This window comes from Vreelandella maris (assembly GCF_013371085.1).
In the GTDB taxonomy this organism is placed as follows: domain Bacteria; phylum Pseudomonadota; class Gammaproteobacteria; order Pseudomonadales; family Halomonadaceae; genus Vreelandella; species Vreelandella maris.
Window position 1 is genome coordinate 1 of the sequence record NZ_JABWCV010000015.1, and the last position, 57671, is coordinate 57671.

Sequence of the window (57671 nt, forward strand, 5' to 3'; positions counted from 1 at the left end):
GCAGGTGTTTGCCCACCGGGGTGGAGCCAGTGAACGAGACTTTGCGCACTCGGGGGTCGGTGGTGAGCACTTCACCCACGGCCGCGGGTTTGGAAGCGGTGACCACGTTGATGGTGCCCGCAGGCAGGCCCGCTTCCAGCGCTAAATAGGCGGCTGCCAGCGCGGTAAGCGGCGTCGCTTCCGCAGGTTTGATCACCACGGTGCAACCCGCAGCCAGGGCCGGGGCGCACTTGCGGGTGATCATCGCCAGCGGGAAGTTCCAGGGAGTGATTGCCGCCACCACGCCGACCGGCTCGCGCAGTACCAGCAGGCGCTTGTCGGCGCCGTGGCTGGGCAGCGTTTCCCCCGCCATGCGCTTGGCTTCTTCGGCGAAGAACTCGATAAACGAGGCGCCGTAGGTGACTTCGCCTTTGGCTTCCGCCAGCGGCTTGCCCTGCTCTAGGGTCATCAGGCGGGCCAGGTCGTCGGCGTGCTCATTGATCAGCTCAAACCAGCGGCGCAGCAGCGCCGAGCGCTGTTTGACGGGCGTGGCGCGCCACGCGGCACCGGCTTGGTAAGCGGCGGCCACGGCGTCACGGGCATCGTCGGCGCCCATCTCGGCCACGCGGGCAATGGTTTCGCCGGTGGCGGGGTTATCGACGGCAAAGCTCTGCTGACCTTTGCGCCACTCGCTGCCCACCAGGGCAGGCACTGCATCATGTAACCACTGTTCGATAAAGCTCATGGTCTTCTCCTGATTAATAACACTACGTGCACGCTAGCAGTAATGTGATTGCAGGCGAATGCACCACTTTTGCGTTCAACTAGACCACTTTTCTGTTTTACTGAAACATTGTTGAGCACTGTGATGTTGAGGATAAGAATGGATGGCCAGTCAGCTTTACAACAACTCGTAGAACACTATGCGCAGCAACCTGAACGCTTAAGTAAGCAAGTGCGAATAGAGCAAGCTTTGAGACAAGCGGTTACCCAGGAGTGGCCTAACCAGACTCGCCTACCTTCTCACCGGCAACTAGCGTCAGCGTTAGGCGTTGCTCGGTATACACTGTCACTAGCCGTTGCGACGCTGCTTAAAGAGGGTCTGCTTAAGACTTCTCATGGCAGTGGCACTTGGAGCTGTAAAGTGTCGGCCCCTGCTGTCTCAAAACCCACAAGTGTGCAGCTATCAAAACGTGCACAACGAGTGTTGCGTTGGCCGGGGGCGAGTACTGTTCAAAGCGGCGCCTTCGTGCCCGGGATTCCTGATATCGCCCAGTTCCCGATGCGTAAGTGGCGTCAGCTCTATGCGAGCGTAACGGTGCCGCAAAACGCCCTACTGCTCTCTTACTCCACGGGCGGCTATGGCCCGCTAAAGCGCGCCATTCGCGATTTTCTAGCCCGCTGGCGTAACCTTGATTGCGATATCGAGCAGATCATCATTACCGACGGCACCCATAACGGCATTGAGCTGTGTGCCATGGCGCTGGCAGATGTGGGCGACACCGTTGCCATGGAGTCGCCCTGCTACTGGGGAGCGCGCAACGTCTTTACCGCGGCTGGTTTAAACATTGAAGCGGTGCCGTGGCTGCCAGAGCAGGGGCATATACTCCCGCCTGCTGCTGCCCCGGTGAAGCTGGCTTATCTAACCGGCTCGCATCACTACCCACTTAGCGTGCCCACCAGCGCCACCGATAAGCAGCGCTTATGCGATGCCTTGTCACCCGCTTACATTGTCGAGGATGATTATGAGTTCAATCGCGACGACCACCCTAACCTGCTCTTTTCGCCCCAATCAGAGCGCCACTTGCTGGTAGGATCGTTTTCCAAGATGATGTTTCCGGGGCTGCGGCTGGGTTATTTAGTAGTTCCACGCCACTTGGCGGCGCCGATGAATCGTCTGCGCAGCGAATTGTTCCGCGAAGGGCGCATGCTGGATCAAGCCGTGCTGGCCCAGTTCATTTTTGATGGCGACCTGGATGCCTGGTGCCGACGCATTCAGCGCGACTATTTAGGGCGTCAGCAGGTGCTGCATGACCAACTGCGTTCGCTACCACAAGTACGCAGCGTTTCACCGCCCAGCAGCGCGATTAGCCTTTGCGTTGAGTTTACGCCGGGCGTCAATGATGTGGGAATCGCTCAATCACTGCTGAAAGAGCATTTAATCGTGCGGCCTTTAAGCCCGGTGTGTGCGCCCACCGACCCAAGGGTTGGCTTGGTGATGGGCGTCGGCATGCTGTCTGGGGAAACGCTGGTGCGTGAAGCACAGCGGCTACGTCGCAGTCTGGAAGCGCTGCTGCGTTAGGCGTTACTGATAACGCATGGGTGAAGAAGGAAGCACTTCTCAACACCTTAGCCACAAGCTTTCAACGACTTATCCACAAGGATTTACTCACAAGAGCTTATTCACAAGGACATTTATGCGCTGCCCTGTTGATCGTTTTACCGTTGCCTCTTCAAATGCGTTCGCTCGCCTACGCCTTTGGGCATCACTGGCTTTTGTGCTGCTGCTCTCTGGCTGCGCCACCTTTGCCCCCAACCCGCCTCAAGATCAAACCAATCTCTGCGAGATATTCCGCGAGCAGCCCACTTGGTACGACTACGCCCAGGAGTCCGAGGAGAAATGGGGCACGCCGATTGCGACTCAGATGTCGTTTATTCAGCAAGAGTCCTCGTTTCGCAGCCATGTCCGCCCGGATCGCAAATATTACCTGGGCTTTATTCCCGGCCCACGTCCCTCATCAGCCAAGGGTTATGCCCAGGCACAGGACCCGGTATGGGGCGAATACGAAGACCAAGCGGGCAGCCTATTTGCGCGCCGAACGCATATGAAGCACGCCACCGATTTTATCGGCTGGTACAACCGCCGTTCCCAACAGCAGGCGGGAATATCGCTGAGTAATCCTGAGCACCTTTATTACGCCTATCATGAAGGGGCCGGTGGCTATCAACGCGGCACGTACCGCGGCAAACCGCAGGTATTGAGGGCAGGTCGAGAAGTAGCAGCGCGCGCTAATCGTTACCAAGCCCAACTCAACAGCTGTGAAGCGGAGTTTCAGTGCCGGAAGTTTTACCAAGTCTGGCCATTTTGCCGTAGTTAAGGAATAAACGATGTCACTATGGATTGGTGTGGCGCTGGTCAGCGTGGTGTTTTTCACCTCGATGCTTTCCGGCGTATTTGGGATGGCGGGCGGCTTGGTGCTGCTGTGGTTTCTGCTGTTGGTATTCCCCGCCGGTACGGCAATGGCCGTGCATGGCGTGATACAGCTCACGGCGAATGGGTCGCGCGCTTGGCTCTCGCGACACTATATCGTCTGGCGCATCGTCGCGTTTATGGCGCTGGGCGTGTTGAGCGCCGCTGGCCTACTGCTGCTATTCAACTACAGTCCTAATGCCGCCAGCGTCTCGATTTTGATTGGTTTGATGCCCATATTGGTGTGGATGCCTAAGCGCTGGTTTCATCTGGATGCCAACCGCGCCAGCCATGCGTTTTGCTGCGGCATTGCATCAGGCGGGTTAACCATTGCAGCCGGGGTTTCCGGGCCACTGATCGATATTTTCTTTGTGCGCTCACGCATGGACCGCCGCCAAGTGGTGGCCACCAAGGCGATGATTCAAGTAGTGGCCCACAGCATTAAAATCATCTTCTACCTAGGCGCCGCCATGGCGCTTAGCGCGGGCGAATGGGGCATCGTATTGCTAGCCGCACCGTTTGCCATGCTCGGTACGCAAGCGGGGAACCGCATTTTGCACCGCCTCACCGATGCCAACTTTCGCACCTGGACCCGCTGGATCGTGACCGGCATCGGTATTTTCTACTTTGCGCAGGGGATATTCTTGCTCACCCGCTAGCGTTGAGGGCGATAAAAGCGGGCTTGCCGTTGATGCCTATACTGACCATAGCCATCAACGGAGGTCGCTATGGATTATCATCACTACCGCAAAGCCCTGACTGAAACACTTGCCCAGAGTGAAGTGCCCTTTCCCGCTGCCGAATACCAAGCGCGCCTGGACAAGGTGCGTCAGGCGATGACCGAGCAAGGGTTAGATGCGCTGCTGCTCACCGACCCCGCCGATATTAACTACCTCACGGGCTACCACACCTTTGAAGTCTCGGTTCATGCCTGTTTGGTCTGCACGCAAGAACGGTTAGTGCTGCAAGTTGCCTCCATTGAAACCGGTGCGGCGGTGGTCACCGCTCGGGTCGATGAGATTATCGGCTACCGCTGGGAAAACCTGGATGAGATCATCACCCCGCTGGCGGATCTGCTTACCCCCTGCCAGCACATCGGTATTGATGGCTGGAGCAGCGGGCTGCGTTTTGGGGTGATTGATGCATTGATGCAGACCATTGGCCGCGAACGATTCAGCGAAGCAGGCGCGCTAGTCGACGCCATTCGAATTGTGAAAAGCCCTGCTGAACTCGAGATGCTGCAAGAGAGTGCCCGTATCACGGCACTCGGTTTAGAGACGGCGATTCAGAGCATTCGCCCAGGCATGACCGATAACGATATTGCCGCGGTGGGTGCCAAAGCGCTGCTGGAAAATGGCAGCGAGTTTATGAGCCTGCAGCCGATCGTGACCAGCGGGCACCGCATTGGTGTGATACACGTCAATCATAAGCGGCGCGTGATTCAGCCTAATGAGCCAGTGTTCTTGGAGTTCGGCGCCGCGTATCAGCGCTACACGGCCCCCATGATGCGCACCGCGGTGACCGGCACTCCCAACGCGGCTCTCTCCGCCACTCGCGACCTTTGCCGTTCTATATTCGAGGCGCTTTGCGACGCTATGCGGCCCGGCAATAGTTTCGACGCCGCCGCCCAAGCGGTTGATGCTTTACTCGCCCCGCAGCGCGACCAGTATTTTTTCTCCGGCGTGTTTGGCTACGCCGTGGGCGCGCAGTTCCCGCCTAGCTGGGTAGAGGGCACGGGCTTTATCGCCAAAGGCCAGTCGCGCACCTTTGAAGCAAATATGGTGTTTCATTTACCGCTCTGCCTACGCGTGCCCGGCCAATGGGGCGTCGGCATCAGCGATACCGTGGTGGTGACCGAGCAGGGAGCCAAGCCGCTAACCAATAACGACTGGCAGCTGTTTGAGGCGCCCTCATAGCGATTGCATTGACACTTCTATTGAGTAGCGCTATCGTCACCACAGATGCAAATGAGAAACACTCTCTTTATTTTTCGAGTAGATGATGGGATCTGTACCCATCGATAGCCACAGTAGTGAGGGATCAGTGGGATGACTAGCGAGCAGCGGCAACTTCGCCAAACAGTCACGTTTTTACGCACCTCGTTTGAAGCGGTTCAGCATTCCATTGCTGGCCGTTTGGAAGACCCGCTGCCCTGCTGGATGGATACCGCCATGATGTCGATGCTTTCCCGCGAGCTGACCCGCTGCTGCCAGCAGTCGAAGCCACTGTTTGCACCTCCCGTTACGGAGCAACTTTACATCGCCTCGCAACAGTGTGACCTGCTGCTGAAGCAGTGCCCCGGGGTGCTCAGTAGTGCCGTTTGCCACCGCCAGTTGAGCGCCATCATGCTGCCGCTAGCCAGCGCCCTTCAGCAAATTGATAGCCCTGCCAAGCGGCGCTGGCCTTGGACGAAGTGGCACTAACCAACCTTTAGCATTTCTTCGCTACCAGTGGGTATGCGCTCATGATGATTACTAGCAGAAGCTCCAGACCTTGGAAATGATAGGGTCGGTGTTCATTAATGCGTATTTTTAGTGGCAAGCACTTGCTTACCTAGATCGGTTAATCGATATTTTTGGGTGGGGCTACGCGGCGAGTCAGGTTGCGTCATTTCAATCAATGACAGTGCCAAAGCTGGTTGCAAATAATTTTGTAAAAACGTGGGACGATGCGTAAGTGATAACGCCTTGAGAAGAGCTTTAGTGCTCCTTGGCTCTTCAAGCAAAGCTTGCAACAACCGCATTACTTGTTCGGTTACTTGTTCGGTTACTTGTTCGGCTACTTGCTTGGGTACTGCAGATGCTGTGTCCTCAGCGACCGTAAATCCCTCGTGAACGGGTAAACGAATTAAAAAGTAACTACGTTCATCGTCGGTTTCGAACACCGGTTCTGGCGAACCGTTCGTCTTCATCACCCGAAGAATTTTCGGCACGCCCGTTGAACGGCCTTCGGTTAAATCCAATTCTTTTAAAAACTCGCCAATACGCCGGTTGCGGTAGCGGCGGCTGACTGCTTTACCTGCCTGCAGGTCTTGCATACGAATAGAGTGGTCGGGTCCTGGAAAGCTGAGCACCACAAGCTCCCGACCATCAATACGGATTTCAATGGGCTCACGAATTTCATAAGAGCGGTGATACACCGCATTCACCACTGCTTCTTCAATGGCGCCCAGTGGAAAATTCCAGAAACGCTCAGCTTCTGGGCGATCAGCGTGTTTTGTTACGCCCTCTTTTAAATAGTTGCGATTAATGTAGTCCAATGCCGTGCGGGTTATGCGCCCCAGCGGGCCCTTGAATATTTTCTCTTCAAAATGGTCGCCACCGGCACCGTCTGGAAAATACACCACATCTATCTGAGTCGCGGGGAAAAGCTGCTCAGGTTGCTCGTTAAAGAACAAAAGCCCTACATTTTTAGGAAAAGCCATTTCGCTTGGCCCACCAACCACATTCATTCGGCGGCCCAGGGTTTCAATATCCAGCTCGCGGGCTTCAGGTGCCAATTCGCTATTAATATCGTGGAGAAAGTCGCGCATCAAATAGGAGGAAAGGTCATTTAATGTCGCGGTTTGTCGATAGCGATCATCAAACGGTACCGTAGCCGCCAAACTTAACAGCTCACGCTCATCCCGCCCCGATGCTTTCACCGTGCTGGTATGTTTACGCAGGTAATAGGCCCAATCACTCTTCTTGCTCAAGCTGGTTTTAGCTTTATAGGGCCGTGTTTCACCGCCCGGCGCCCATAGCACCAGAATGGTTTTGCCCTGAATCTCATAGGTCGCGGTTAATGGGTGGTAGTGCGGCGCAAGCGCTGAGTGCCCTAGATTTAATAACTCTTTTTGAACGGCATCGATTTGCTCCGGCAATAAACCGGCAGGCGGCAATTGCGGTTGACCATTCTCTTCAGCAATACCAACCAGGACATACCCGCCACCCAAATTGTGGAAGTCATTAGCGAACGCACACAAAGTATGCAGGATGGATTCAGGGTTCCAGCCTTCTTTATATTCAATGCGTTCACTTTCCACCGTGCGGTGATGAAGCAAGTCATCGATGTTGATGGGGAGTTTAGGTGTCATGCCGTTTTTTCAGCCGTTTGGTTGACGTCATATCGCACTAGTCAGGCCTTATAACGTTTAAGTTAACCTAATAATGTAGAACGATGCCTGCAAATGCAATTCTCGGAAAGCAGGCTGTGGCTAAAGCGCTAGCGGCTCATTTCTTTTTCATACCCATCCCGCCTGATTTTCCTGTCGGGGTTTTGTTTTGAGCGTAACGGCCCCATCAATAAGGGAATGACATAGTCGTTGGCGTTAACTAGTAAACTGGTCTATTCTGGAGCGTACTATTTATTGAAGCATTCAAAAGGAGCTTACTTGATGGCTTTCGAAACACTATTTACCCCTACATCGCTTGGTAGCCTGACGATTCCTAACCGCGTCATCATGGCGCCGCTGACTCGTGCGCGTACGCCTGATAGCGTGCCGGGCAAGATGCAGGAAGCCTACTATGGGCAACGTGCTGGATCTGGGTTGATTATTAGTGAAGCCACCAACATCTCCGCGACCGCCCGCGGTTATGTGTATACGCCAGGCATCTGGACCGATGAACAGGAAGCCAGCTGGAAAGACGTTGTGGATGCTGTACATGCCAAAGGCGGTCGTATGGCGCTGCAGCTTTGGCACGTTGGGCGCGTTTCACACGAAATGGTTCAACCCGATGGGCAGCAGCCAGTAGCGCCAAGCGCGCTGAAAGGCGAAGGCGCCCAGTGTTTTGTCGAGTTTGAAGACGGCACTGCGGGTCAGCACCCCACCAGCACACCGCGTGCGCTGGAAACCGATGAAATTCCAGGCATTGTCGATGACTATCGCCAAGCGGCCGAGCGCGCTAAACGTGCTGGTTTCGATATGGTCGAAGTGCACGCGGCAAACGCCTACCTGCTCAACCAGTTTCTGGCGACTGGCACCAACAAGCGTACCGACCAGTACGGCGGTTCGTTGGAAAATCGCGCCCGCTTCCCGCTGGAAGTGATTGATGCGGTGATTGAGGTTTATGGTGCAGACCGGGTCGGCATCCGCATGACGCCGTTTATCGAGCTCTTTGGGTTGACCGACGATGAGCCGGAAGCAATGGCATTTTACATGGCCGAGCAGCTTTCCAAGCGTGGCCTCGCCTATCTGCACCTGAACGAGCCTAACTGGGCGGGCGGCGATATTACCTTCCCTAACGGTTTCCGTGAGCAGATGCGCGAACGCTTTAGCGGCAGCCTGATCTACTGCGGCAACTACGATGCCGAAAGCGCCGAGACACGCATCAGTGAAAACTCCACTGATGCCGTCGCCTTTGGCCGCCCTTACATCGCTAACCCGGATCTACCGGAGCGCTTTCGTGTTAATGCGCCGCTCACCGAGCCGAACCACGAAACGTTCTACGGTGGCGATGAGAAGGGCTACACCGATTATCCGTTTATGGATAATGGCTACGACCGCAAAGGGTAAGCTAATCTAACTTTAGCCCATGGCTGAGCCCTTTCCCCAGAAAAGCATCACTTAGGTGATGCTTTTTTATGTCTGATTATTATCAAACGCTGCTAGGCTATTGATTCTTTCGTTTTAACGAAAAGGTGATACATGGTTGGTTCCTTGTTTTCTCTACTGGGGTTGGTTCCTTGTTTTCTCTACTGGTGTCGCTCTTGCTGGTTGGCCTAACCGCCAGTACCGGTGTGCGTTTTCGCCCTGATAGCTGGTACCGAGAGTTACGCAAGCCGACCTGGACACCACCGGATATCGCCTTTCCTATTGCGTGGGGCATACTGTATTTATTGATGGCTATTGCTGCGTGGCGGCTTTACATGGCCGATGACTCGGCGTGGCGCACCGCCAGCTTAGCGGTTTACGTGCTACAACTTTTCGCCAATGCGGCGTGGTCCTGGCTGTTCTTCGGACGCAAACAGATTGCCATCGCACTGATCGATATTGTGGTATTACTAGGGTTAATTATTATCGCCATTGCGTTGTTTTCCCAAGTAAGCACGCTAGCCGCGTGGTTAATGGTGCCTTATGGGTTATGGGTAGCGTTGGCGCTAACCCTCAATGCCACTATTTTTCGGCTAAATAAAGCCTGAGCGTGGATTAAAAAAACAAAGGGTTCTGAGAGTATGGATCGCACCACTACTATAATAGTACTCGCCTTCGCATCGCTGGTATTAGGCGCAATGGCAACAGCGATATTTATATATGTCGTTGTACCCTGGCGCCGCCGACGGCGCGCAGCGAAAGCGAAAGCCGCTGCCCCTCGTCCGGTACAAGTAGACAGCTCTGACGAAGTTCAAGAACCTGACGCATATGCACCTTCAAAGCAAACTAAAAAAGTTAAGCAGCATTCGCTTTTTATAATCTTTGATCAGCCTAGTGCAGATTCAGACGAGCGCCTTATCCAGTGGCTAAGGGAGAAAAATGCCCACTACGACGCGCTCAAGAAAATATTTCTAATCGACGGCCAACAGCCGTCTAACCCAGTCACTATCGCCAACGCATTTCCACCGGGGGAAATGCCTGACCTGCTGCGTGGGGAAACCCATGAGCCCATCAGGGGTATTAGCTTATTAGTGAAACCACCGTTACGTAAGCGACGTAATCAACAAATGCATGTCTACGTAGAACTCGCCAAAGAGATGCAGACGGTGTTTAGCAGCAAAATGCTCAATGACGAGCGCGAACTCGCCACTGACAGCACCTTTGAGCAAATTATCGGCGAATAGACTTACAGCGCTATGCTGACAAAAACAGCGTCACACTACTCCCTGGCTGCGCAGGTAGTCGTCATAACTGCCGCTGAAATCGACAATACCTTCCGGCTGCATATCAATAATGCGCGTCGCCAGTGAAGAGACAAACTCGCGGTCGTGGCTGACAAACAGCAGCGTACCGGGGTAGTTCTCCAAAGCCAGGTTCAACGCTTCGATAGACTCCATATCCAGGTGGTTGGTCGGCTCATCCATCAGCATCACGTTGGGCTGAGTAAGGATTAACTTACCGAACAGCATGCGCCCCTGTTCGCCACCGGAAATCACCTTTACCGATTTGCCGATATCATCGCTGGAAAACAGCATCCGTCCTAACGCGCCCCGAACCACCTGCTCGCCGCCGGTGGTCCAGCTCGACATCCACTCAAACAGCGTGGCATCGACGGCAAAGTCATCGCTGTGATCTTGGGCAAAAACACCTATATCCGCGGCTTCTGTCCACTTCACTTCACCCGCATCCGGGTGCAGCTCGCCTGCCAGCGTTTTGAGCAGCGTGGTTTTACCAATGCCATTGGGGCCGATGATAGCAATACGCTCGCCGGCTTCCACGGTCATGGAGAGGCGCTCAAACAGCGGCTTCTCGCCGTTATAGCTTTTAGTAATGCCATCCACGTTGACAGCGTTACGGTGAATTTTCTTGGCCTGGTCAAAACGAATAAACGGACTAACACGACTGGAAGGTTTGATATCTTCCAGCTTGATTTTGTCGATCTGACGCGCTCGCGAGGTAGCCTGTTTGGCCTTCGAGGCGTTGGCAGAGAAGCGGCTAACGAACTGCTGCAGCTCGGCAATCTGGGCCTTTTTCTTGGCGTTATCCGAGTGCTGACGCTCGCGAACCGCGGTAGCGGCGGTCATGTAGTCATCATAGTTACCCGGGAACAGGGTAATTTCGCCGTAATCCAGATCCGCCATGTGGGTGCAGACGCTATTCAGGAAATGGCGGTCGTGAGAGATGATGATCATGGTGCTGCTGCGCGCTTTAAGAATATCTTCCAGCCAGCGGATGGTGTTGATATCCAGGTGGTTGGTCGGCTCATCCAGCAACAGTACATCCGGGTCAGCGAATAGCGCCTGGGCGAGCAGCACACGCAGCTTCCAGCCGGGAGAGACTTCGCTCATCGGGCCCGTGTGTTGCTCAATGGGGATGCCCAAGCCCAGTAGCAATTCGCCGGCGCGGGGCTCGGCGGTGTAGCCATCCAGCTCGGCGAAGCGCACTTCTAGATCAGCGACGGCCATGCCGTCCTCTTCGCTCATCTCTGCCAGCGAGTAAATACGCTCGCGCTCGGCAGCCACCGACCAGAGTTCGACATTGCCCATGATCACGGTGTCGATGACGCGCTCGTTTTCAAACGCAAATTGATCCTGACGCAACTTACCCAGCCGTGTACTGCTATCCAGCATCACCTGGCCAGAAGTGGGCTCCAAATCGCCACCGAGAATTTTCATAAAGGTGGATTTGCCGCAGCCGTTCGCGCCAATCAGGCCGTAGCGATTGCCGTTATTGAATTTAACGGAGACATTTTCAAACAGGGGCTTGGCCCCAAACTGCATGGTGATATTGGCGGTTGCGATCACAAAAGGAGCCCGGTTAGCGTGTTATTTACAATACGAAAGGCTCGCGATTCTACGCGCTATTGGGCAGGCATTCATCCATCATCCGCCAGGGCATTCAGTTGATTGCCGGGATATCGAGCAGAAAGCGTTCATCATCAAGCGCTTGGCGCAATCGAGTAGCAAGAATATCGACAATATCTGGATGTTCGCCCACCAGCTTGGTCGTAGTAACGGAAAGTTCTGGATGCTGCTGTTCAGCCGCCGCGCATATTTCAGCGATATCGCCCCCCTCTCCCGCATGGCGCCCCGGCGAAAGAAACAGCATCGCCAGGATGACCGGGCCTGCATTGAACTCGGGTGACAACAGCAAGTTTTCCAGCAGCGGCTCGTTAAAGCGGTACTCATCACCCTCGCGGCGTTCCATAGAAGCAGCAGCAACACACGCTACGTCATCGGCTAACAGCACGCTAAGCTGCCCCGCTAAGCGGTTACGCACGGCGGTAACGTCAGGAATCGGGCTGCCGTGATCTACCAGTGCCACATGGGGCTTAGTACCTAGCCGAAGCTTCTCGCGCACGTTGTCGGCCAGCAGATGGGCTAAACGCAGGTCGTTATCCCCCAATTCATCCACCAAGGGCTGGGCCACACGCACCTTCACGTGGGGAAAGCGCTCTTGCAGCGTCGCCATGCGTTCAGGTAGGTAGCCGGTCAGTGCTTTGCTGGGGCCAAAAAAGAACGGCAGGATCAAGATCTCTGTCGCCCCTTGTTCGGCACTGCGTTCAGCGGCGGGGCCAAGCGTGGTGGCGGGAACACCATCAACCTCTTCCACGGGAATCTTATTGGAGTGCAGTAGTGAGGCCGCCTGTACGGTTTCACCCATAAGCTCACTAAGCGACGCCGCCACGCGACGTAAATTAAGCGTTGCCTGCGCTCGTAGCGAGCCGTTATCGACCAAAAAAATCGCGCGCATGGCAGCCTCCTGTTGTGGCCTTGGCGATCAAATAGGTGATCAACCATGACATGTTAAGATGGTGGTTTTACACCGTCGTTGCCCACCATGTTACTTGAAAAATGTGACTTAAAAACGTTGCCTGATACCGATGCTTGATACCACTGCGCTTAACCAGCAAAGAAATTTCTTCGATGGCCATACCGAGATTTGGCTATTTGGCTATGGTTCGCTGATCTGGAAGGCGGACTTTGCCTATATAGAGCGCCGCCCGGCGTTTATCACCGGCTGGGAACGGCGATTTTGGCAAGGCTCCCATGACCATCGCGGTACGCTTGAATCACCGGGCCGGGTTGCCACTTTGATTCCCGCTGAGGGAGCGGTGTGCCATGGTATGGCCTACCGGATTACCCCGGAAGTGCTGGCACCGCTGGATATTCGAGAGAAAAACGGCTACCTACGGGAGAAAGTGCCGCTGACGTTTACCGATGTCAGCAGCGAAACACCTGAACAGAGCGAAGGGCTTATTTATCTCGCCAGCGAAGATAACCCGGCCTTTTTGGGCGACGCGCCGCTTGATGAAATCGCCCAGCAAATTGCCAACGCCCATGGGCCCAGCGGCCCCAACCGCGACTACTTAGTCAACCTCGCCAAGGCGCTACGGGAGCTAGGCGCCAAAGACGCTCATATCTTTGCCCTGGAACAGCAGTTGAGCCGCTTTTAACATTACCAGTAGCGTGGATAGCGACGATGCCGGGCAAGGTTATTGACCAAGATAGCAATGATCAGCATCACTACACTACCTGCGCCAATCGGTAACAGCGGGTACCACCAACCCAACTGATGAACGCTAGCCCCGCCGCCTACTGCAATCAGTGCAGCCGCGGCTCCCGGTGGGTGAACCGTGTGGGTTATTTGCATAACAAGTATCGACAGTGATACAGCCAGAGACATCGAGAGCGGTGTCGCCCCCAGCAGCTGGTAGCAAGCGACGCCGATACCCGCTGATAATACGCTGCCAAACAGCACATGGCTTGGCTGAGCAAAGGGGCTTTCCGGTGCTGCATAGATAAGAACGGATGTCGCCCCGAAGGAGCCTACGATCAGCAGCTGTTGCGAGAGCCAAGCCGAGCTTAACCAGCAGATAACCGCCATACCGCTAAAGGCGCCAACCCATGACCACACCGCATCCTGCCAACCCACTCGGGTGCGCTTAATGGGCTGCCCTCGCATCTTGCCTAGATAAGTTTTCATTGCACTCGCTTTGCACAAAATGAGTGCAGATGATGGCAAAATGCACCAAATAAGCAAATGACAATCCATCATGCCTTGGATGAAGCTGACTCAAGAAGACAGATTAGGCGGAAACGGCTTCTCTACATCATCAACCACGAAAGAATAAACAGCCCCAATACGGTACGTACAACACCGCCGATTATCGAGCCTCGCAGAAAAGCGCGCAAACCGCCCCACAGAATCAGCAGCCCAATCACTAAGACAGCAATGCTGAAAAAGGAATCACTGATTCCCAGCGAACGCGTCAAGCCATCGATGAAATCGCCGAACGCACCGAAGAAGTTGGTGAAAATGCCCAGCAGAAACTCAACCACCACGCGGATGGCTTCACCGATAGTTTCGCCAATTTCGTCAAAAAAACCGTTTGCCTGCATTGCATTTGGCTGCATCGATAGTACCCAAAGCTGAGAAGGATAAGCAGCATTGTCGGTTAAATACGCTGACTGAGCAAAGCAGAACAAATCCCGCTTCTTTTTACGCTAAATTTTTAGCGCCTTCCTCACCAAGCAACTACTATTAAAGACATAAAACGATCGTTTAAATAAATATAATTATCTGACACTAGGTTCTCACCATGACGCACCACTATCCACTTGCCGACAAACTCCAGGCTAATACCCATCAGGTGGAAAACCAGCCACCAACGCTGGAAAACTACAACAGCTACACCGCTGACCGCGCACTTCAAGAGGGCGTTAAACGCGAAGGTGGTACTCACAATAGCGCTCTCAAGACGTTTGGGCAGTGGGCGGGCTCCACCGAGGCCATTGCCCTGGGCTTTGACGCCAATCGTTACGCACCTCAGTTGGTCACCCATGACCGGCAAGGGCATCGAGTTGATCTGATCGAGTTTCACCCTGCCTACCATCAGCTTATGCAAACGGCGGTAGAGCACGGCTTGCATGCTAGCCCCTGGCGAACCCCTCAACCCGGTGCGCATGTTAATCGGGCCGCCAACTACTTTTTACAGGCCCAGGTAGAAGCGGGCCATGGCTGCCCCATCACCATGACGTTTGCTGCCCTGCCAGCTTTGCGCCACCAGCCCAGCTTGCTTGAGAGCTGGGGAGACAAAATCACCGCGCCTCATTACGACCCGCGCAACGTGCCTTATTTTGAGAAACAGGGCGTTACCATCGGCATGGCAATGACCGAAAAGCAAGGTGGCTCCGATGTGCGTCAGAACACCACTCGCGCCTACCCGATTGGCCAAGGCGGGCCGGGTGAAGCTTTTGAGCTGGTGGGGCATAAGTGGTTTGTCTCGGCACCGATGTGCGACGCCTTCCTGGTACTCGCCCAGGCGCCCGGCGGCTTGAGCTGCTTTCTGCTGCCGCGCTGGCGGCCCGACGGCAGCAAGAACCCACTGCATATTCAGCAGTTGAAGCGCAAAATGGGCAACGTGGCGAACGCCTCCAGCGAGACGGAACTGCGCGGTGCCTTTGCCTGGATGGTGGGCGACGAAGGCCGTGGCGTGCGTACGATCATTGAGATGGTCGCCATGACCCGCTACGACTGCATGATTGGCTCAGCTGCAGGAATGCGCCAAGCCACCGCCCAGGCGATTCACCACGCCTCTCATCGGCATGCCTTTGGGGCGCGCCTAAGCGAGCAGCCGCTGATGCAAAATGTGCTCGCCGACCTAGCTATCGAGAGCGAAGCCGCCACCACCCTGATGCTGCGCATGGCCCGGGCTATGGATTATCAAGACGATGAGCATGAGCGCCTGCTTTCGCGAATCGCTACCCCTGTGGGCAAGTACTGGATCTGCAAGCGCACTCCCCACCACGCTTACGAGGCAATGGAGGTGATTGGCGGTAGCGGCGTGATGGAGACTCACATAATGGCGCGCCTGTTTCGCGAGTCGCCCATCAACGCCATCTGGGAAGGCAGCGGGAATGTGCAGTGTTTGGATATCCTGCGCGCAATTGAAAAGCAGCCCGAAGTGCTCGACGCCTACTTCGCCGAGCTTGCCAAAGCGCAAGGTGCCAATGGGCATCTTGACCGCTTTATCCACCAATTACAGCGGCAGATGCAGGATACCCAAGCGCTCCAGTACCGCGCCCGCCAGTTGGCGGACGGCATGGCCCTGGCATTACAAGGCGCGCTGCTGGTACAGCACGCCCCCGCTTATGTGGCCGATGCGTTCTGTGCTGGGCGGCTTGCTGACCGCAGCAGCCTCAATTCAGGCACGTTGCCCACCGGGCTGGATTGCGCGGCAATCATCGAGCGTGCTCAGCCCCTGGAATGAGCCCCGTGGAATAAGCGTTCACGACCATGGTCGACTTCCATGCTAAAACTGATCGCGTTAGAACTAATGCTGTAAAACAATAAGCAGCAACGTGATAGCGGGAGAGCTTGGTACATCAAACTATGATGACGCCAGCGCCGAAGGAGCAACAGCCCCGGAAACTCTCAGGCAACCGGACCGCTATCACCATCACTTTCCGAAGAGCGGCTGATGACTGCGTCACTCAGCCCACCGAAGGAGCAAGCGCGCCCAACGGGCACGTGAATCTCTCAGGTTCCATGACGGAAGGGGTACGCCAACAGCTACGCCGTTAGGTGGTATTCCCGACGCTCATACAATCTGGAGAGACTCATGCAACGCATTGCCGTTATCGGTGGTGGTATCACCGGCATTACCAGCGCCTACGCCCTGGCCAAACGTGGCTATCAGGTCACCGTGTTTGAAAAACATCGTTACGCCGCCATGGAGACCTCGTTCGCCAACGGTGGTCAGCTCTCGGCCTCGAATGCCGAAGTGTGGAACCACTGGCCCACCGTGATCAAGGGCATGCGCTGGATGCTCCGAAACGACGCCCCGCTGCTGGTCAACCCTCGCCCCAGCTGGCACAAGCTCAGTTGGTTTGGCGAATTTATCGCCTCGATTCCCCGCTACTCTGAGAACACTACCGAGACCGCGCGGCTGGCGATTGCGGCACGCGAGCATCTGTTTCAGTGGGCGCAGGAAGAGCAAATCGATTTTGATTTAAAGCAGAAAGGCATTCTGCATATTTACCGCGATAAAGCGGGCTATGACCACGCCGCCAAGGTCTCACAACTGCTCAGCAAAGGCGGCCTGGAACGCCGGGCAGTCACCCCTGATGAGATGCGCACCATTGAGCCGACGCTGGCGGGCAACTACTACGGTGGTTTCTTTACTGAAAGCGATGCCACGGGCGATATTCATAAGTTTACCCACGGCCTGGCTCAAGCCGCCGAGCGCCGCGGCGTAACGCTTAAATATGGCCACAGCGTGCAGGATCTAGGCGCGGACGAAAAGCACACCTGGGTCACCGCCACCATTGAAGGCGAGGCTGACGGTGAACCGGTACGTGAAACATTCGATAGTGTGGTGGTCTGCGCCGGGGTGGGCAGCCGCGCCCTGGCTGCCAAACTGGGTGACCGGGTCAATATCTACCCGGTCAAAGGCTACTCGATCACCGTGCAGCTCGATGACGCCGCCTCTCAGCAGGCCTCGCCTACTGTGAGCCTGCTGGATGATGAAACCAAATTGGTGACCAGCCGCCTAGGCGATGAACGCTTTCGCATCGCGGGGACCGCCGAATTCAACGGCTTCAATCGCGATATTCGCGACAACCGTATCCGCCCGCTAATCCGCTGGGTGGAAGAGTGCTTCCCCGGCGTCAGCACCCGGCGCGTAGTGCCCTGGGCAGGGCTACGCCCGATGCTTCCCAACATGCTGCCTAAGGTCGGCCCCGGCAAATTACCCACCGTGTTCTACAACACCGGCCACGGCCACCTGGGCTGGACGCTCTCTGCGATTACCGCCGATATGCTGGCGGATGCGGTGCAAGCGGCGGAAGAAGCATCGGCACCAGCGAGAGCATCACACTCAGTGTGACGTGCTGGAATAAATCAGGAGGGGGCATTCCCTCCTTTTTAATTAAACGGCGGGTGCTTTGGCAATAATGCGCTTGGCTGCCTCACTGCGGGCAAGGTTGGCATGGGCGGGGGCAATGGTACACAGGCTGGCAGCCTGGGCTTGAATCGCGCTCACCACTTTTTTGTGTTGGTGACCGATATTGGTATTCGCTAATTGACTACTAAAATCCAAATACGACTGTCCTGCATAATCCCATACCCGGCACCCTTGAGCGCACGCGATAACCATTGGATCTAAACTGCCTTGCTGTGCCCAGGAGTGGAACACATACTGACGGTCCAGGCTGTGTACATAGCGGTTATCCGCATCCTGTTGGGTTGAGTAAGAAGCGGCAAGATTGGCATTCATAACAAGCACCCTGTTTAATCCATAAGGAAATAGCGTGCTTGCCAGCCTAGTGAGTTCGACCCATTAAGCTGTAGGGCCAATCATCACGTACCCAGGGGACAGATGCGATGTCACACCGGCTATTGCCAACTGGCTCTAAAGGCTTGAGTCAGCGTTGCTTACAGTGAACACTGTTGTTTTAAATGTGTTTATAAACATGGAGATATTATAATGCCTAGCGTACTTATCACAGGAGCAACCTCAGGGTTTGGTAAAGCGGCAGCACAGCGCTTCGCCAAAGCAGGCTGGTCGTTGATCCTCACCGGCCGCCGCCAGGAACGCTTAGATGCACTGGAAAAAGAGCTAAGCCAGCAGGTTCCAGTACTTACACTGGCACTGGATGTCCGCGACAGCGACGCTGTGACTGACACTATTAGCAACCTGCCGGAAAGCTTTCTGCCGCTGACGTGCCTGATTAACAATGCTGGATTAGCATTAGCGCCGGAGCCAGCGCAAAAAGTCGCGCTGCAGGATTGGCACACCATGATCGATACCAACATCACCGGGTTGGTCAACGTCACCCACGCGGCATTGCCGCTACTGCTCAAAAACAGCGAAGGTGCGAGCATTCTTAATTTAGGCTCAGTCGCAGGCCAGTGGCCGTATCCGGGCGGGCATGTGTATGGGGCGTCAAAAGCGTTTGTTCAGCAGTTTAGTTATAACCTGCGCTGCGACCTGCTAGGAACGGGTGTCCGCGTGACCGATCTTGCCCCCGGCATGGCAGAAACCGAGTTTACGCTGGTAAGAACCAAGGGCAATCAGGCCGCGTCAGACGCACTTTATAAAGGAACAACGCCACTTCAAGCGGAAGATATTGCCGAGCAACTTTTCTACCTAGCGACACTGCCCGCCCATATCAATATTAATCGGTTGGAAATAATGCCGGTGCGGCAAGCGTGGTCAGCATTTGCCATTGACCGCGACCCGGCTTAAGCCTGCTTCGCTGAAGACAATAAGCCGCCTGTTGATACCCGATCACGCCCTTTATTTTTAGCGAGATAAAGGGCGTTATCGACTCGCTTCATGACGCTTTTAACCGATTCTTGCGAATGAACCTCTACCACCCCAAAGCTTGCCGTGACGCTGCTTTGAAGCGGAAAAGCGGTATGTTTGATAGCGCCTCGGATTTTGTCGGCAAGCCGTACAGCCTGTTCAAGCGAGGTTTCAGGGGCTAAAAGCATAAACTCCTCACCGCCCCAGCGCGCGCAGCAGTCTGCTTTACGCAAATTACGCTTCAGCAGATCGGCAAGCTCCATTAGTACTTGGTCACCGACATCGTGCCCATAGTTATCATTGATATCTTTAAAGTAATCAAGATCAAGCATGATTAAGGAGAGAGGGCGTGAGTAGCGGTGCTGTCGGTTGAACTCATTTTTAAGCACCATATCGAACTGCGATCGATTAACCAATCCAGTCAGCATATCGGTCGTTGCTAACCGCTCAAGCTGAGCCTCTTTTTCCATCTGCTCAGTAACATCGCGCTGGGTTAATACCAGCGTAAACTGCCCATTATGGCATGTCCCCATCGCCGTAATGCGCCACTCAACATGACGGCGTTTGCCATCATGATGGCGGGATACTTCGCGACCACTGATGCCTTCAAAAGCACCGTGAGCACTGTCTTTTAGCGGGTGGAGTGCTTCATGCAGCTGTGCGAAAATCTGGCGGTTAGCAGCTTCCTGCTGCACAACCACGGGGGGAGCACCCAGCCACGCTTCGCGGCTGCCACCCCATAAACGCTGGTAGTCAGTATTGACATCGACGATGCGAACCCCTGGCGAGCCTTCCTGAACGCTCAGGATCGCCACCGCATGGCCAGCCTGTTCGCCGTCTGCATCCGATCCTGGATGCGAATAGTGCTGGTACATTCTATTTACTCATCCCTGTGAAATAGTCGTGCGGTCATATGGCTGAACATAGCAGCCATATTGTTAGGCATCAGCACCATTGCCATATCTATGCGGGTACTCACCTCTGCCACCGCGAGATTTCACGCCATATTTAACACCAAAGTTACTCTTATGATATTATTCATTACAATTCATTAACATAACGTAGGCTATGTCTCTCCAAAAAACAAATGCCGATAGGGTCTTTTGTTCAGAACATGCTTTTCAGCAATGGCTGCACCATAGCAGGCATTTACCGCCAGCCTAGCGCCGCTGCTCCAATACGCCAATCACTTCAGGCACCGCCAGCGAACTGTCGTCGATTGATGTATAAAGCGCATGAACGGCACCGGCAACTCCACGCTCTACTCCCAGCTCATTGGTCATGGTGTGATAGTAACCGAGATCCTTGCTGGCATTGGCAACCGTAAATCTGAAACCCGAAGGGTCATTTTCAGCAATGTAAGGGCGTAACCGCTCAAGCACCACCCCGCCCCCACCGCCGGCCCCAAGCACCTCTAGTAAGGCGGTATCACTTATCCCCGCTTTGCGAGAAGCAGCCGTGGCTTCGGCGAGTACCGCAGAAAAGCCTAACGAGACAAAGTTATGCAGCAACTTGAGGGTGTGCCCTGCGCCTACATCCCCCGCATGGGCTATATTTTCGGCAAACCCTTGCAGCAGAGGCAGCGTTTCATCGAACAGTGGCTTCGGTGCACCGACAATCAAGTTGAGCCGCCCTTCCGCCGCTTCTTTCGGCGTGCGCGTCATTGCCGCATCCATAAAGCGTCCGCCCGCCTCTGTGACTCGGGCAGCGACTTTTTCTGTCGAACTAGGTAGAGCAGTGGAGCAATCCACCACAATACTGCCAGGAGTTAGCCCTTCTAATACGCCGTTGGGTTCAAACAGCACGGCTTCTACTTGAGGTGAGCCGGTAACACACAGAATGACCACCTCTGCGCGCTGTGCCACTTCCCGACCTGAGCTCAGCGCGGTGGCGCCAGCGACCACTAGATCATCCACTGGCTGATTACCTGGGTGTTCAAGAAAACATACCTGATGGCCTGCACGTAACAGGCTACTGGCGATCCCATGGCCCATCAGACCAACGCCGACGATGCCTACCTGGCGAGTTGTTGTCATTATGATGACTCCTTTTACTTGGTTACTGTCCTAGCCGTGTTTGATAGCGACGGTCTTGATTCGAGTATAGCTCCGCAAGCCTTCAAAGCCCTTTTCCCGGCCGTGCCCGGAGCGCCCAATGCCACCAAAAGGTAGTTCAACACCACCGGCGGCGCCGTAATTATTGATGAACACCTGGCCACTGCGAATACCTTTGGCCAAGCGCAGCTGACGTCCGCCGTCACGCGTCCAGATACCGGCACACAGGCCAAAATCGGTGGCATTAGCGAGTGCTAGCGCTTCGGCTTCGTCCTCAAACACCTGCACCACCAGTACCGGGCCAAACAGCTCTTCGCGCAGTACTTCATGCCCATCAGGAATATCGGTCAGCAGTTGAGGGAGTACAAAGTGACCACCACCCGGTGCGCTCGGCGCTAGCTCGCCTATGGCCGCAACGCGAATGCCATCGGCTTTGGCCGCCGCCAACCGTTCTTCCAGTTTGGCTTTTTGGCGCGCATTGATCAGCGGCCCACAGTCGGCGTCGGCTTCACCCGCATCACAGCGCAAAGCAGCAAAGCGCTCACACAGATTGGCCACCACGCTATCGGCGATTTCACGCTGCACCAGCAGGCGGCTACCCGCTGAACAGGTCTGACCAGCATTTTGGATAATCCCGCGCACCACGGCAGGCAGCGCTTCCTCTAAATCCGCATCGGCAAACACTAGCTGAGGCGATTTCCCCCCTAGCTCCAACGTGACCGGCACATGGTGCTGGGCGGCCGCTTGGGCGACATGGGTACCAGTCTCAGGTGAGCCGGTGAAGGAGAGATGATCAATTAGGGGATGGGCGGCAAGCGCTGCGCCTGCTTCATAACCAAAGCCTGGCACAACGTTGAGTGCTCCCGCCGGAAGCCCATTACTTACAGCCAGTTCTGCCAAGCGCAGCACGCTTAAACAGGCATCTTCGGCGGGCTTAAGCACCACACAGTTACCTGCCGCCAGCGCGGCAGCCACGCAGCGCCCGAATATCTGAGAAGGATAATTCCAGGGAATAATCTGCGCACATACGCCGTAAGGCTCGCGCAGGGTCATGACCGTGAAGTCGGTCTCAAAGGGAATGGTTTCACCGTGAAGCTTGTCCGCCGCACCGCCATAAAAGCGGAAGTAGCGAGCACAGGCGGATATATCCCCTTTGGCTTGCGTCATCGGCTTACCGGTATCGGCACACTCGAGCTGTGCTAGCTGTTCATGATGCGCCTCAATCACATCGGCAAAACGCAGCAGCCATTCGCTACGCTGCCGGGCTGACCAGCGAGCCCACTCGCCTAACTGGCCGGAAAATGCCTGACGCGCTGCCTGCACGGCGGCATCGACCTCTTCCATCTGGCTACGCGCAATACGCGCTAAAGGGTCACCCGTGGCGGGGGCTTCTACCTGTAGCGTAGCGGCGGTCGTTACCCACTCTCCACCAATCAACGCCTGCTGTGGCGGTAAGGTCATTGAATGCGACATTAAATACTCCTTTTATTGTCGTTGTTTTTGCTCACTGTACATAACGACTTACTAACCATAGAAGATGTTTACCAACCCCATGGAAATCCACGGCATATAGGTAATCGCCATGAGGCAGGCCAGCACCACCAGCACAAAGCGCACCAGCCAGGGCAGCATCTGATCAATCGATATTTTGGCGACCGCACAGGCAGCAAACAGGTTCACGCCCAACGGCGGGGTGATCATGCCCAGAGCCAGATTAACCACCATGACCAGGCCAAAATGGACGGGATGAATACCGAACTGAATAGCGATCGGCGTTAAGATGGGCGCCAGCACCAAAATAGCGGCGGAAGTTTCAATAAACATGCCGACGACTAACAGCAACGCATTGACCACCAGCAGAAACATCAGCGGGTCATTGATGGTGCTGGTGACAAGAGTGGCAATTTGCGCAGGCAGCCCCGTTCGGCTGAGCAGAAAGCTAAAGAGCGAGGCGGCGGCGATAATCAGCATGACCGCAGCGGTAGAGACAACGCTCTGGCGCATAATTGGCCAGAGGTCGTCGACTTTTAGTTCCCGGTAGTAGAAACCACCCACGATCAGCGCAAAAAACACGGCCACGGCGGAGGCCTCCGTCGGGGTAAATACCCCACCATAGATACCCCCAATCACGACCACCGGCATCAGCATCGCAACCCAGGCACGCTTCACCGAGACCATAAAACCGGTGCTGTCTTTATAGTCGTCTTTTCCGTAGCCCCGCACTTTGCAGAACAGGTAGAGAAAGAGGATCAGAGCACAGCCAATCAGTATGCCGGGGCCAATGCCCGCTAGAAACAGCTGTCCGATAGAGGTATCGGTACTCACGCCGTAAAGGATCAAGGGAATCGAGGGTGGGATCAGCACCCCAAGCTCTGCTGAGGAAGCCTGTATGGAGGCAGCCAGCGGCTTGGGATAACCATGCTTGACCATGGCGGGAATCAAGATAGCCCCGATCGCAAACGTAGTGGCCACGCTGGAACCGGACACCGCCGCAAACATCATGCAGGTCAGTACGCAGGACATGGCCAGCCCGCCCTGCACCCGGCCAACGATGGATTTTGCCAGGTCCACCAAGCGCTGGGAGATGCCCCCCGCGGCCATCAGATTTCCGGCGAGGATAAAAAAAGGAATCGCCATTAGCGGAAATTTATCGATACCGATAAACATCTGCTGAGGCACCAGCAGCAGTGGCAGACGCGTGAAGAATTCAATGCCGATAATCGAGGCCAGGATTATCGAAATCGCAATCGGCACCCCGAAGGTAAACAGAATGATCAGCGACAGGCCGATAACCATGTTCATGGCTGTACCTCCCGCTCTGATCGCGGCGCACCCTGGGATGCTTCAGCCTCCGGCACGATCTCGCTATTTTCAGGGCCCACCTTTTCCCGGCCAGCAAGCTGCGCGAGCAGCCTCGCCACCACGGCCACAATGGCAAAGCTAGAGCCCGTCGGAATCGCTGCATACGCCCACGCCATCGAGATGTTCATTCCTGACATGGTTTGATTGCTCACCCGCATGGTCATTTGAATGCCATAGTGAATCAGCACCACCAACACCAGCAGGCAGCACACCACAATGGCAACTTCCAGTAGTCTCAGAAAGCGCGCGGGCACTAGCTTATAAACGACCTCTACCGCCATCATATAACCGCCCCTGAAGGTGGCGGCAGCGGCCAGAAACACACACCAGATCATAGCCGCTCGGGAAGCCACTTCCGTCCAGGTCGAAGGCGCATTGAAGACAAATCGGGTGAGCACCTGATAAAAACTGAGCGTCACCGAGATCGCCAGCATCGCCACGGCAAGCAGCATAGCGAGCCGGGTTAACTGGCGCTCAAAACGAAGAAAGACCGCTAGCATAAGAAGTCACCATGCCAAAGCGGCCTCCGAGATGCCGGAGGCCGAGGTAGGGAAGCGCTTGTCAGGGTTACTTAACAACCGCTGGCTGTTTCCTGAACACGCTCAAGCATTTCAGTGCCGTATTCCGAGGTAAATATCTCATAGGCAGGCTGTACCGCTTCCTGGAAGGGGGCGATATCGATATCGATTTTTACCGTCATGCCATTCTCTTCCAGCAGCGCTACCCCTTCACGCTCTAGGCGCGAAACTTCTTCCCGGGTTGCCTGAGCAGAGGCCGCAGCGGCCTCCATAAACCAACCACGCTCCTCATCACTTAAACCGTCCAGCAGAATGGGTGACCCCAGCACGATGGCCGGTGAGTAGACATGCCCGGTGAGCGAGAGGTAGTCCTGCACTTCCCAGAAGTTGGTGGCGACGATAACGGTAATAGGGTTTTCCTGACCATCGACAGTGCCCTGCTGAAGCGCGGTGAACAGCTCAGGGAACGCCATCGGTGTTGGGCGGGCACCCATCTGGCGGAACGCTTCCTGGTGTACCGCGTTCTCCATGGTGCGTACGCGCAAGCCCTCGGCATCCGCGGGCGTGGCGATCTCGCGTTGGCTATTGGTTAGGTGGCGAAACCCATTTTCAGACCACGCCAAACCCACCAAGTCGTGCTCGCCCATTTTTTCCAACAGCTCATCGCCCAGTTCGCTATCCAACACGCAGCGAGCCTGGTCGTAGTTTTCAAACAGGAACGGCAGGTCGAGCACATAGCTTTCCGGTACAAAGTTACCCAGCGGACCAGTGGAGGTAATCACCACGTCGACCGTGCCGATCTGCAGGCCTTCGATCATCTCCCGTTCGCCGCCCAGCGACCCAGAAGTGTGCTCGGTAACCGTGAACTCGCCATCGGATAATCGCTCCAGCGTCTCTTTAAACGCATCAGCACCTACCGAGTAGTGCGAGGTCGAGGAGAGTGTATGGCCAAGGTTCACTTCCGTTGCGGCGTGGGCCTGAAGTGCCATACCGGCGGTTGCGATCCCACTGATTGCCGCTACCAGGACATGGCGTTTAAATGCCAGTTTCACATGTTGTTTAGTCATTGTAGTGCCCTCTTTTATTGTTGTGAGGGTGGTCATTGAGGCAACTTACCCGATCGCGGGGGTCGCCCAGGCAGTTTCCTACCGTTACGGATAGGAGAGGAAGTCACGGCTGTTCAGAAACGAACGCATCAATGATCTGCTTGAAGTTGTCATCGCCGACAAAGCCAAGCTGCTTGGCTTTCGTGGTTTCAAACCGGGCGGGCCAACTTGCCACAATGGCTTCAATGCGTGGGTCGGGTTCATGACGTACCAGTGAAAGCGCTTTTTCTCCCGCGACGTCACCCAGCGCTTTAAGCATTTGGGCCACCGTGACGGTGATGCCCGGCAGCATAAAGGCTCTAAAAGGCGCCAGCGCCTCACTTGGCACCTCAGCACCATGGATTAGCGCATCCACCACCTTGCCTGGCGACATCACAAACACCGGAAACTCAACGGGCACCGGGCAAACCGCCTCTTCGCCATTGAGCGGCTCACGCAGAATGCTGGAAGCAAAGCTGGAGGCCGCGGCGTTCGGTCGGCCAGGACGAATCACAATGGTCGGCAGGCGCAGCACTAGGCCGTCGATAAGCCCACGGCGGCTGTAATCGTTGATGAGCAGCTCACACATGGCTTTTTGGGCGCCGTAGGAATTTTGCGGATGGAGTGCCGTCATATCATCCAACACTTCCGGCAGCTCACCGCCGTATGCCGCCACGGAGCTGGCCATAATCAAGCGAGTATCGGTCAGTGACTGCTTCCGGCAGCCTTCCAACAGCGCCCGCGTGGCATCGAAATTAACCCGCATACCGAGTTCCAAATCGGCTTCTGCGGCAGAGCTCACTACCGCCGCGAGGTGATAAATAACGTCAGGGCGTTGTTCCAGTACGCTATCCAGTGCGCCGGACTCGGTAATATCCAGCGCCCTTGATGTCACAGTGACGTTTCCCGAATCAGGCAAAGGTGCTTCTATCTGATCAATTAGCGTTAGCCTAGTAATCGGCTGCTGGCGAAGCTCACCTCTAGTCAGCAGCTGTTGCACTAACCGTTGGCCTAGAAAGCCTGCCGCACCGGTAATGGCTATATGCATCGTTTTCTCCTATGCACTGTTGTTATTGTTTGCGTTTTTCTCGTTTGTTATTTGGCCTGGCGAATATCAGTGAGTGGTTAACCCCCAAGCTTCGCCCCACCCTAGCCCCGCACGGGTTTCTGCCTTGGGGCGATACTCACAGCCGATCCAGCCGGAGTAGCCCAGCGCACTCAATCGCTCAAAAATGGCGGGGTAGTGCACTTCTCCAACATTCGGCTCGTGGCGCTCGGGCACACCTGCCACTTGGATATGGCCGATGGCGCTGAACTGGCGTTCAAGGTGGCGAATCAAATCGCCATCCATGATCTGGCAGTGGTAGAGATCAAACTGTAACTTGAGATTTTCCGCCCCCACTTCTTCCAGCACTGCCATGGCTTGCGCTTGGCGAGACAGGAAAAATCCCGGCATATCGCGGGTATTGATGGGTTCGATGAGTACCTCTCGACCGGCTTTTGCCGCCTCACCCGCCGCAAAACGCAAATTGCGAACATAGGTCGCCTGATGCTCAGCTTTCGTCGCAGCATCGGCACCTTCAGGTAACAGGCCCGCCATGGCATGCACGCGGGGGCAGTTGAGCGCCTCGGCATAACGCAGAGCCTCTACCACCGAGTCACGAAACTCCCCTTCTCGACCAGGCAGGCTTGCCAGCCCCCGTTCTCCGTCATCCCAATCTCCTGGCGGCAGGTTGAACAGCACCTGTTCCAACTGCGTTTCCTGCAGCGCATGGCGCAACTCTTCCGGAGAAAACGCATAGGGAAATAGATATTCGACACCTTTAAAGCCCGCGTCCGCAGCGGCAGCAAAGCGATCGATAAAGGCGTGCTCGTTAAACAGCATGCTGAGGTTGGCGGCTAATCGAATCATCGTGGTGCTCTTGTTGTTAAGTACGCTATTAAATTTGTAGTTAATCCCGTGGAAAGCGCGCTTCTAACTCGGCTACCTGCTCGGGCGTTAACCCCCGAGGGTTCTCGCCTCGCAACAGTAGATAGAGCTTGGCGGTCTCTTCCAGCTCTTCGGTGGCGTACACCGCCGCCTCAAGATTTTTCCCCGCTACCACCGGGCCGTGGTTGGCCAACAGTACCGCGCTATGCTTGCCCGCTAAGCCCCGCACTGCATCGCCCAGTTTTGGGTCGCCGGGCATGTGGTAAGGCACCAGCGGTAGCTTGCCCACCCGCATCACGTAATAGGCGGTCAGCGGCGGAATGCAGTCGCAGGGATCGACTTCCGGCAAGCAGGAGACCGCCACCGAATGGGTAGAGTGCAGATGTACGATAGCGCCGGACTGCGGGCGCTCTTCGTACATCGCCATATGTAGAAACTGCTCTTTGGTGGGCTTATCGCCACTCAACAGTTGGCCGTTGTTATCCAAATGGGAAATGCACGCCGGGTCTAACCTTCCCAAACAGGCGTTGGTCGGTGTCATCAGCCAGCCGCCATCGTCCAGCCGTACGCTGATATTGCCGCTAGAGCCCATGGTCAGGCCGCGGTCAAACAACGATTTGCCCAGGGTACTGATCTGCTCCCGCAAGCTGTTCTGGGGATGGCGATGCAAGTGGATGCTCATGCCAGCACCTCAAACGCCCGGGCAAAGAAATCGACGCCGCCGAAGTTACCGGACTTCAGCGCCAACGACAGCGGCGCATCGCGACCGGCTAGCGGGGCTTGGGTCCAGGGCACGCCGGGGTCGATCTGCTCGCCGATGCGCAGGGTGGTAATGCCCAGCGCCGAGACCACCGCGCCAGAGGTTTCGCCCCCGGCAACCAGTAATCGCCCTACGCCTTCGTTAACCAGAGTGACCGCCAGCTGGCTCAAGGCTTCTTCCACGAGCTGCCCGGCACGCGCGGCCCCTAACGCTTGCTGTGCCGCGGCTACGTTGGTTGGCTCTGCCGAGGCGTAAATCAGTACCGGCGCCTGTTCAGATAACCGCTGCCGAGCAAACGCCAGCGCCTGTGTCTGCTGTTGTTCGCCTTCCGACAGCGATAAAGGCTCCAGGGCAAAGCCACCATCAGGGTGCTTGGCCAGAAAATCCGCCACCTGGGCCAGTGTGGCGCGGGAACAACTACCGGAAAGCACCAACGCCCCGCCCGAGGCAGGCGATAAACGTCCCGGTTCAGTAATGGTGGCTAACCAGCCCTGGGCACGGTACTGGGCAGGCAATGCCTGCCCCAGGCCCGAGCCGCCGGTGACCAAGGGCATTAACACTGTCGCTTCGGCCAGCACGTCCAGATCCTGCTCATCCAGGGAATCACAGATCACATGGCGAACGTCTTGTGCTTCCAGCGCCGATAAATGAGCACGGGTGGCCGTTGATCCTTGGGCAAGCACTGCGCGGTTGGCCAACCCCACCGGGTGCGGCGTTTGGCGGGCAAGCACGCGCACTAAGTCCGCATCCTGCATAGGGTTCAATGGGTGGTGCTGCATGCCGCTGTCGTTGAGCAAGCGATCACCCACAAACAGATGGCCCTGGTAGACCGTACGGCCGTTAATCGGGAAGGCGGGCACCATCACCGTTTGGGAAGCGCCCAATGCTTCCAACAACGCATCCGCCACCGGGCCGATATTGCCCTGGTCAGTGGAGTCAAAGGTGGAGCAGTACTTAAAAAACAGCTGGCGGGCACCCTGCTTTTGCAGCCAATCTAACGCAGCGAGCGAATCATTAACTGCTTCCTCTACCGGGCAGGAGCGTGATTTAAGCGCCACCACCACCGCATCAATTTCTTGCAGATCAATCTCTTCTTGCGGCACGCCAATCACCTGCAGGCAGCGCATGCCGCCGCGCACCAGGTTATTAGCAAGGTCGGTGGCCCCGGTGAAGTCGTCGGCGATGGCGCCTAATACAATGTTCGATCCCATACCCATTTTTATCAGGCTCCCTGGGCATCGTTGGCGGCTTCCGGCAAGGCGATGCCGGAGAGCCGCTGATACACCTTGATCACCGCTGAATCATCTTCGCGGCCAAAGCCTGCACCGCTGGCAGCGGTAAACTGCTGCAGTGCACTGGACGCCACCGGCGTTGCCAACGCCAGCTCGCGGCCGGTTTGATGCACGATGTTGAGATCCTTGACGAAGATATCCACCGCGGAAAGCGGTGTGTAATCACCACTCAGAATGTGCGGCACGCGGTTCTCGAACATCCAGGAATTACCCGCCGAGTGGGTAATGACGTCATAAATCACCTCGGGGTCGAGGCCCATACGAATCCCCAGCGCCATGGCTTCGGCGGCGGTGGCAATATGCACGCCAGCCAGCAGTTGATTGACCAGCTTCATACTGGAGCCCACCCCGGGGGCATCGCCAAGGCGATAGACCTTGGCGGCCATGGCATCAAGCACTCCCTGCGAATACGTGAAGGTTTCTGGTGCGCCGGAGGCCATGACCGATAGCTCACCGCTTTTGGCTTTCGCCGCGCCGCCGCTAATCGGCGCATCCAGCATCATTAAACCCTGTCCCGACAAGCGCTCACCTAGCTGTTTGGCTTGACTGGGCGCCACCGTGGCGCACTGCATAATAAGACTGCCCGGTGCCAATTGGCTGACCACGCCCTGCTCTCCGAACAACACCTGCTCAACCTGTAAGCCGTTAACCACAACCACCAACACAATATGGCAGTGAGCAAGCTCGGCAGGTGTTGCAACACTTCTGCCCCCTGCCGCCACGAAGGCATCGCGAGCGTCTGCAGAAATATCGCAGCCCGTGACGTTAAACCCGTGTTGGAGCAATACGGTAGCAGTGCCCATGCCCATGGCACCCAGGCCAATAACGCCTACTTGAAGTGATTGTTGATCGTGTTGACTCACCTGCCGACACCTCGCTTTGTTGAAAGTGTTGTTGTTTTTGTTGCTATCGTCGCGGCGCTGTTCTCCTAATCCTAGCCCGTTGCTGAAAGGCAAATGGTAGCGCTGTCATGATAGCGCTACCATTTGTTTTAGATTATTCTCTGCGTAACGACAAGCTGAACATTAGGGCCCTGCGACCAATGTCTAAAGACTCACCTAACGCTGACTCGCGCGCCAAAAATGTGACAACGCCTGCCCTGCCTAACAACGCTAGGCAGCGACGAAGCTCAGACCAAGTCACGCTCAGCCAAGTGGCACAAGCGGCTGGGGTATCGCCGATCACAGCATCGCGGGCACTGAACTATCCCGATAAAGTTAGCGATAGCGCACGGCGCAGTGTTCTTCAGGCCGTGGAGAACTTGGGGTACGTACCCAACTTGGTTGCCGGTAGCCTGGCTTCTGCCCGCTCACGACTGATAGCGGTGATTGTGCCGTCACTGATCAATAGCGTGTTTGTGGAGGTCATCAAGGGGCTGCAGGAAACGCTGGAAGCCGAGGGCTACCAGATACTGCTGGGTAACACCGACTACGATCTAGACCGTGAGTATCAGTTGGTGCGCACGTTTTTAGGCTGGTCATGTTCGGCGCTGGTCACGGCAGGGCTGCGCCATAACTCGGCGTGCCATACGTTGCTGGCGAACTGGGATCACCCCATCATGGAAGTCATGGAACTGGGTCAGGGCATGGATTTAAATGTCGGGCTGGATCACGTGGCCGCCGGCCGCTGTATGGCTACCCACCTGATCGACCAAGGTTACCGCCATATTGTTTATGTGGGCGCACGGCTAGCTCAGGATTACCGCGCCAGCATGCGCTTTGATGGACATAAAGCGGTGCTAAAGGAGAAAGGGATCGATGCCCCGCTACTGGAACTAGACACCCTGGGCAGCCTGCAAGCGGGCGCGGAAGGACTGGCCCAAGTGCTCGCGCAATATCCCCATACCCAGGCCATTCACTTTGCCAACGACGACCTAGCGGTAGGCGCCCTGCTGGCTGCTCAGCGCCAAGGGCTAAACGTGCCCGAGGATATCGCCATTGCCGGGTTTAACGGCCTGCCGCTTGGACAGCACGTGACGCCTCAGCTCACGACCATTCTCTCTCCCAGAGAAGAAATGGGCCGCCTCGCCGCCAAGGAGCTTATCCGGCGACTAGGCGGCAAAAACGTCTACCGCCGCCAGCACGATGTGGGGTTTACGCTTCAAATCGGCGGCAGTACTTAGGCTCAAGCACGATAGACAGCGCTGGAGCCAGACAGATGATCATATATCGATGTAATTAAAATATGGACTCACCCCTCCCGAAAGGCCTCCACCACCCGCTCGGCCAACACTTCGCTGGCATCGCCACTGCCAGGCCGTTTAACCAGCGCTACCTGATAATCACCCAATGAGGGTAGCGATTCGTTAGTGAGACGCTTGAGCGGGGGGCGAATCAAGCTTTTCGGAAACGGTGAAATGGCCAGATCTGCCAACATAGCGGCTTCCTGCCCGGCACAGTGGTCGCAGGAGTAGGCAATTCGGTAATTCATCCCGGCGCTATCCAGTGCTTGGAGTGCAATTCTACGCCATGCACACCCCTGTTGAGCCAGTGTCACCGGTAGCGGCGAACGTTGTACGGCAACACCATCTTCACGGCCCGCCCATACCAGCGGTTCGCTATGCACGATCTCGCCACGCGTCGCCTGCCCAGGTTCGCCAGCCATCACCAGGGCCAAGTCAAGTTCAGCCTCATCCAATCTAGCGAGCAGCTCGACACTGCGGCCAACGATGACATCGACCTGCACGGCCGGATGTGAGCGCGCAAACTGGGCCAGTACGGTGGGCAGTACACGCCCAACAACGTCATCGGTAATGCCAAGCCCTACACGCCCTTCCAGTGTCGGCGCCAAGAATTGTGTCACCGCCTCTGCATTGAGTTTCAGTAGCCGTCGGCCATAACCAAGCAGCACTTCCCCCTCTGCCGTCAGGCGCACGTGGCGCGCTTCGCGTACAAATAGCGTCTGTCCCAGTGTCTCTTCCAGGCGTTTGATCTGCATGCTCAGTGCGGAAGGGGTCCGAAACAGCTGCTGGGCAGCGCGAGTGAAGCTGCCACGTTCCGCAATCGTTACAAAGCTGCGTAGCACTTCACTATCCAGTAGCGGCAAGGCAGCCCGGCTGCTCACCACATTCGTTAGCTGATTCATCACGCCACCTTTCAGAAAAACTTAAGGCATAGTGTAGTTCTTTTCGTTTGATTGATCCAAGGCTGTGCACCAAGCTAATTATCAGAGGTCGCGACCCTCCTTCTTAACAACGACAGATAGCACCTAACCAGCAGACGCGCAGGCGCCGTGGCTGGATAGCAGGTGTATGATGGAGGTGTGCAATGAATCACGACAACCCTACCCAACATGCTGAGTATGCTTGGCAGCAAGCCAGCCAACTAACTCCGCCGCCTAAACCGCCCCGGCTGGAATTTTATATGCCAGCGATGCCGTCGCTGACCTTGATCCACAGGCTTGAAATGCGCTGGTGGCACTACCGGCGTCGGCAGCTTTTTCGCCGCCATGTAGTGCCTCTATTGGCCTACGATGACCACGTACTACAGGATATTGGTCATTGCCGTGAAAATATTCACTGGGCCAATCAGCTGCCCCTGAGCGTCGATGCTGTGCAAGCGTTAGAGGAAAAAGCCAACATTGGCGTTAAAACTTAACTTATATATATTTATCGCCCCTACATTCCTTGCTAGCTTTAAACCGTCGCATGGATTTGCGACGGTTTATCTTTTTATCAGCATGGAGCAAATCATGATTATTAAAAACGCTAACGAGCTTTTCGTTCGGCTACTTTCTGAGACAAATAGCGCAGAAAAGCAAATGACCCGCGCGCTGCCCAAAATGGCACGTGCCGCAGATGACCCCAAGCTGGTCGATGCTTTTAAACATCACCTTGATGAAACCCAAGGACAGGTAGAAAGACTAGAGCAAGTCGCTGATAGCGTGCCTGATATCCGTATCAAACGGCTGAAGTGTTACGCCATGGAGAGCTTGATAGAGGAAGCGCAGGAACTGATTGAAGCGACCGAAAAAGGCGCTGTACGTGATGCTGGCCTGATTGGTGCTGCACAAAAAGTAGAACACTATGAAATCGCCACCTATGGCACGCTGTGTTCTCTTGCAGAACAGTTAGGTTATACCGAAGCTAAAAACATCCTGGCCGAAACGCTGAAGGAAGAAAAATCCGCGGATGATAAGTTGAATATGTTAGCGAAAGAGAACGTTAACAAGAAAGCTGGTTAACTTTTTATAAAATGCTTTTATAAAGTGTTTTTATAGGGTGGGCTTAATTAATCAAGCCCACCCTTTCCCGCTCGTTTTAGCAATTGGCACTATTGGCTAAGCGCTAGTGCTATCACTACATTATGCATTAGCAACTTAATAGCTTTTACACTCCCACCGGGCCGCCGTCACGCTTCTGTATCACCACGGTCGCTGCGCGGGGGCGCACTTGACCACTGGCGGCAACCGTAGCGTCTTGCACCAGCGCGCTAGCATCGGCTGGCCAATTGCCCGGATGCTGAATGTTGATAAACAGCGCGGTTTTATCAGGTGTGGCAAAGATACCGGTCACTTCGCAGCCGTTCGGCCCCACCGCAAAACGTTTGAGCTGCTGCTGGTTGCTACTGTTAATGACGGGTCCGGTGCCTTGAATATCATCGAGACCGTTAGGCACGACCGCAAGCAACTGGTCGTTGGTGTACTCGGTGATACCTTCATAGCCGTTATCCGTCTGGATCCAGAGAATACCCTGCCCATCGCCGCGCTCGTCGAACCATAGCCCGTCGGGGCTGGCAAACTGGTTCATTTCCGTCAGGCCAGAGTGGTTATCCGCATCATCGGTCGCCGCACCAAACACGAAAACCTCCCAGGTAAAGGCATTCGGCAGACGACTTTCACGCCAGCGGATGATGTGTCCCGCCTCATTATTGGCACGTGGATTGGCCGCGTTGGTCGGTGCCAGATCGTAACCGACGCCATTCTGCTCAAGACGCTCGCCGTCGTTCGTGTACGTCGGCGTGGAGTCCTCAGCGGTGCGCTGGCTATTATTGGTTAGCGTGAGATAGACATCGCCTGAGGCAGGGTCAACAGAGGCCCACTCAGGACGATCCATCGGTGTGGCGCCCAACAAATCCGCCGCGTCACAGGTATTGATGATAATGCCTGCTTGATCATCGCTGGCAAGCCCCAGCGCCGCGGCCAATGTGCGGCCATCACGCGTTTGAGCACTGGGTGTTAGCGGCAGCCATTCACCGCTGCCATCAGCATGGAAACGCGCCACGAACAGCGTGCCGTTGTCCAGGTATTTGCTGCCGATGACAAGACGGTCATACGCTTCGCCGGGGCGATTGGCATCGGCGGGATCCCAGGCAGCGTCGGAGACGTATTTATACACATACTCGTTGCGGGCATCGTGTCCCGAGTAGTAGACCACCGGCTGACCGGCTTCCAGCTTGCCTAACCAGCATCCCTCATGGCGGAAACGCCCAAGCGCTGTCCGCTTGACGGCCCGCACTCCGCTATAGGGATCAACCTCCACCTGATAGCCGAAGGTGCGTGCCTCGTTGCGATAATCATTCTCCGCCCGCTCGCCACGTGGGGTGATATCAAAGCGTGCGAACTCACCACTCTCCTCGGAGGCATCGCCTGCGGAGGTATCCCAACCGTAGCGGCTCTTGTCCGTTGGGATGCCGATACGAGCGTCGTCCTGAAAGCGTTCGCCACGATTGACGAAGATATCGGGCCAGTTCTCTTCACAGGCAATATAGGTTCCCCAGGGGGTTACCCCATTACCGCAATTATTGTTCGTGCCGCGGGTTTGCATGCCTGTCGGAGAGAACTGTGTCTTGACGTAGTCACTGCCAGCCACGGGCCCGGAAAGCTCCATCACCGTTGCGCTGGTGAAGCGGCGGTTATAGCGCGACCCCGGCACATGCGACCATTGGCCATTGGCGTCTTTTTCGACTTCGACAAGCGTGACACCGTGAGCGTTGATCTCGGTGCGCGACTCATCTGCTGGACGCTGGCCCGCGTCGGCATTGGTGGGGCCGCCCTGAGGTGCCCATAGTGCGGCTTGGTCGATATATTCGTTATTGAGAGCCAGTATAAATCGACGTGAAGCGTTATCAGCATCTAAGGCAAAACCGGCCATGCCGTCATGATGCATACCGACACTTTCCGCCTGTTGCTCAGGCGTCATGGTCTGGTCGGCCTGCCACGCATCGCCTGTGCTCAATGGTGTGCCCCAAGGCACCAACACCTGAGCCACATAGCCTTCCGGCACCACAATCGCGTCAGTGAGCGAACCGTGCACCGCTTCAAAGGCGAGCGTCAGAGGTGTTTTCTGCGCACCATTGGAAGCCAACGCCTGGGCAGCGCCACCAAAACTGAGCATCGAGGCAGCAGCGACTCCCAAACCGCCGCGCATCACATCACGGCGGGATACGTGCCGTGCCAGCACCTCGGCGAAGGGTTGATTGCTGCTGCGGTTAAACAGGCGATGATCTTCGATCTCTTTACTCATGGTGGCCTCCCCTGATCGTTTGTTAGCCAACGATTAAACGTTAGGAGACACTAAAGGAGCTAAATGACAGGACGATGACGGAGTGTCTGCATTTATATGAAGACTCACTACCTGCATGGCGAAGCCGTGATATAAGACCATACTTATTAACACATAATGCAATGCACTGAGTAACAGCAAGCCAATCGGGAGCAAGGATGAGACTGATCAGCATCATATGGGTGGCGTTGGCGGCTATTAGTTTCAGCCTGGGGCTGGTGGGTATTTTTTTACCGCTAATGCCCACCACTATTTTTATGCTGATCGCAGTTTACTGTGCCTCAAAGGGCTCGCCTCGTTTCGAGGCCTGGATCCGCTCCCGTGATTATGTCGGCCCATTGCTGATCACCTGGGAGCAAGAGCGCGCCATTCCCCGGCGTGCCAAGCTCGCAGCCGTCAGCATGATCGCATTGAGTGCGCTGATCGTGGTCTGGTCACTCGGCCAGGGCTGGCTGCGCTGGGGTGTGGTCGCCTTACTGGTAATGATCGCGCTGTGGTTAGCTACCCGGCCAGAGCCCTCTTCTTCGTCTTAACGCATCACTAAATCGGCACCTTATGGGTCGAGACCACTTCCCGCAGCCCCCAATGGTCACGAGCAAATACTGCGTATCGCCCGCGATACGGCTAAGCTAGTGGGGATGAAAGGCTCAACTAGGCGGTATTCCAGCTTCTGAAGCCTGTCACTACTCTCTGCTATCTTTGTCACTGCCATCCTCGTCCCTACCTTCCTCGCCCTTGCCGCATATCAGAACTCAACGCCTCCAGGGCGCAGAAAATGCCGTGCAAAAAAGCCGGGATGGCTTTCAACCAAGCCTGCCGATAAGATCCATGGTGAGCCATCACGAGCTTTCAAGTGGTTGTGTTAAAAATGAGTGTTTATAAGGATGGACTCTATGCGCGATGAGGAAAAATATACCAATACCGAGGAGCAACTGCTGTATCTTCAAAAGTTGTTAGACGAAGAAGATACCGATGCCCTCAACGAGCTATTTCAAGAGCTCGATATATTAGCGATTGCGCGCACGCTTGAGTCGTTCCCCGCTAAAACCCGTGATTTACTTTGGGATTACATTCCAGACGATGTGCTTGGTGAAGTCCTAGCAGAAGTCGATGAGGATATTCGCGCTGACTATATTGAGGATCTTTCTGCCAGCGATGTTGAACAGATTGTCAGAGGCTTGGATGCCCAGGAAGTCGCCGAGGTTCTTGATGTCGCCGACGAAGAGATCAAAACCACCGTCTATGCCAGCTTGGACCAAGAGATACGCGCCCAGGTTGAGAACCTTCATGCCTATGAAGATGATGTGGTGGGTCGATACATGGACCCCGAGACGGTCAATGTAAAACAAGGCGTGTCATTAGAGGCTGTACAACGCTATATCCGGATTCATCACCTGCTCGATGATGAATCACAGCAAATCATGATTACAGACAAGGATAAACGCCTACTCGGCACCCTGAGCCTGATTGATTTAATCAAACAACCACAAGAAGCCGTGGTTGATGATTATATGGATGATTTTTTCACCCTAAACGATCAAATGAAAGTGAGTGACGCCGCTGCATTATTGCGCTCTAAAGAACTCCACTTTGTGCCAGTGTGCGATAGCGATGGGTTATTGGTCGGCCAGCTAAACGCTGCCGACGTATTAGAAATCACCCAAGACGATGCTGACATGACGTTGAAACACATGTCAGGCGTTAGCGACGAAGAAGAAGTGTTTACCCCCATTGCGCGCAGCGCGAAAAGTCGCGGTATTTGGCTGGGTATTAATCTGCTGACCGCCTTTTTGGCGGCCTTTGTGATTGGGCAGTTTGAAGCCGTACTGGATCAAATCGTCGCGCTCGCCATTCTCATGCCCGTAGTCGCTAGCATGGGCGGAATTGCCGGAAGCCAGACCCTGACAGTAGTGATACGCGGTTTGGCGCTCGGGCAGCTTGCCGGTAACAATAAACGCTGGCTGTATAATAAAGAGCTATGGGTGGGGATGAGTAATGGCCTGGTGTGGGCCCTGGTGGTCGGCGGTATTTCCTACCTGTGGTTTAGCGACCTGTTGATTACTCTGGTCATTACCCTGGCGATTTTCATCAATATGAGCCTCGCCAACCTATCCGGCGTCCTCATTCCCCTGGTTTTGAAACGGCTACAGATTGACCCTGCCCTCTCCGGCGCGGTAATTCTCACCACGGTCACGGATGTGGTGGGCTTTCTATCGTTCTTGGGGCTCGCGACGCTGATTATTTTGTGATCAAAGCCATTGAATGGTGCAAGCGGCGTCGCCACTCACTTCGCCCGCTAACGTTTATCTAATGCTATGCTGATGAGCCCCGCTAATGCGGGGCTTTTTTTGTGGTTCACTTTTTTGAATATCCTGAGGCGTTCATGCTCCCCGACTATACCGTGATTGCTTGGCTGTTAATCGTATTTTCCGTTTACTTGACCGGCGTATCAAAAGGCGGCTTTGCGGGTGGCTTCGGCACGCTTTCAGTGCCCTTGATGGCGCTGGCGATTAGCCCGACCCAAGCAGCCGGATTACTGTTGCCGCTATTGCTGGTGATGGATGTGTTTGCGGTAAAAGCGTGGTGGGGTAAACACGATAGCGCGGAAGTGTGGCGCTTTGTGCCAGGGTTATTCATTGGCGTCACGGTGGGAACGCTGCTGTTTGGCAGCCTGAGTGAGCAAGGAGTGCGGCTGGTGCTGGGCCTTCTCTCGGTAGTGTTTGCGGCCTATATGTTGCTGAAACCCGTGGCCAAGAAACCTATCTCTTCCCGATGGGCGCTACCTGCCGCCAGCGTTTGCGGGTTCACTAGTTTTATTGCCCATGCAGGCGCACCGCCGATGAATATGTACTTGATGCCGCGCAAGCTCTCCAAAGAGACCTTTATTGCCACCTGCACGGTGACCTACGCAGTCGTGAACTCCATCAAACTGGGGCCTTATGTGTGGTTAGGCGAGGTCAACACGACCAGCGCCTGGGCCTCGCTGCTGCTGGTACCCGTTGCTTGGATCGGTGTACGTAACGGTCTTTGGCTGCAGAGCCGCGTCAATGAAAAGCTGTTTTATCGACTAGTGATTTTAGCGATGTTTTTAGTTGGTTTTAATTTGATTTATCAGGCTATTTAGTGGATGCGCGGGAAAGACGGCTTAGTTGCTGGTTTTTCGCCCGCCAGTCTAAGCGCCGCCACCCTTCAACGCTAGCCACCTCGGCCAATACCGGGTCGGGGTTGACCGCCACCGGGCAATCCACGTACTGCAGCAGCGGAAGGTCGTTGCGGGAATCAGAGTAAAACGTGGTGTGGCTGGGGGTGATCTGCTGCTCGACCAGCCACTGCTTCAGGCGCAGCACTTTGCCGCCGCGATAGGAAAAAACACCTTCACTACCACCGGTATAGCGCGCGTCTTCATTGATGCCATGTTCGATGCTCAGCTCTACCGCCAGCACGTGTTCAATCCCTAGAGCAGCCGCAATGGGCTGAACCAAATGCCGCGCAGATGCAGAAATCAGCAGCAGGGTATCGCCTGCTTGGCGATGCCCTTCCAGGCAGGCCCAGGCCTGAGTGAAGATACGCGGCTGAAGGTGCGTGGCGACAAACCGCTCGACCTCTTTTTGCACATCCGTTACCCGGCGCCCGCGCAGCGGCGCCAGGGTCATGGCTAGATACTCTTCGAGCTTTAGCTTGCCCGCGTGATAAGCCCGCTGCATCTGCTCGGCACGCGCCATGAAGGTCTCGGCATCGCTGATCCAACCTTGCTCTATCATCCATAAATTCCAGCGGTCGCTGCAGTCTCCATCCAGGAGGGTGTCATCAAGATCAAACAGGGCCAGGCGCATGGGGGGCACTCCTTTCATCGCGGGTTGGCGGCGCGTAGGATATGCCAAAGGTGATGACAGGACGATGACGCTGACGGCGATATCGCGTGGCTACTTGCTCAACCACGCTGCGGCAAACTCATTGGCTGGTAACGGTCGACCGAACCAGTAGCCCTGGGCTTCATTACAGCCCATGTCGGCCAGCAGGCGGGCCTGCGCTGGGGTCTCTACCCCTTCTGCCACCGTTTTCATCTCTAGCGCTTTCGCCATGGCAATGATGGTCTGCACAATGGTGCGGTCATGGTGGTTATCGAGCATTTCGCGCACAAAAGAGATATCGATCTTCAAGGCATCGGCGGCGAAACGGCGTAGATAGGAGAGCGATGAATACCCCGTGCCAAAGTCGTCGATGGAGAGCGCATAGCCCGCTTGCCGCATGGTGTGGGTAATCTCCACCGCCTGGTCGGGGTCGCGCATAAAATCGCTTTCGGTGAGTTCCAGCGCAATCGCGCTCGGGGAAATACCCGCCGTGAGGTGCGCGATGTGGTGGGTAAGCTGTGGGTCGGCGAACTGCTGAGCGGAAATGTTGATCGACAACCTGCCGGGTAGTGGCTTGGCGCACTGTTGGCGCCATGCCATCAGTTGCCTGGCAGACTCTTCCAGCACCCAATCGCCCAGGGCACGAATCAGGCCACGCTCTTCGGCCAAAGGAATAAACTCCCCGGGACTGACCCACCCCCACTCCGTGTCATGCCAGCGGCAGAGAGCCTCAGCGCCTGTCAGCTGCCCACTGGCAAGGTCCACCTGGGGCTGAAAATAGAGTGCCAGTTTGTTTTCACTGATAGCCACGCTGAGCCGCTCGCTCATCCGTTGACGGCGCTGGAGCGCGTGATGCATCGCTTGGGTATAGGGGCAGGTGCTGTTGTCGCGGCGTTTGGCGTGGTGAAGCGCAATACTAGTGGCATTGAACAGCTCACTCGCTTGTGACACATCTTGGGGGTAACGGGCATAACCGATGCTGACATCAAGGTTAAACACACGGCGCTCCAGCTGCAGCGGCTGTGTTACGGCTGAGCGCAACTGCTCGACGAGAGCATTTATGTTTCTGATATCAGCGTCGGCCACCAGCATGGCAAACTCATCGCCAGATAAACGCGCCAATGGGCCATAGGCGTGGCTGATCTTCTGCAAGCGGTCCGCGACTGACACCAGTAGTTGATCACCTACTTGGTGGCCATGCAGGTCATTCACTTCTTTAAAGCGACGAATATCCAGCAGCAGCAGCGAAAGCCCCTGCCCAGTATGATGGGCCTCTTGCCACATCTGCGCTAACAGCTCCATGAAGCGGGTACGGTTAGGTAGCCCAGTAGTGCTGTCCGTGTAGGCCAACTGATGCATATGGCGGTGGTCCCGGCGGCGTTCAAGCTCTGCCGCGGCGCCAGTAGAAAGGATTTGCAACACTGAGGTGGCGAACGCATTAGTCGTCAGCGGTTGGCGGTAAAACACCATCATCACGCCAATGGCTTCGCCGTTGGCGTTATCTAAGCGGCGACCAATCCACGCCCTGACCGGTAGCTGCGTGCCCGCTAATAGCAGCGGCGGGCCGTCATGCATCACCGCTTCACGCTCCAGCACCACCTGCTCGCTAGGCGACCCGCGCAGTGCGAAAGCGTGCTGCTCACGCTGTTCGCCACTGACCACCATACTGACCGTGGTTGCCTGGCCATAGACTTCTTCCTCGCCCTGAGGGGAGGTATGCAGTAATGCAATGAAGCCTGCGTCGGCTTCCAGCACCTCGACCAGCGTGGCAATCAGCTGCTGAAAATAACCGTCACCCACCCGCGTAGTGACCGTCGAAGCAACCTGAAGCACGGCGTTTTGTACCCGTTGCGACTCTTGCTGATCGGTCACATCCGAGATAAAGCCTTCCAGGCAAACGATCTCACCGTCAGGACCCATGACCGCCTGGCCCTGCTCCCACATCCAGCGACTCTCCCCGTCGCGATGCTTCAACCGATACACCACCCGGTAAGGCCGCTTGTTGGCAACGGCCAACTGCACCTCTTCGAAGAGTTTTTCCTGATCATCGGGATGAATCAACGCGGCGAAGCTGGTCACCCGGTTACCTTGCAACTCATCCGGACGGTACCCGGTCAGTGCCTCGGCCCCTTGGCTTACCACCTGCATGGTCCAGTCACGGTCATTGAAGCAACGGTAGGCCATGCCAGGCAGGTGATTCAGCAGCGTATCCAGGCGTCGCTCACTCTCCCGTGCGACTTCTTCGCTTGCTCTTAATGCCTGCTCTGCCTTTTGGCGACCTAGCTCCGCGCCGGCCTGAGCGGCGGCAATTTGCAAAATTTCATTGGCTAGCTCATCCAACTGCATAGGGGAGTTCTTAAGCACCGCCAGCAGGCCAATCAGCGCGCCATCGGCAGCGTAGAGGGGGCGCCCCATATAACTCTCGGCGCCGAGCTTGCAGAGCAGCTTATCGTCTGGAAAGAGCAATTGAACATCACACGCATACAGGCAGGAACCGCGCCCTAGCGCAGTTTCGCAAGGGGTGCCGGACAGCGAGTAGGTGATATTGCCAAGCAGACCGCCATTGGACCAGACCGCTAACGTCTTAGCCTGATGCAACTGGGTTACATCGGCCATCAATACATGATCAACGCCCAGTAAGGCTGCCAAGCGCTCTACCAGCGTGGCGTAAAAGTGAGAGCTCCCACTGTGACCCATGCCTTCGGCCAACTGTCGAAATATCTCTGTAGCGTCATTCCTCGTGCGCATGGGTGGAGCCACCTATTCCCGCTTTTTCTGTAGCTTAGCGCGAAGCGAAGCGACAAAGAAGCACCCAATCAACATCCAGGCCTGCATGACAGCCGCCTGGATGATTGACCGTGGACGATAGTGAGCGTTAACGGGTCATGGCCTCGGGCAGGTAGAGCGCGATACCGGGAAAGAGATGCATTAAGGCAATCGCCAACAGCATCAGCAGGAAGAACGGCAGCGTGGCCTTGGTAATGGTCAGAATATCCTTACCCGTCAGCCCCTGAATCACGAACAGATTGAAGCCAACCGGCGGCGTAATCTGCGACATTTCGACGACGATCACCAGATAGATGCCAAACCAGATCAGGTCAAACCCGGCGGCGCTCACCAGCGGCATGATAATCGCGGTAACCAGCAGAATCAGCGAAATACCATCAAGAAAGCAGCCCATGATTAGCAGCAGCAAGGTGAGTGCGATCAACAGCATGGTGGGTGAAAGCCCCATTTCACCAATCGCCTGCGCCAGCTTCATCGGCACCTGGGTGAAGCCCATGGCCGAAGTCAGGAAAGACGCCCCCGCAATAATGAAGGCGATCATGCAGGCGGTACGCACAGCGGCAAACAGCGAGTTCTTGAATATCTCGCGGTCAAAGTGACCATTGAAGCGGGCAATCACGATCGACAGCACCACACCGACCGCTGCTGCCTCCGTGGGTGAGGCCAAGCCACCATAGATCGAGAAGATGATGCCGCCGATCAGCAGCAGAATGGGCACCAGCGACCAGGTGTTGCGCAGCTTTTCCCCAAAACTCATGCCTGACTCATCTTCACCGGTCAGGCCTTCGCGGTTACCTTTCAATAGCGACCACAAAATGAGATAGCTCATGAACATCGCCAGGATCATCAGGCCGGGGCCGATGCCCGCCATAAACAGTCTGGAGATCGACTGCTCGGTGACCACGCCGTAGACAATCAGCACGATGGAAGGCGGAATCAGCAGCCCTAGCGTAGAGGCGCTGGCCAGGGTGCCAATCGCCATGTTGCTGTCGTAGCCACGCCGCTCGAGTTCCGGCAGCGTCATTTTGCCCACCGTTGCGCAGGTGGCAGCCGAAGAGCCGCACACCGCGGCAAACATACCGCTGCCAATGATGTTGGTATGCAACAAACGCCCCGGCAGGCGGTTTAACCAGGGCGACAGGCCGCGGAACATATTATCGGCGAGCCCCGACCGAAAGAGTATCTCGCCCATCCAGATAAACATGGGCAGCGCGGTAAGGTCCCACCCATAGCTGGCACCCCAGAAATCAGAGGCCAGGATAGAAGCTGGTGAAAATGAGCTGAAGAATTCGAGTGCTATCCAGGCAGTACCAATCAGAGCGAAGGCGATCCATACCCCGCTCCCCAGTAACAGCACAAGCGTAAAAATGGTGGCGAGACTTAGTAGCAGCACGAGGAGCTCTCCGATTTAGGGGGCAGGTGAGTGAAGGTCGCCATTTAGTGACCCTCGCTTTCATCGGGGGCCGTCGCTTCGCGGAAACTTGAAGGGTCGCGAATGGCAATACGCACCGCCATGAACAGGGCTTCAGCCAGCGCCAAGCACAGCAGCCCTACACTGGTCGCGAGTACCAGCTGGGGAATCCAGAGCGGAATCGACACAAATCCTGAAGAGACATCGTTGTACTGGATGCTCTCGCGCGCCAGCCCCACCAGGCCATAACTAAGCATCAGGCTGATCGCCAGCGCAATGATGAGGCCAAACACTTCAAACCACACACGAATGGCCGGCGGCAAACGGGTAATCAGCAGCGTCACACGAATATGAGCGTGATGCACAAAGGTGTAGGCCAAGCCCAAAAAGGTCGCGCCGACTAATAAGTAAGACGCAATTTCTGAAACGCCGGTAATACTCAAGCCTAGTCGGCTCAAGCCAACCAGCACCAGCAGGGCATCTACCAGGCGGAAGGTTACCTGGAGCGCGATCAGCGCACAAATAGCCACCATGCACGCCGCCGCACCCCAAGCACCGAGGCGATAGAGTTTGTCGAATTTAAACGTCATGTTCGCAGCCTCGTGAAGCGCGCGGGAAAGGCAGGGACGGAGACGTTATCCCGCCCCTGCAAGAAACATTGAAGCCGGTGATTAACTGTCGCGTTGCTCGCGGTAGTTTTCCAGCGCCTGTTTGGCTTCATCGTCGGCACGTGACTGCCAATCTTCAAACAGCTCATCACCAGCGGCTTGCAGCGCCTCGGAAATAGCATCGTTCGGCTCAGAAACCGAAATACCGTTCTCTTCTAAGGCATCCAGGCTTGCCTGGTTATCTTCGCGGCTCATCTCCCAACCACGTTTTTCAGCCTCAGCGGCGGCTTCCATCAGGGCTTCCTGGGTCGCTTCATCCAGGCCATCGAAACTGCGCTGGCTGATGAAGACAATGTTCTTGGGCAACCACAGGTTAGCGTCGGTGTAGTCGGTGACATAGTCCCAAGCCGCCATAGAGTTCCCAGTGGAGCTCGAGGTAATCATGGCGTCCACACGGCCAGTGCTGAAGGCGGTGGGGATATCAGACTCTTCGGTTTCAGTGGGGCTACCGCCCAGGTTGTCGACGAAGCGCTGGGTATTGATGTTGGGTGCGCGCACGCGCAGACCTTCAAACTGTGCAGGATCGGTAAGCGGCTCTGATGTGTAGATCCCTTGTGCAGGCCAGGCGACCGCGTAGAGCGGAATCAACCCTTCATAGGCGAAGAGTTCGGTGATCATGGGCTTGGTGGCTTCCCACAACGCATAAGCATCATCGTAGCTGCCTGCAACCCCCGGCAGTGTGTCCACTTCGAAAATGGGATCATCATTGGAAAGTACAGAAAGGAAGACTTCGCCCGCATCGATAGTGCCGCGACGCACAGACGGTTTGATCTCTCCGTGTGCCACAAGAGAACCACCGCTATGCACGGTAATGGTTAATTCGCCGTCCGTCGCCTCGGCGACATCTTCAGCAAACTGCTTGGTGTTTTGGGTGTGGAAGCTGGCATCACCGTACGGAGTGGCCATGGTCCACTCTGCGGCGTGCGCCGTGACCGTTAAACCGCAGGCGGTGGCTAGAAGCAGTGTGGAAGTTAATGTCTTGCGCATTGTGAGACCCTCTTATTTCTATTAATAGTATTGTGCTAACCGTATGGTGCTAACAGTGTGGTGCTTTGGTGGTACCAGAGGAGGCGCGGGTGGTAACCCAACGCCCGGAGAAAAGTGTTGTGGTCATATCGGCACGGCGCGCTTGCGCATAGCGGCAGGCACACTCTTGGGCCAGCCGGGCAACGCCGCGACAAAAGCGCGGATGGTTAGCGTGGCGCCATATCACATCATAGTGCATCGCCGGTAACGGCACCGGCAGTTCAAGCCGGTAAAGCTCCCCTCGCTGCCACTCTTCCAGCACAGTGGCCACCGGCAGCGCGCCGATCCCTAACCCCTCCGTGGTCATACGTACAATCGTCATCAGCGTACTGACGCTATGAATACGTGGGCTGGCTACGCCCTGCTCGGCCAGGTAATTCACCAATTCTGTATAGGGACGCGCCAGCTTGCCAAAGGAAATAAACGGCAGTTGCCTGCCCCAGATGTCGGCACTTTCGCTGAGCAACGGCACGTGTCGGGGTGAGACAAACATGCCCATCTCATAAGGACTCAACGACTCATAATCGATCTGCTTCTGGGGTGAATATCCGTTCATCGCCAGCACGATATCCAGCTCGTTGCCGAGTAGCCGCTCATTGAGCACCGGTGAGTAATCCACTGTTAGCTCGATAGTCAGGCGTGGGTAGCGCTCGGTGAGCCTGCGCATAAACTCGGGAAACCAGCTATGGGCAATCGTTTCAATCGTGCCGAGCCGCAATGGTGCAGAAAACGCCTCTTCATCATCGAAAAGCCTCATTGCCTCGTCACGCTGGTTCAGCATTCGCTCAGCGTGCACAAAGAACTCGCGGCCCCGCATGGTGGGCTGAATGGGCCGGGCGGCACGCTCTAGCAGCAGCTCCCCCACGGCGGTTTCAAGACGTGAAATACGCTCAGAAACTGAGGGCTGGGTCAGGTGCAAACGGGTCGCCGCCTTACGGAAGGAGCCCAGCCTCACCGCCCATACAAACGCCTCAAGTTCCTTAAAATCGAGCATAGTGACACGCCTACGAATGACTTTTGAGAGTGACTAAGCGCCGTCTTGCTGGCACGCAGCGCTGATTGCTTTGTGCTGATGCTCGTGAACACAAGATCACTATGCAACTTCGAGACCATCTTCGGCAGTGCTGTTTCACCAACGTTATTATCACGCCCCGCCCTTACTGTGATAAGCGTATCGTGCCCAAGCGTCAACCATTTTTCCACCAAATAACAATATGATAGAAGCACCCGATAGTTAGTATCGTCAAAAACGATTGGCACTGAGCTTGCCGTGTTCATATATTGGTGGTGGATTACAAATTAGCTTCAGCCAAGTCAACGCATCCACTGCATCAACGACAGGAGTCGCTATGGCCATCCCCCTGCTTAATTGCGATATGGGCGAAAGTTTCGGCAACTGGACTATTGGTTTAGATGCTGAGGCGATGCCTTATGTCGATTGCGCCAACATCGCCTGCGGCTTCCACGCGTCTGACCCCCATGTAATGCGACGCACCGTCAAGCTGGCGGTACAAAATGACGTACGCATTGGCGCGCATCCTGGTTACCCGGATTTAATGGGGTTTGGGCGCCGTTCCATGGCCTGCTCGGCCGAAGAAGCGGAAGACATGGTGCTCTACCAGGTCGGCGCCCTGGCAGGCATTTGCCAAGCCGAAGGCGCACGGCTCAGCTACATCAAACCCCACGGGGCGCTGTATAACGACATGGCTGCCAACCCGGCGCTGCTTGAAGGCGTCATGCGCGCCGTGCGTGCATATGACGCCAGCCTGCCGCTAATGATCATGTCGACCGCCAATCCCGAGCCGCACCGCGAGCTAGCCGCTAAATTGGGTATTACCCTGTGGTTTGAAACCTTTGCCGACCGCGCTTACGACGCCAACGGCCACCTGGCTTCGCGCCGGTTACCCAACGCCGTGCACCACGACCAGAATACCATCGTTAACCAAGCGGTAATGCTGGCCAAAGGCGAGCCGCTCACCGCACTCGACGGCACACCGCTACAGTTAGCCTGCGACACGCTCTGCGTTCACGGCGACAACCCGGAGTCCGTGGCGGCCGTGCGCGCCATTCGCGAGGCCTTTCAGGCGCTGGAGAAAGCGTGAAACCAGGCATTGAAACAACACAAATTGAAGCGATCCGCATTAAAATTCGCATTGAAACCGCCGCCATGGATGCCTTGATGGTGCGACTGTTCGACACCATCGACGAGGCCAACATGGCTTGGGTGATCGCCGCCGACCAAGCGCTGCGCTGTGCTTTCGGGGCTGCCTTGATTGATTTAGTGCCCTCCTATACCACACTGCTAGTCCATTACGACTGCCAGCAAATGAATCACGCCGAGGCGCTCGGTCTGATCAATAAGACGCTTTCGGGCCTCGAACCTGCCGACACCCAGGCGGGGGAGCTGCACGATATTCCCGTGTGGTATGACGAAAGCGTCGGACCCGAGCTGCCCCTGGTCGCTAAACGTGCAGGCTTGAGTGTCGACGAGCTGATCCAGCAGCATTGTAATCACGACTACTGCGTGTTCGCGCTGGGCTTTGCCCCCGGCTATGGCTTTATGGGCCTGGTAGACGAAGCGTTGGCAACGCCACGCCTGAAAACGCCGCGTCGTAAGGTAGCCGCTGGCAGCGTCGGTATTGCCGACCGGCAAACGGCGATCTATCCGCTGCTTTCGCCGGGTGGCTGGAACATTCTGGGCCGCACCAATGTGCCGCTATTCGAATACGCCAAGCGCGGTGAACCACTGTTTCGCCCCGGCGATAAGGTGCGCTTTAGAGCGATCTCCCGCGAAGAGTTCGAAGCGGACGGTGGCGATACGACGCCCATGGAGGAGCGGCCATGAGTCACGCGGCTAACAATGATGCATCAAAAGGGCTGGTGGTTAAGCAGGCAGGCCCGCTGGCGCTGATTCAAGATGCCGGGCGATTTGGCGTTGGTCATTTAGGGGTTACCCAGGGCGGCGCTGCCGACTGGATTTCATTTCGCTGGGCCAACTGGCTCTTGGGTAACGCACCCAACAGCGCCGCGCTGGAAATCGTCATGGGCGGCGGTTTGAGCTTTGAAACTGAAAGCGAAGTGCGCCTCGCTCTGACCGGCGCCGACCTGGATGCCCAACTGGATGGCAAGCCACTCGCGCCCAACGCAAGCTTTACGCTACTGCCCGGCCAGCGTTTGGTGTTTCGCCAGCCGCGCCAGGGCCTGCGCGCCTATCTCGCCTTTCCAGGCGGGCTGAATGCACCGGAAGTGCTGGGCAGCCGCGCCTGTACTGCCCGCGAGCAATTGGGCGGCCTGCACGAAGATGGCAAACCGCTAAAAGTGGGCGACCGGTTAACCTGGAAAGGCGCCGCTCCGACGGTTCGCCGTATTGCGGCAGGCCAAGGCCCGCAGATGCCAGCATCAAACTGCCACCTACCCATCGTGCTCGGTTCACAAGTCGCCGCCTTCAGCGGCCGCTCACTTTTCCAGGCCTTCAACCAACCATGGACAGTGGATAACCGTGCCGATCGTATGGGCGTGCGGCTGACCGGCCCTGCCCTGCATGGCACCCTAACGGGGATTATTTCCGAAGGCATTCCGTTGGGGGCGGTACAGATCCCGCCTGATGGCCAGCCCATCGTACTGATGAATGACCGCCAGACCATTGGCGGCTACCCGCGTTTAGGCGCTCTCACCCCGATTGCTTGCGCCACTCTGGCCCAGTGTTTGCCCGGCACCCAAGTGTGGCTGACACCGGTCAGCGCCAGCCAGGCGCAAGAGGATTACCGCAAGCAGTTAACGGTTTGGCGTTAAACCTAAAAAGCCCCCGAGCGGGGGCTTTAGTCAGTAACACTCATTATTGAAGTATTAGCCTCTAGCCATCTGCAGCTCTTTAACGACAATATCACCATCAATGACAACGGGTTCATCATCGAGAAATAGGGAGCAGTTGCGCATAGGAATATCCAAATGGCAGGCAGTATCGTTAGACCCACCCAGCTCGCTGTTCGGGCCGGTGGAGAACATTACGTTGCCATAAAAGCTGCGCGGCTCCATCCCCATGCCACCCGGGAACTCCCCCGGCACCATGCGATGCCATTTAGCGTTCGGGTTCATGCCCCAGCCCACATGGCTCATGCCCATGCCGCGCGGGTCGTTAAAGCTATCCATATAGGACTTCACTAGCTCCGCATCCAGCCCACCGCGTATATCGGTAATCCAGCCCTTTTCAATGGTGTAGGTAATGGGCTCTCTGACATACATGTTCTGGGGGAGCAGAATGTCGCCCGGCGCAACGACAATGGTGCCATCAACGCCATCGTCATCACCGCCGGTAAAGACAAAACCAGAGGGCCAGTGATCCCAACGCCCCGGTTCGTCGGTACAGGCATACTCAGCAACCGTCTCATACGTATTCAGTTGGTAGGTGACATCCGTGCCATGGGGCGAGGTGATGCGCATCACTTTGGCTTTTTCCAGCAGCGCGGCGGCTAGTTCAACCTTTTCCCTTAGCTCCTTGGTGGGCAACATTCTGGCCAGCAGTTCTGGCGGTTCAACCGCCGTTAATATGCGCGTACCCGCGGCTTGGATCGCCATTTGTTCGGGAGAGAACAGCAGGAAAATACAATCGATCAACATGTCGCAGTTTTTAAGCGCTTCCACTGCATCGGGCATGCTGGCAAGCCCCGTTGCCCCCACGGCCCAGCCACCGGTAGGTAACGGCGCGGGTAACCGCATGTGGTACATATTGGCGCCTAAACGCTGCCCCGCCGCCATAAAGGCATCCGCATAATCAAGGCGTTCGCTGCCCTGGGTCAGCACGACGAGTTTTTCGCCTTCATGTACGCCGGACATTTTTAGCTGATGGAGGCAAATTTCAGCAAAGCTTGCGTGATCCATAAAGTCTCCTAACTCCCCAGGCGAAAGCACAGCTATAGCGTTCCGGGAAGTGTTAGCTGAGAGCGCTCGTGCTCGCCTTTGGGCACACCAAGCGCTCTAGGGTGTTATCGGTTCAAAGCTGAACGTCAATTAGGCAGCCGCCTCTTTCGTCGCTTGCTCTGTGGTAGTACGGCGCTTTTTACCCAGCTCTTCCGCGATGGCGGTAAAGAAGGCGTCCGAAGAGGCTTGATGAGGTTTGGTCATAAGGCTCACGCTAACAAACAGCACGCTAGCGACCACAATGCCCCAAACGCCAGCAGGCAGGCCCAGCAGCGAATTGCCAGTGGCATACATCAGCAGTACAAAGGCGCTGGTGCCCACCACGCTTACCAGTGCACCGACGCCAGTACCGCGCTTCCAATAGAAGGCACCGATAAGTGCGGGCACCATGGCTACCAGACCAGAGGAAGCAGCCACCGACAGCACCGCAATAAGGTCAAGCTGCAGCTCGGCAAAGGCCAGCGCCATCAGTGCAATCACCGGCACCACGAACTTGCCCACCAGCAGTTGGCGCTTTTCACTGACGTTCGGTTTAACGTTCGCATAGACGTCGCGGGAAACCATGGACGCCAGGGTCAGCATGATCGAATCGATAGTAGAGACCGCGGCGGCCATGATGCCGATCATTACGATCACCCCTAATACTGGCGGAACAAACTCCGAGGCCAGCAGCGTGGGCGTGGCTAAATCTGCACTTGCAAGACTTGGGAAAGCAGCTAAGGCAGAGAAACCCCACAGTACGGAGACCATGGTGTAGATAAAACCAAACACCAGGAAGCCAATCAGCATGTGGCGCATGGAGCGCAGCGAGGAGGGCATAAACAGGCGTTGACTGACCTGTGGGTTGGAGATACTAAAGAAGAACCAGGGAATGGTGAGCCCCAGGAAAGTGACAAAGCTGAACAGGCCAGGGCCAGGCACCGTGAGTGACTGCGGATGTTCCGTTGCCAGCGTATCGAATAGTGCGCCGAAACCACCCAAGCCCTGGATCACCAGGAAGGCCACCAGGGTTGAGGCAACAATCATCATGATGGCCTGGAGCGAGTCGGTCCACATCACCGAACGAATCCCCGCGATATAGGAGAAGAAGATGGCGATCACCGTGGCCAGCACCACCCCGGTAGTAAAGGTAATCGCGCCATCAGTAATCCCCTGCAACAGGTAACCGACACCCGCGAGTTGAACGGCCGAGTAGGGAATCAGGAAGATACAACTGGCAATCGAGACAGCCATGGCCACATGTTTGCTGTTGTAGCGGTGGCCCAGCATCTCGCTGGGCGTCACATAGCCGAACTTCTTGCCGACTGCCCAGAATTTGGGACCGAAAACAGCCACCAGAGAGACACCGGCGAAATAGATGATTTCAAAGCCTAGCGCGCCAACACCGCCGGCATAGGTAAGACCTGCCAGGCCCACCATCATAAAGGCACTATACGTCGTGGCACTGTAACTCAGCGCCGAGACAAAGCCGTTCATTTGTCGGTTACCCAGGAAGTATCCCGACATACTTTCGGAAGGACCTTGGCGAGACATAATCGCAATGCCAATAGCGATCAATAAGTAGATGGCAATGGACCACCAGATGAGTGACTCAGTCATTGCTGTGCTCCTCAAAATCTTTAGTGATAAACACATTCAGCGCAATGATGGCCAACCCTGCCAACATCCAGAACAGGAAGCTGCCGTACCAGAACGCGACCCCGCTCAATAGGGTGTAAGGCACTAAATAGCTCAGTAAGACGACGGCCCATACTAGCCATATCCATTTACTGCGTTTCATAATCCACCTCGTTTTATTACGTCAGGGAGTAGAGTGAGTGTTGTTGTGGTGAGGCTGGCGTATATCTGCAATACGTTGTTTTACTTTTTGCCAAGGCGCTTTCTCTGGGGCAAAACGCGCTCGGAGATAGGTCGTCAAATCAGCGACCTGGGTATTACTAAAGCTGTCGGCAAAGCCTGGCATGCTACCAATACCTGGAACGTGTTCGGCGTGAACACCGCCCAAAATTGACTGAATAACGTTATCGGGATGATCGCTGTGCAAATTGGTATTCAGCGCCAGATTAGTGCTCGCCCTCGAAAAGGTAGGAACGCCAGAATCGACATGGCACGCCGCGCAGGCGCCCTCGAAGAGCCGCTCCCCTGCCTCCATTTCTGTTGAGCCAACGGCTGCACTGGTCACGCGCTGCGTAGCGTCCGCCACAGCCGCATCGCTATTACCTGTTGGCGCCTGCATCTGGGCGGCCACATAGTGGGCAATAGCCCGCACATCGTATTCAGGCAGCTCAGCCAGCCCCGCTACCACCGGGGCCATAGGGCCAGAGGCAACGCCGTGAAGCTCAGATTCACCGTGGCGCAGATAGTCGTAAAGCGATGTTTCACTCCACGGGATCGGCGCACGCGACAGCGAATTAAGCGGTGGCGCTTCCCAACCATCTACAAAGGCACCGGCAAAATACGCCTCGCCGTTTTTCTCAGCCCCCATAGCATTGCGGGGGCTATGGCAGGCGCTGCAGTGGCCTAGCCCTTCGGCAAGGTAGGCTCCCCTGTTATACAGTTCACTTTGCATGGGGTCAGGCTGGAAAGGCGTTGCATCGTGATAAAGCGTATTCCAGCCCGCCATTAAGCTGCGCACATTGAAAGGGAAGGTGAGCGCATTGGCGGTCTTTTCAGTCGACACGGGAGGCTGAGCCATTAAGTAGGCGTAAAGCGCCTGTAAATCGGCATCACTGGTCTTGGCAAACGCCGTATAGGGGAACGCGGGATAAAGGTGGCTGCCATCGCGGCTAATGCCGTGGCGCATGGCGCGCTCAAAGGCTGCGTAAGACCACTGACCAATCCCCGTCGCCTCATCCGGCGTAATGTTCGTGCTGTAGAGCGTCCCGAAAGGCGTCTCAAACCCACGCCCGCCTGCATTGGTCACGCCACCTTCTGTGGTATGACACGCCGCGCAGTCACCTGCAGCCGCAACGAGTCGTCCGCGCTCAATGGTCTCAGCGGAATAAAGGTTGGCGGCTGGCCGTGAGACAGGCGCAATGGCCCCTTTCCACGGCCATGCCATGGCCGCAGTGCCCGCAATGGTGGTGAACGCTGCTGCGGCTAACCAGCGCCGTTTCGTTGACCGAGGCGGTTTCAATTTAGATGGGCGCCCTGCCTCCTCGGTGGACGAAGCTTCGAGTGCCTGGCGCACGCGCTTGGCGGTAAACGGTGGTTGGCGAAAACGCAGGCCAGTGGCATCAAAAAGCGCATTGGCTATTACCGCAACACCCGGCGATAGCTCCGCACCGGTTAATACGTCTTCACCGGCGGTTTGATTAACACCTTCCTCAACAGGGCTTGGCGAAGAAGCGGTGGTTGGTAATCCTGCTGAATATTCACTTTTAGTCAGCGTACGACTGCCGTCACCCCATTCGTCGAAGCTGGGCGCCTGCCCCAAAAGGGGGCGCGCTTCACCCAAGACCCGGGCCTGTAGCGTTTGCTGAAGGCGATCAGTATCCACATCAGAGCCGACATCCTGACCAACTACCAAACGGGTAAGCTGAACATCGCCGGTAACACGATTGACTTCCACATCGGCAATCCAGGCAGAGCGCACTCCCGATTCCACGCGTTGTTCGCGGTCAGGTAGTTGGGAGTAGGCAAAACCCCGCCCGCACAATAGTTCCTGAGGTAAAGAGTCCGCTGATGGATTGAACGCCCTTTGCCACTCGGCCCGTTTAGCAACGGACTCAATCAGCTCTATGCCACGCGCATCGTCAAGGTGGCGAAGTCGCAGCGCGACAGGGTCTTGGTCACTCTCGCGGGCAACCTCATCTAAAAAAGATTCCCGAGCGAACGTCTGCTGTATACCCATCAAGGTGGAATTGGTGGAGAGCGAGTCTGGCTGGGAGCGTGCGGCAAGGTATTGGTCGCGAAATACATAGGGCGAGAACGGCGTTGTGTCTTGCTCGCCGGTGGAGGCCTCAGCGCTAGACGTTGTTATCGCGGCCCTACCACTTAACAACAACCCTACGGCAGCCACCTCACCAGTGAGATTGGCCTGCTGATAGTGATAACGGGCTATCTCACCACTACTGGCAATATCCGCGTTTAGGGTAATTCGCTGTGCTTGGCCCAATGCATGAACATCTTTGGCGTAGCGGGCATCGAGCCAAACGGCTACCGGGCCACCCACCGTCCGCGACATCAACGCCGCATCCACGGCGGCATCGTCACCGCAATGGCGACCCAACCCTGAGGCCTGATTTGATGCGTGTTTACCATCGGCGCTGTAAAGCTCAATCTGGCTAATATCCAGCGCGGTTAACCGGCTTAGATCCTGTTTAAGCGCCGCTGGGGTGACAGTTTGCCCCCACACACTCAATTGTTGGTCGCAACACTCGGCAGTTACCCAGCTGGGGTGATTGCCCCAGCGCATGCGACTCGGCCAGCTATACGCATGATTCGAGTGCATGTACGACTGGCTAGGCTTAACAAGAGGCGATTCAGAGGGCTTTTGATCGCTATAAGTAGCTTTTCCGGGTGCCTGTTGAACGGCCTGCCACTCAACCTTCAGTTGTTTAGCGGCATCGGTCGCCAAGGCCAAACTATCGGCAACCACCCCCACAAAATTCCCTTCCACCACGACTTCAACAGATTCAGATATTGAGGCAATGCTGCTGCTATCGACGCCAACTAAGCGATCACTCTCAAAACGCTCACCATTCCACCAGTAGTAAGGTGGACGCACGACAACACCAAAACGTGCCTGCGCTAGCAGCGCGGGAATGCCGGCCTGTTTTTGCTGGCCATGGAGCATCGACCCTTCACTCATGAGGAGCCTCCTGCAACGCGGCCGCGTTAATGACGACGGCACGCTCCGCTGCCTGCAGAATTTCAACATGGGTGCCACATCGACAGAGGTTATGCTCTAAAGCGGTGCGAATCTGCTGCGCAGAGGGTTGGGTATTATGATTTAGCAGCGCACGAACAGTGATGATCATACCGTTCAAACAGTAGCCACACTGGGCTGCCTGAGCATCGATAAAGGCTTGTTGTACAGGGTCAAGCTCACCGCCCTGGGAAAGACCATCAAGGGTGGTTACCTCATGGCCAACGGCAGCGGACACGGGCAGCACGCAGGTGCGTGCGGCCATGCCATCAATCAATACGCTGCATGCCCCACACTCACCCAAACCACAGCCATACTTAGGCCCATTGAGCGCCAGGTCGTTACGCAACACATTGAGCAATGGTGTCTGCGGCGGCACAGCCAGCTCGCGTTCTTGCCCATTGATAGTTAGCTTTAGCGTCATAGGGGATCATCATCGTTATTGTTAAGCCCGCCCTCTTGCTCTGGATAGGGCTTGGATATGACTTAGATGTTACTAATAAATACTGCCTGCCAAACACGCTTCGTAGCACCTTAAACCCGCCTATTTTCATCTACCTTTCACATACTGCCAATCGACTTGCACCAGCCAAGTGCAGAGCTAATACCCATCGAGCATTAAAGGTGCATACGCTATAAAAATAAGCCTAATAAACGTATAGCACTCAATGGATGCGTTTTTCAAGTTTTTGCATAAAACCAAAAAAACAACGATAAATATATTAAATTCATATATTTATTTAAAAACACCGCATTGTTTGCGTTAAAAAATAATTTCAAAACTAATTCTTGACCAAAAAATAAATGGTGTATACGTTGTTTTATAGCATTCACAAACACATTCAAAAACACCTCACAAGGCAGTCAACCATGTCAGTTCCCCCTAGGTGTTGCGTGAAGATAGGTGTTGCGTGAAGAAACGAGCGATAGGCGAATAAAACAGCGAGGAAACCAGGATATGAACAATAAACCCACCATAGCCGTCATTGGTGCTGGTCTTGGCGGCGCCGCTGCAGGCGCGCTACTGCAGAAAGCGGGTTACCCCACCAAGGTGTACGAACAGGCACCCGCGTTTGCGCGCCTTGGGGCAGGCATTCACCTTGGGCCCAACGTGATGAAAGTAATGCGCCGCATTGGTATTGAAGAGAAGCTCAATGCCATGGGCTCACACCCCGATTACTGGTTCAGCCGCAACGGCATGACCGGTGAATATCAGTCTCGCATCCCGCTAGGCGAGTTTGCTCGCGAAAACTATGGGGCGGCCTACATCACCGTACACCGTGGTGATCTGCACGAATTGATGGTCAGCACGCTCGACCAGGACAACCTCTATTTCGATAAGCGCCTGGTCGATGTCGACGACAGCGGCAACAAGGTCGTCATGACCTTCGCTGACGGCTCAACGGAAGAGGCCGACCTGGTAATCGGCGCAGACGGTGTCAATTCGCGGCTGCGCGAGAAGCTACTGGGCCCAGAGGCTCCGATCTATAGCGGCTGGGTCGCTCACCGGGCAATTATCTCTGCCGAAAAACTCAAGGCATATGACCTGGATTTCGAAGCCTGCGTGAAGTGGTGGTCGGAAGACCGGCACATGATGGTGTACTTCGTGACCGGCGACGAGAAGGAGTATTACTACGTGACCGGCGTGCCTGAACCCGATTGGAACCACGGCACTTCCTTCGTCGACAGCTCACGGGAAGAGATGCGCAAAGCATTCGAGGGTTACCACCCCACCGTACAAGCGCTGATTGACTGCACTGAAACCGTCACCAAATGGCCCTTGCTGGAGCGCAACCCGCTGCCACTGTGGCATGAAAATCGACTGGTGCTGCTGGGCGATGCCTGCCACCCGATGAAGCCTCATATGGCCCAGGGCGCTGCCATGGCCATCGAGGATGCCGCCATGCTGGTACGCTGCCTGGAGGAAGTGGGCGCCGAGAACTACCAGCAGGCATTCGAACTTTACCGCACCAACCGTTTTGAACGCGCCTCGAGGGTTCAGCAGGTTTCCCACGACAATACCTGGTTACGGGAAGACGAAGACCCGGCCTGGGTATTCGCCTATGACCCCTTTGAAGTACCGCT

The 57671-nt window shown here is 55.9% G+C and carries 53 protein-coding genes and 1 riboswitch (1 of these 54 running past the window's edge); of the genes, 22 read left to right on the forward strand and 31 right to left on the reverse strand.

Annotated elements, in window-relative coordinates:
- The coding region (locus HUO07_RS13645) for an aldehyde dehydrogenase family protein (protein ID WP_176304040.1) at window positions 1–724 on the reverse strand (724 nt) is incomplete at its 3' end.
- Between the two features lie 138 nt (window positions 725–862).
- On the opposite strand from HUO07_RS13645, the gene HUO07_RS13650 reads away from it, so the two are divergent.
- From HUO07_RS13650 to HUO07_RS13670, 5 genes are all read left to right on the forward strand, one after another.
- The gene (locus HUO07_RS13650; protein ID WP_176304041.1) at window positions 863–2281 is read left to right on the forward strand and encodes an aminotransferase class I/II-fold pyridoxal phosphate-dependent enzyme; all 1419 of its coding nucleotides are present in this window, start codon (window positions 863–865) and stop codon (window positions 2279–2281) included.
- 115 nt (window positions 2282–2396) lie between these two features.
- Entirely contained in the window at window positions 2397–3077 is a 681-nt protein-coding gene (locus HUO07_RS13655; RefSeq protein ID WP_176304042.1) for a transglycosylase SLT domain-containing protein, read from the forward strand.
- A 10-nt stretch (window positions 3078–3087) separates the two neighbouring features.
- Window positions 3088–3828 carry a sulfite exporter TauE/SafE family protein gene (locus HUO07_RS13660; RefSeq protein ID WP_176304043.1) on the forward strand — a complete coding sequence of 247 codons (741 nt, stop codon included), beginning with the start codon at window positions 3088–3090 and terminating at the stop codon, window positions 3826–3828.
- Between the two features lie 69 nt (window positions 3829–3897).
- Window positions 3898–5085, forward strand: a complete 1188-nt coding sequence (locus HUO07_RS13665) for a M24 family metallopeptidase (RefSeq protein WP_176304044.1) — start codon at window positions 3898–3900, stop codon at window positions 5083–5085.
- A 132-nt stretch (window positions 5086–5217) separates the two neighbouring features.
- Window positions 5218–5592, forward strand: a complete 375-nt coding sequence (locus tag HUO07_RS13670; RefSeq protein ID WP_176304045.1) for a hypothetical protein — start codon at window positions 5218–5220, stop codon at window positions 5590–5592.
- Between the two features lie 95 nt (window positions 5593–5687).
- Here the strand turns inward: HUO07_RS13670 and HUO07_RS13675 are convergent, their stop codons facing one another.
- Window positions 5688–7244, reverse strand: coding sequence for a Fic family protein (locus HUO07_RS13675; protein ID WP_176304046.1), 1557 nt, complete (start codon window positions 7242–7244; stop codon window positions 5688–5690).
- A 300-nt stretch (window positions 7245–7544) separates the two neighbouring features.
- Here HUO07_RS13675 and HUO07_RS13680 point away from each other — a divergent pair, with 300 nt between their 5' ends.
- The 3 genes from HUO07_RS13680 to HUO07_RS13690 all read left to right on the forward strand — a co-directional run bounded on the left by HUO07_RS13680 (window position 7545) and on the right by HUO07_RS13690 (window position 9925).
- Window positions 7545–8663, forward strand: coding sequence for an alkene reductase (locus HUO07_RS13680; protein WP_176304047.1), 1119 nt, complete (start codon window positions 7545–7547; stop codon window positions 8661–8663).
- Window positions 8664–8833: 170 nt separating this feature from the next.
- Complete coding sequence (locus tag HUO07_RS13685) at window positions 8834–9289, forward strand: TspO/MBR family protein (protein WP_246286647.1); 456 nt, start codon at window positions 8834–8836, stop codon at window positions 9287–9289.
- A 33-nt stretch (window positions 9290–9322) separates the two neighbouring features.
- Window positions 9323–9925: a cell division protein ZipA C-terminal FtsZ-binding domain-containing protein gene (locus HUO07_RS13690; protein WP_176304048.1), complete on the forward strand. Its 603-nt coding sequence runs from the start codon at window positions 9323–9325 to the stop codon at window positions 9923–9925.
- Window positions 9926–9955: 30 nt separating this feature from the next.
- Here HUO07_RS13690 and HUO07_RS13695 read toward each other — a convergent pair whose 3' ends face one another.
- Window positions 9956–11545, reverse strand: coding sequence for an ABC-F family ATPase (locus tag HUO07_RS13695; protein WP_176304049.1), 1590 nt, complete (start codon window positions 11543–11545; stop codon window positions 9956–9958).
- Window positions 11546–11639: 94 nt separating this feature from the next.
- Window positions 11640–12494: a sirohydrochlorin chelatase gene (locus tag HUO07_RS13700; RefSeq protein WP_176304050.1), complete on the reverse strand. Its 855-nt coding sequence runs from the start codon at window positions 12492–12494 to the stop codon at window positions 11640–11642.
- 130 nt (window positions 12495–12624) lie between these two features.
- On the opposite strand from HUO07_RS13700, the gene HUO07_RS13705 reads away from it, so the two are divergent.
- Entirely contained in the window at window positions 12625–13197 is a 573-nt protein-coding gene (locus HUO07_RS13705) for a gamma-glutamylcyclotransferase (RefSeq protein WP_176304051.1), read from the forward strand.
- A gap of 2 nt (window positions 13198–13199) precedes the next feature.
- Here the strand turns inward: HUO07_RS13705 and HUO07_RS13710 are convergent, their stop codons facing one another.
- Both HUO07_RS13710 and HUO07_RS13715 read right to left on the reverse strand, forming a co-directional pair.
- Complete coding sequence (locus HUO07_RS13710; protein WP_101145515.1) at window positions 13200–13727, reverse strand: HPP family protein; 528 nt, start codon at window positions 13725–13727, stop codon at window positions 13200–13202.
- Window positions 13728–13849: 122 nt separating this feature from the next.
- On the reverse strand, window positions 13850–14143 hold the full coding sequence (locus tag HUO07_RS13715) for a hypothetical protein (RefSeq protein WP_176304122.1): 294 nt from the start codon (window positions 14141–14143) through the stop codon (window positions 13850–13852).
- 200 nt (window positions 14144–14343) lie between these two features.
- Between HUO07_RS13715 and HUO07_RS13720 the strand changes: the two genes are divergently transcribed.
- Both HUO07_RS13720 and HUO07_RS13725 read left to right on the forward strand, forming a co-directional pair.
- Window positions 14344–16014, forward strand: coding sequence for an isovaleryl-CoA dehydrogenase (locus tag HUO07_RS13720; protein WP_176304052.1), 1671 nt, complete (start codon window positions 14344–14346; stop codon window positions 16012–16014).
- An 88-nt stretch (window positions 16015–16102) separates the two neighbouring features.
- Window positions 16103–16204, forward strand: a riboswitch (glycine riboswitch).
- Between the two features lie 161 nt (window positions 16205–16365).
- On the forward strand, window positions 16366–17631 hold the full coding sequence (locus tag HUO07_RS13725) for a D-amino acid dehydrogenase (protein WP_176304053.1): 1266 nt from the start codon (window positions 16366–16368) through the stop codon (window positions 17629–17631).
- 42 nt (window positions 17632–17673) lie between these two features.
- On the opposite strand, the gene HUO07_RS13730 is transcribed toward HUO07_RS13725, so the two are convergent.
- On the reverse strand, window positions 17674–18021 hold the full coding sequence (locus HUO07_RS13730) for an aminotransferase class III-fold pyridoxal phosphate-dependent enzyme (RefSeq protein ID WP_246286648.1): 348 nt from the start codon (window positions 18019–18021) through the stop codon (window positions 17674–17676).
- A 210-nt stretch (window positions 18022–18231) separates the two neighbouring features.
- On the opposite strand from HUO07_RS13730, the gene HUO07_RS13735 reads away from it, so the two are divergent.
- Window positions 18232–18993 carry an SDR family NAD(P)-dependent oxidoreductase gene (locus HUO07_RS13735; RefSeq protein ID WP_008959273.1) on the forward strand — a complete coding sequence of 254 codons (762 nt, stop codon included), beginning with the start codon at window positions 18232–18234 and terminating at the stop codon, window positions 18991–18993.
- On the opposite strand, the gene HUO07_RS13740 is transcribed toward HUO07_RS13735, so the two are convergent.
- From HUO07_RS13740 to ltnD, 11 genes are all read right to left on the reverse strand, one after another.
- Window positions 18990–19928: a sensor domain-containing diguanylate cyclase gene (locus tag HUO07_RS13740; protein WP_176304054.1), complete on the reverse strand. Its 939-nt coding sequence runs from the start codon at window positions 19926–19928 to the stop codon at window positions 18990–18992. The genes HUO07_RS13735 and HUO07_RS13740 overlap by 4 nt on opposite strands.
- 285 nt (window positions 19929–20213) lie before the next feature.
- The gene (locus HUO07_RS13745; RefSeq protein WP_176304055.1) at window positions 20214–21089 is read right to left on the reverse strand and encodes an NAD(P)-dependent oxidoreductase; all 876 of its coding nucleotides are present in this window, start codon (window positions 21087–21089) and stop codon (window positions 20214–20216) included.
- 30 nt (window positions 21090–21119) lie between these two features.
- On the reverse strand, window positions 21120–22580 hold the full coding sequence (locus HUO07_RS13750; protein WP_176304056.1) for an aldehyde dehydrogenase family protein: 1461 nt from the start codon (window positions 22578–22580) through the stop codon (window positions 21120–21122).
- A 51-nt stretch (window positions 22581–22631) separates the two neighbouring features.
- Window positions 22632–23909: a TRAP transporter large permease gene (locus HUO07_RS13755; RefSeq protein WP_176304057.1), complete on the reverse strand. Its 1278-nt coding sequence runs from the start codon at window positions 23907–23909 to the stop codon at window positions 22632–22634.
- Window positions 23906–24469: a TRAP transporter small permease gene (locus HUO07_RS13760; protein WP_176304058.1), complete on the reverse strand. Its 564-nt coding sequence runs from the start codon at window positions 24467–24469 to the stop codon at window positions 23906–23908. The genes HUO07_RS13755 and HUO07_RS13760 overlap by 4 nt, the downstream gene beginning before the upstream one ends.
- 71 nt (window positions 24470–24540) lie before the next feature.
- A complete protein-coding gene (locus HUO07_RS13765; protein ID WP_176304059.1) occupies window positions 24541–25554 on the reverse strand; it encodes a TRAP transporter substrate-binding protein in 1014 nt (337 codons plus the stop codon).
- A 103-nt stretch (window positions 25555–25657) separates the two neighbouring features.
- Complete coding sequence (gene denD, locus HUO07_RS13770; protein WP_176304060.1) at window positions 25658–26620, reverse strand: D-erythronate dehydrogenase; 963 nt, start codon at window positions 26618–26620, stop codon at window positions 25658–25660.
- Between the two features lie 66 nt (window positions 26621–26686).
- Complete coding sequence (gene otnI / locus HUO07_RS13775; RefSeq protein ID WP_176304061.1) at window positions 26687–27484, reverse strand: 2-oxo-tetronate isomerase; 798 nt, start codon at window positions 27482–27484, stop codon at window positions 26687–26689.
- A 40-nt stretch (window positions 27485–27524) separates the two neighbouring features.
- Window positions 27525–28184 (reverse strand): 3-oxo-tetronate 4-phosphate decarboxylase, encoded by a 660-nt coding sequence (otnC, locus tag HUO07_RS13780; RefSeq protein ID WP_176304062.1) that lies wholly within the window; start codon window positions 28182–28184, stop codon window positions 27525–27527.
- Window positions 28181–29479, reverse strand: coding sequence for a 3-oxo-tetronate kinase (otnK, locus tag HUO07_RS13785; RefSeq protein ID WP_176304063.1), 1299 nt, complete (start codon window positions 29477–29479; stop codon window positions 28181–28183). Before otnK ends, otnC begins: the two co-directional genes overlap by 4 nt.
- A gap of 5 nt (window positions 29480–29484) precedes the next feature.
- Window positions 29485–30417, reverse strand: a complete 933-nt coding sequence (gene ltnD / locus HUO07_RS13790; protein ID WP_176304064.1) for an L-threonate dehydrogenase — start codon at window positions 30415–30417, stop codon at window positions 29485–29487.
- A gap of 179 nt (window positions 30418–30596) precedes the next feature.
- Between ltnD and HUO07_RS13795 the strand changes: the two genes are divergently transcribed.
- Window positions 30597–31676 (forward strand): LacI family DNA-binding transcriptional regulator, encoded by a 1080-nt coding sequence (locus HUO07_RS13795; RefSeq protein ID WP_176304065.1) that lies wholly within the window; start codon window positions 30597–30599, stop codon window positions 31674–31676.
- A gap of 68 nt (window positions 31677–31744) precedes the next feature.
- Here HUO07_RS13795 and HUO07_RS13800 read toward each other — a convergent pair whose 3' ends face one another.
- Window positions 31745–32638 carry a LysR family transcriptional regulator gene (locus tag HUO07_RS13800; RefSeq protein ID WP_176304066.1) on the reverse strand — a complete coding sequence of 298 codons (894 nt, stop codon included), beginning with the start codon at window positions 32636–32638 and terminating at the stop codon, window positions 31745–31747.
- A gap of 182 nt (window positions 32639–32820) precedes the next feature.
- Here HUO07_RS13800 and HUO07_RS13805 point away from each other — a divergent pair, with 182 nt between their 5' ends.
- A complete protein-coding gene (locus tag HUO07_RS13805) occupies window positions 32821–33150 on the forward strand; it encodes a hypothetical protein (RefSeq protein WP_176304067.1) in 330 nt (109 codons plus the stop codon).
- A 94-nt stretch (window positions 33151–33244) separates the two neighbouring features.
- Window positions 33245–33736: a YciE/YciF ferroxidase family protein gene (locus HUO07_RS13810; protein WP_176304068.1), complete on the forward strand. Its 492-nt coding sequence runs from the start codon at window positions 33245–33247 to the stop codon at window positions 33734–33736.
- A gap of 145 nt (window positions 33737–33881) precedes the next feature.
- Here HUO07_RS13810 and HUO07_RS13815 read toward each other — a convergent pair whose 3' ends face one another.
- Window positions 33882–36017 (reverse strand): PhoX family protein, encoded by a 2136-nt coding sequence (locus HUO07_RS13815; protein ID WP_176304069.1) that lies wholly within the window; start codon window positions 36015–36017, stop codon window positions 33882–33884.
- A gap of 197 nt (window positions 36018–36214) precedes the next feature.
- Between HUO07_RS13815 and HUO07_RS13820 the strand changes: the two genes are divergently transcribed.
- The 3 genes from HUO07_RS13820 (at window position 36215) to HUO07_RS13830 (ending at window position 39180) form a co-directional block, all read left to right on the forward strand.
- On the forward strand, window positions 36215–36589 hold the full coding sequence (locus HUO07_RS13820; RefSeq protein WP_176304070.1) for a YbaN family protein: 375 nt from the start codon (window positions 36215–36217) through the stop codon (window positions 36587–36589).
- 360 nt (window positions 36590–36949) lie between these two features.
- Complete coding sequence (gene mgtE / locus HUO07_RS13825) at window positions 36950–38305, forward strand: magnesium transporter (RefSeq protein ID WP_176304071.1); 1356 nt, start codon at window positions 36950–36952, stop codon at window positions 38303–38305.
- A 134-nt stretch (window positions 38306–38439) separates the two neighbouring features.
- On the forward strand, window positions 38440–39180 hold the full coding sequence (locus HUO07_RS13830) for a sulfite exporter TauE/SafE family protein (RefSeq protein ID WP_176304123.1): 741 nt from the start codon (window positions 38440–38442) through the stop codon (window positions 39178–39180).
- Here HUO07_RS13830 and HUO07_RS13835 read toward each other — a convergent pair.
- The 6 genes from HUO07_RS13835 to HUO07_RS13860 all read right to left on the reverse strand — a co-directional run bounded on the left by HUO07_RS13835 (window position 39173) and on the right by HUO07_RS13860 (window position 46793).
- Window positions 39173–39889 (reverse strand): HAD family hydrolase, encoded by a 717-nt coding sequence (locus HUO07_RS13835; RefSeq protein ID WP_176304072.1) that lies wholly within the window; start codon window positions 39887–39889, stop codon window positions 39173–39175. The two genes, HUO07_RS13830 and HUO07_RS13835, sit on opposite strands and share 8 nt — an antisense overlap.
- 90 nt (window positions 39890–39979) lie before the next feature.
- Entirely contained in the window at window positions 39980–42655 is a 2676-nt protein-coding gene (locus HUO07_RS13840) for a bifunctional diguanylate cyclase/phosphodiesterase (RefSeq protein WP_176304073.1), read from the reverse strand.
- A gap of 127 nt (window positions 42656–42782) precedes the next feature.
- A complete protein-coding gene (locus tag HUO07_RS13845; protein WP_176304074.1) occupies window positions 42783–44087 on the reverse strand; it encodes a TRAP transporter large permease subunit in 1305 nt (434 codons plus the stop codon).
- Between the two features lie 44 nt (window positions 44088–44131).
- A complete protein-coding gene (locus HUO07_RS13850; protein ID WP_008957459.1) occupies window positions 44132–44695 on the reverse strand; it encodes a TRAP transporter small permease in 564 nt (187 codons plus the stop codon).
- An 81-nt stretch (window positions 44696–44776) separates the two neighbouring features.
- Window positions 44777–45760, reverse strand: a complete 984-nt coding sequence (locus HUO07_RS13855; RefSeq protein ID WP_176304075.1) for a TRAP transporter substrate-binding protein — start codon at window positions 45758–45760, stop codon at window positions 44777–44779.
- Window positions 45761–45809: 49 nt separating this feature from the next.
- Entirely contained in the window at window positions 45810–46793 is a 984-nt protein-coding gene (locus HUO07_RS13860; RefSeq protein WP_176304076.1) for a LysR family transcriptional regulator, read from the reverse strand.
- Between the two features lie 355 nt (window positions 46794–47148).
- Here HUO07_RS13860 and HUO07_RS13865 point away from each other — a divergent pair, with 355 nt between their 5' ends.
- From HUO07_RS13865 to HUO07_RS13875, 3 genes are read left to right on the forward strand one after another with little or no spacing between them, the layout of a single operon-like run.
- The gene (locus HUO07_RS13865; protein ID WP_176304077.1) at window positions 47149–47901 is read left to right on the forward strand and encodes a 5-oxoprolinase subunit PxpA; all 753 of its coding nucleotides are present in this window, start codon (window positions 47149–47151) and stop codon (window positions 47899–47901) included.
- Between the two features lie 38 nt (window positions 47902–47939).
- Window positions 47940–48644 (forward strand): 5-oxoprolinase subunit PxpB, encoded by a 705-nt coding sequence (gene pxpB / locus HUO07_RS13870; RefSeq protein ID WP_176304124.1) that lies wholly within the window; start codon window positions 47940–47942, stop codon window positions 48642–48644.
- Entirely contained in the window at window positions 48641–49591 is a 951-nt protein-coding gene (locus tag HUO07_RS13875) for a 5-oxoprolinase subunit C family protein (RefSeq protein ID WP_176304078.1), read from the forward strand. Before pxpB ends, HUO07_RS13875 begins: the two co-directional genes overlap by 4 nt.
- 54 nt (window positions 49592–49645) lie before the next feature.
- Here the strand turns inward: HUO07_RS13875 and HUO07_RS13880 are convergent, their stop codons facing one another.
- The 5 genes from HUO07_RS13880 to HUO07_RS13900 all read right to left on the reverse strand — a co-directional run bounded on the left by HUO07_RS13880 (window position 49646) and on the right by HUO07_RS13900 (window position 56010).
- Window positions 49646–50677 carry a 2,5-dihydroxypyridine 5,6-dioxygenase NicX family protein gene (locus HUO07_RS13880; protein WP_176304079.1) on the reverse strand — a complete coding sequence of 344 codons (1032 nt, stop codon included), beginning with the start codon at window positions 50675–50677 and terminating at the stop codon, window positions 49646–49648.
- Between the two features lie 129 nt (window positions 50678–50806).
- Window positions 50807–52315 (reverse strand): sodium:solute symporter family protein, encoded by a 1509-nt coding sequence (locus HUO07_RS13885; protein WP_176304080.1) that lies wholly within the window; start codon window positions 52313–52315, stop codon window positions 50807–50809.
- Complete coding sequence (locus HUO07_RS13890; protein WP_176304081.1) at window positions 52308–52496, reverse strand: hypothetical protein; 189 nt, start codon at window positions 52494–52496, stop codon at window positions 52308–52310. The genes HUO07_RS13885 and HUO07_RS13890 overlap by 8 nt, the downstream gene beginning before the upstream one ends.
- A 21-nt stretch (window positions 52497–52517) precedes the next feature.
- Complete coding sequence (locus HUO07_RS13895) at window positions 52518–55529, reverse strand: c-type cytochrome (protein ID WP_246286649.1); 3012 nt, start codon at window positions 55527–55529, stop codon at window positions 52518–52520.
- Complete coding sequence (locus HUO07_RS13900; protein ID WP_176304083.1) at window positions 55522–56010, reverse strand: (2Fe-2S)-binding protein; 489 nt, start codon at window positions 56008–56010, stop codon at window positions 55522–55524. The genes HUO07_RS13895 and HUO07_RS13900 overlap by 8 nt, the downstream gene beginning before the upstream one ends.
- A 534-nt stretch (window positions 56011–56544) precedes the next feature.
- On the opposite strand from HUO07_RS13900, the gene HUO07_RS13905 reads away from it, so the two are divergent.
- Window positions 56545–57671, forward strand: the 5' portion of a protein-coding gene (locus HUO07_RS13905) for an FAD-dependent monooxygenase (RefSeq protein WP_176304084.1). Its footprint extends 34 nt past the window's final position; 1127 of the gene's 1161 nt are visible here — the first part of the coding sequence; the start codon lies at window positions 56545–56547; its stop codon lies beyond the right edge, outside the window.

Bases quoted from the DNA above. Each gene is read 5' to 3' on its own strand.
- HUO07_RS13650 (WP_176304041.1), top strand. From the start codon at position 863: ATGGATGGCCAGTCAGCTTTACAACAACTCGTAGAACACTATGCGCAG.
- HUO07_RS13655 (WP_176304042.1), top strand. From the start codon at position 2,397: ATGCGCTGCCCTGTTGATCGTTTTACCGTTGCCTCTTCAAATGCGTTC.
- HUO07_RS13660 (WP_176304043.1), top strand. From the start codon at position 3,088: ATGTCACTATGGATTGGTGTGGCGCTGGTCAGCGTGGTGTTTTTCACC.
- HUO07_RS13665 (WP_176304044.1), top strand. From the start codon at position 3,898: ATGGATTATCATCACTACCGCAAAGCCCTGACTGAAACACTTGCCCAG.
- HUO07_RS13670 (WP_176304045.1), top strand. From the start codon at position 5,218: ATGACTAGCGAGCAGCGGCAACTTCGCCAAACAGTCACGTTTTTACGC.
- HUO07_RS13675 (WP_176304046.1), bottom strand. From the start codon at position 7,244: ATGACACCTAAACTCCCCATCAACATCGATGACTTGCTTCATCACCGC.
- HUO07_RS13680 (WP_176304047.1), top strand. From the start codon at position 7,545: ATGGCTTTCGAAACACTATTTACCCCTACATCGCTTGGTAGCCTGACG.
- HUO07_RS13690 (WP_176304048.1), top strand. From the start codon at position 9,323: ATGGATCGCACCACTACTATAATAGTACTCGCCTTCGCATCGCTGGTA.
- HUO07_RS13700 (WP_176304050.1), bottom strand. From the start codon at position 12,494: ATGCGCGCGATTTTTTTGGTCGATAACGGCTCGCTACGAGCGCAGGCA.
- HUO07_RS13705 (WP_176304051.1), top strand. From the start codon at position 12,625: ATGCTTGATACCACTGCGCTTAACCAGCAAAGAAATTTCTTCGATGGC.
- HUO07_RS13710 (WP_101145515.1), bottom strand. From the start codon at position 13,727: ATGAAAACTTATCTAGGCAAGATGCGAGGGCAGCCCATTAAGCGCACC.
- HUO07_RS13715 (WP_176304122.1), bottom strand. From the start codon at position 14,143: ATGCAGGCAAACGGTTTTTTTGACGAAATTGGCGAAACTATCGGTGAA.
- HUO07_RS13720 (WP_176304052.1), top strand. From the start codon at position 14,344: ATGACGCACCACTATCCACTTGCCGACAAACTCCAGGCTAATACCCAT.
- HUO07_RS13725 (WP_176304053.1), top strand. From the start codon at position 16,366: ATGCAACGCATTGCCGTTATCGGTGGTGGTATCACCGGCATTACCAGC.
- HUO07_RS13730 (WP_246286648.1), bottom strand. From the start codon at position 18,021: ATGAATGCCAATCTTGCCGCTTCTTACTCAACCCAACAGGATGCGGAT.
- HUO07_RS13735 (WP_008959273.1), top strand. From the start codon at position 18,232: ATGCCTAGCGTACTTATCACAGGAGCAACCTCAGGGTTTGGTAAAGCG.
- HUO07_RS13740 (WP_176304054.1), bottom strand. From the start codon at position 19,928: ATGTACCAGCACTATTCGCATCCAGGATCGGATGCAGACGGCGAACAG.
- HUO07_RS13745 (WP_176304055.1), bottom strand. From the start codon at position 21,089: ATGACAACAACTCGCCAGGTAGGCATCGTCGGCGTTGGTCTGATGGGC.
- HUO07_RS13750 (WP_176304056.1), bottom strand. From the start codon at position 22,580: ATGTCGCATTCAATGACCTTACCGCCACAGCAGGCGTTGATTGGTGGA.
- HUO07_RS13755 (WP_176304057.1), bottom strand. From the start codon at position 23,909: ATGAACATGGTTATCGGCCTGTCGCTGATCATTCTGTTTACCTTCGGG.
- HUO07_RS13760 (WP_176304058.1), bottom strand. From the start codon at position 24,469: ATGCTAGCGGTCTTTCTTCGTTTTGAGCGCCAGTTAACCCGGCTCGCT.
- HUO07_RS13765 (WP_176304059.1), bottom strand. From the start codon at position 25,554: ATGACTAAACAACATGTGAAACTGGCATTTAAACGCCATGTCCTGGTA.
- denD (WP_176304060.1), bottom strand. From the start codon at position 26,620: ATGCATATAGCCATTACCGGTGCGGCAGGCTTTCTAGGCCAACGGTTA.
- otnI (WP_176304061.1), bottom strand. From the start codon at position 27,484: ATGATTCGATTAGCCGCCAACCTCAGCATGCTGTTTAACGAGCACGCC.
- otnC (WP_176304062.1), bottom strand. From the start codon at position 28,184: ATGAGCATCCACTTGCATCGCCATCCCCAGAACAGCTTGCGGGAGCAG.
- otnK (WP_176304063.1), bottom strand. From the start codon at position 29,479: ATGGGTATGGGATCGAACATTGTATTAGGCGCCATCGCCGACGACTTC.
- HUO07_RS13795 (WP_176304065.1), top strand. From the start codon at position 30,597: ATGTCTAAAGACTCACCTAACGCTGACTCGCGCGCCAAAAATGTGACA.
- HUO07_RS13800 (WP_176304066.1), bottom strand. From the start codon at position 32,638: ATGAATCAGCTAACGAATGTGGTGAGCAGCCGGGCTGCCTTGCCGCTA.
- HUO07_RS13805 (WP_176304067.1), top strand. From the start codon at position 32,821: ATGAATCACGACAACCCTACCCAACATGCTGAGTATGCTTGGCAGCAA.
- HUO07_RS13810 (WP_176304068.1), top strand. From the start codon at position 33,245: ATGATTATTAAAAACGCTAACGAGCTTTTCGTTCGGCTACTTTCTGAG.
- HUO07_RS13815 (WP_176304069.1), bottom strand. From the start codon at position 36,017: ATGAGTAAAGAGATCGAAGATCATCGCCTGTTTAACCGCAGCAGCAAT.
- HUO07_RS13820 (WP_176304070.1), top strand. From the start codon at position 36,215: ATGAGACTGATCAGCATCATATGGGTGGCGTTGGCGGCTATTAGTTTC.
- mgtE (WP_176304071.1), top strand. From the start codon at position 36,950: ATGCGCGATGAGGAAAAATATACCAATACCGAGGAGCAACTGCTGTAT.
- HUO07_RS13830 (WP_176304123.1), top strand. From the start codon at position 38,440: ATGCTCCCCGACTATACCGTGATTGCTTGGCTGTTAATCGTATTTTCC.
- HUO07_RS13835 (WP_176304072.1), bottom strand. From the start codon at position 39,889: ATGCGCCTGGCCCTGTTTGATCTTGATGACACCCTCCTGGATGGAGAC.
- HUO07_RS13840 (WP_176304073.1), bottom strand. From the start codon at position 42,655: ATGCGCACGAGGAATGACGCTACAGAGATATTTCGACAGTTGGCCGAA.
- HUO07_RS13850 (WP_008957459.1), bottom strand. From the start codon at position 44,695: ATGACGTTTAAATTCGACAAACTCTATCGCCTCGGTGCTTGGGGTGCG.
- HUO07_RS13855 (WP_176304075.1), bottom strand. From the start codon at position 45,760: ATGCGCAAGACATTAACTTCCACACTGCTTCTAGCCACCGCCTGCGGT.
- HUO07_RS13860 (WP_176304076.1), bottom strand. From the start codon at position 46,793: ATGCTCGATTTTAAGGAACTTGAGGCGTTTGTATGGGCGGTGAGGCTG.
- HUO07_RS13865 (WP_176304077.1), top strand. From the start codon at position 47,149: ATGGCCATCCCCCTGCTTAATTGCGATATGGGCGAAAGTTTCGGCAAC.
- HUO07_RS13875 (WP_176304078.1), top strand. From the start codon at position 48,641: ATGAGTCACGCGGCTAACAATGATGCATCAAAAGGGCTGGTGGTTAAG.
- HUO07_RS13880 (WP_176304079.1), bottom strand. From the start codon at position 50,677: ATGGATCACGCAAGCTTTGCTGAAATTTGCCTCCATCAGCTAAAAATG.
- HUO07_RS13885 (WP_176304080.1), bottom strand. From the start codon at position 52,315: ATGACTGAGTCACTCATCTGGTGGTCCATTGCCATCTACTTATTGATC.
- HUO07_RS13890 (WP_176304081.1), bottom strand. From the start codon at position 52,496: ATGAAACGCAGTAAATGGATATGGCTAGTATGGGCCGTCGTCTTACTG.
- HUO07_RS13895 (WP_246286649.1), bottom strand. From the start codon at position 55,529: ATGAGTGAAGGGTCGATGCTCCATGGCCAGCAAAAACAGGCCGGCATT.
- HUO07_RS13900 (WP_176304083.1), bottom strand. From the start codon at position 56,010: ATGACGCTAAAGCTAACTATCAATGGGCAAGAACGCGAGCTGGCTGTG.